This is a genomic window from Allobosea sp. 10N428, assembly GCF_056394545.1.
This window is the reverse complement of the sequence record NZ_JBFTIC010000003.1, coordinates 57,672-111,193: the sequence shown is the minus strand read 5'-3', so window position 1 is coordinate 111,193 and position 53,522 is coordinate 57,672. Positions and strand designations below refer to the sequence as shown.

The window sequence follows — 53,522 nt, the reverse complement described above, 5'->3', positions numbered from 1 at the left end:
GGCGGTGGACGACCCGATCTACGACGAACCGGATTTCGCCAGCGAGTTCTTCCAGACCGTGCGCGAGGAGATGAACGCGCTGGTCGACGACCCCGGCTATGCGGCGCTGATCGGCACCTTCGGCCCCTCGCTGCTCGACAAGACCGGCTCGCGCCCGGCCGCGCGGCAATCGGAAGGGGCAGGGCCGACGCACATCCGCCATCCGCGCGAACTGCGCGCCATCCCCAACAACGCCATCCTCCAACAGCTCGGCTGGATGGCGAACAGCATGCATGGCGTCGGCCACGCCGCCTCGCGCTCGCCGGATCTTTTCCGCGCCATGCGCGAGCGCTCGGAGCGTTTCGACCGCGCCTATCGCCTCGCCGCCTATGCGATCGGCCATAGCGACCTAGACGTGCTCAGAGCCTATCTTGACTCGCTCGATCCCGGCAGCTGGTTCGACCGAGCGCGCCGGACGGTGCGCGAAGGGCGACGCGAAGAATTGCTGGCGGTGGCGGAGGCAATGTCGCGGCTGGAGCTCGCACCGGCGCTGCGCCGCCTGTTCTGGCGGCTGTCGGCTGATGCGCTGAAACTCAAGGTGGCGGCGGAAGACGCCCCGCAGATGCCGGTGCGGCTCGCGGCGCTGCACGCTCTCAGGCTCGCGGCAATGCATCGGATCTGGCTCGCCTGCGCCCATATCCCGGATTTCCGACCGCATGCGGGGCTGACGCGCGAGGCGCTGATCGAGCGGCTGCTGCGCCTCGACGTGCCGGCCTGTCTGGCCTTGCTGGCCGAGATCTTCCCGCGCGATCCCGACCCGACCATCGGCCTCGATTTCGGCGAGCCGCCGGGCCCGCGCGAGGGCGGCACCTATGAAGCCCTGCATCGCGACGTGTTCGCGCCGATGCTGGCACTGTTCGAGCTGATCCGCGAGATATCCGGCGCGATCCAGCACGAGATCGGGGCGTTCGGGTAGGGCTGCGGCCCCGTCATTCCCGGGCGGGGCGGAGCGCGACCCGAGAATCTCATGGACGCTGGTTTACGTCATGCGCGGGGCAAGCCCGAGCATGACGTCTGTTCCGGACGTTGAAACCGGCGCCGATGTCACTAGGTTGGCAGCCAGAGGAAACGCCGACCGGGAGACGCGCCAGACATGGCCGCCGCCAACTTCGATGCCGCGGCTGCGCGGATCACGATCTTTCGCGCTCTGCTGCAGACCATCGCCAGGCATGGCAAGGGCCGTATCGCGCTGGAAGATCCCGAGCGCCAGCCGATCACCTATGGGCGGCTCGTGCTCGGGGCGCTGGTGCTGGGGCGCAAGCTCGCGGCGCTCACCTCCGAGCGCGAGCATGTTGGGGTTCTCCTGCCGAACATGCAGGGCATGGCGGTGACGCTGTTTTCGCTCTTCGCCTATGGCCGCGTGCCGGCGCTGCTCAATTTCACGGCCGGCGTCCGCAATCTGCGGGCAGCGGCGGAGGTCGCACAGCTCAAGACCATCGTCACCTCCCGGCGTTTCGTCGATCAGGGCAAGCTTGACGAGGAAGTTGCGGCCTTGAGCGAAGGGCGGCGCATCGTCTACCTCGAAGACGTCCGTAAGGAGATCACCAGCTTCGACAAGGCGCTCGGCGCATTGCAGAGCCTGCTGCCGGGCTTCGTCCACCGCTCCTATGAGGCCAAGCCGGACGAGGCCGCTGTCATCCTCTTCACCTCGGGGACGGAGGGCAAGCCGAAGGGCGTGGTGTTGAGCCATGCCAATATCGTCTCGAATGCGCGGCAGGTCTTCGCTCATGCCGACGGTGCGATCTCCGAGCGGGACGTCTTCATGAACCCGCTGCCGGCCTTCCACTCCTTCGGGCTGACTGCCGGGGTGATGGTGCCGCTGCTGCACGGCATGAAGGTCGTGCTCTATCCGAGCCCGCTGCACTACAAGCAGGTGCCGAAGCTGATCTGCGACATGAAGGCGACCTTCCTGCTCGCCACAGACACGTTCCTTCAAGGATACGCCCGCGCTGCGGAAGCGAACGACCTTGGCGGCGTGCGCTACGTCGTCGCGGGGGCGGAGCGGGTCAAGGCCGAGACGAAGCGGATGTGGGAGCCCTACGGCACCACCATCCTCGAAGGCTATGGCTGCACCGAATGCTCGCCGGTGCTCGCCGTCAACACGCCGGCGGCCATGCGCGAAGGTACGGTCGGCCAGCTCCTGCCCGGCATCGAGGCGAAGCTGGAGCCTGTTGAGGGCATCCATGAGGGCGGGCGGCTCACCGTGCGCGGGCCGAACGTCATGGCCGGATATCTCGACCCGGCGCAGCCGGGCCGGGTCGTCCCGCCGGAAGGCGGCTGGCACGATACCGGCGACATCGTCGTGATCGAGGACGGCTTCGTCGCGATTCGAGGCCGGGCCAAGCGCTTCGCCAAGCTCGGCGGCGAAATGGTTTCGCTCGCGGCGGTCGAGACCATGATCGCCAAGCTTTGGCCGGACCAGAACCATGTCGTCGTCGGACTGCCCGATCCCCGCAAGGGCGAGCAGCTCATCCTCGTCACCGAAAAGCCCGACGCAGACCGTGCGACACTGCAGGAAGCGGCCAAGTCGCAGGGCTTCCCGGAGCTATGGGTACCGCGCGCTATCCTGGTGACGCCTTCGATCCCGGTGCTCGGCAACGGGAAGATCGACTATGGCGCAACCCGGGAGCTGGCCGCCTCGCGGCGCGCGCTGCTGTAAAGCCATAATTGCAATGTTGTTTCACCGCATGATGATTCCGGCCTCGATCCTCGCCACGCTGCGCGTCGCCGCGCTTGCGCCTGCCCTCACGCTCGCGAGCCCGGCCGAGCTGTCGGCGCAGAGCCCCGGAAATACCTATGTTCGGCGCGACGAATGCATCGCCGGCGGGCTGCTCAGCCCAGAGCAATGCGAGTTCGCCTATCGCAACGCCCGCGCCGAATTCGAGCAGCGGGCGCCGCGCTACGTCACGCGCGCTGCCTGCGAGCGTGCCCACAAGCGCTGCGGCGCGCAGGTCGTCTCGGCCGGCGGTTGGGAATCCTTCGGCAAGGGCGGCGCGACCTATGTGCCGCGTTTCGTCGGCGTCCGGGTGACAGGCGAGGGCGCGGCGAGGCGGGCGCTGCCCGTGGTCGAAGGCAGCGCAAAGGTCGCCTTCGTCGCGCGCCCGGTGACGGAGCTGCAGGACAAGGTCGCAGGCCGGCAGGGCGTGATCGGGCTGGCCAGCAGCGTCGGCCGCGGCGCCCATGGCCATGCCGCGCAACCCGCCGGGACCTCTGTCAAACGCGGCGACCGCGACGACACGATGCGCGTTCCGATGGAGGAGAAGAGCATCGGCTCGAACGTGCCGCCGGGGCTCTATGTCGATCCCGACGGGGTCGAGTGGTACAAGCCGGCGCGGCCGCACTGAGCGGCTGCAGCGATCGCCCTGTGCGCAGGCGGCCGAAGTCTTGCGCGCACCGTGCCCGCCCGCGACATCGCCGTGCGTCCTTTCCGACGCAAAGCGGCGATGTAGCTCGTTGTTTAAGCACCGGATTTCTCCGAGAAGTGGGTTCCACTTTTCGGTCCGATGCTCTATCGCTGTGACGCCCGCGGACGTGGCGAAACTGGTAGACGCACGAGACTTAAAATCTTGCGCCTTCAAAGGCTTGCGGGTTCGAGTCCCGCCGTCCGCACCAAGCCGGCTCCGAGACGCTGCACTTGCGGCCCGGCCTAGGCGTTGGGCGGCGGCACCAGCCACTCGCGATATTTGGTGGCGAAATTCAGCACGAGGCGATCGATCGGATCGGCCATGAAGGCCGCATCGAGCATCGTTCCGCCGATTCCCTGGCCGGCCAGCGCCATCGAGTGGAATTCGGGATAGCTCACGAGAACAGCGCCGGTTTTGGCGTCGGTCACCGTGACATCGGCGACCAACTCATGGCCGCCGCCCACAACCACGCGCTGGATGGCCGAGGCGACGTAGAGCCGGCGCAGGTTGACGTCGATCTTCACGGGGCGCGGGCCGGTCAGGACCGGCTTCAACTGCTGCTCGAGCGCGGCGCTGATCTTCGCGGAAGCCAGCTTGGCGATGAAGGCACGGGCTTCGGGCGTCTTGGAGAGTTCTTCGGATTCAGCGTCCGACCGCCCTTTGGATCTCGCATAGGCGCGGTCCCCGTCGCCCCACCACAGGGTCGCGGCGGAATCGGTCGCCACATGGATGCTGGCAAGTCTGAAGGTTTCGACGTCCCGTTGCGACAGCGGATTCTGCATGGTGACGCAGCCGGCAAGAGCAAACGCCAAAAGGCCTAGGCATAAGATACGCTTAATCATGATCGCCCCCTTGGATCAGGACCCGGCGTAGTGCGGCGATCGGGCGATTCGCCAGCCCGACGAATGGAGGAGGCGGAAGTTTCGCGATGTCGGCTTCGGCCGCTGCTCGCAGCGTTTTCGACGGCGGCTTCTTTCATGCAGCTCGAAAGATCACGCTCAGATTGTTGGCCGGCATTTCGATGATTTGCGGCGCGTTGAAGCCGTTGGCAGCCGAGAGCCCCTCCACCGCATCGAGATCGCGCAAGCCCCATTCCGGATCGCGGCTGCGCAGGCTTTCGTCGAAGGCTGCGTTGCTCGGTTCGAGCGGCAGGCCGGGACGGCGATAAGGGCCGTAGAGATAGAGCGGATGGCCGGGTTTCAGCAGCCGCCCGGCCTGGCGAAACAGGCCCTCGGTCGCTCTCCAGGGCGAGATATGGATCATGTTGATGCAGAGGATCGCATCGGCTGCCTCGATCGGCCATTCCGACGCGCCGGCGTCGAGCATCAGCGGCGGCAGGATGTTGGAGAGGCCGGATTCCTGCGTCCAGGCCGTGATGCTCGCCAGCGCATCGGGAGTGGGATCGCTCGGCTGGAACGAGAGGGCGGGAAAGGCCTTCGCGAAGTGGATGGCATTTTCTCCCGAGCCGCTCGCGACCTCCAGCACGAGCCCGGAAGGCGGCAGCACCTGGCGCAGCACGTCGAGGATCGCGTCGCGGTTGCGCTGGGCGGACGGCGCCTGCAAGCGGCGGTCGGCGCCGGCCTGTTCGCCTTGTGTCGGCTGCCAGAAGCTCGGTCTCGTCATCATTCGCTCACGATTCTTTCGTCTGGCTTATCGCGTTCATGCAATGATCCGCTATAAGGGGCATAGAAGCGGGCTGCCAAATGTCGCAGCGCCGCAGCAAACGGATTGGTTTTGTTAACCGAAATCCTGATCGTCCTGGCGCTGACGATCGTGAATGGACTTCTCGCCATGTCCGAGCTCGCCGTCGTCTCGTCGCGGCCGGCTCGCCTCAAGGTCCTCAGCGACCAGGGCAACAAGGGCGCCGCGACCGCGATACGCCTGGCCGAAGACCCCGGCCGATTCCTCTCCACTGTCCAGATCGGCATCACGCTCGTCGGCGTGCTCTCTGGCGCCTTCTCCGGCGCCACGCTGGGCGCGCGCCTGTCGGAATGGCTGGGCACCCAGGGTTTTTCGCAATCGGTGTCGGATACACTCGGCGTCGGCATCGTGGTCGTCGCGATCACCTATTTGTCGCTGATCCTCGGTGAATTGGTGCCGAAGCAGGTCGCGCTGCGGGACCCCGAGCGCATTGCGGCGCGCGTCGCTCCTGCGATGGCGTTGATGTCCAAGGTCGGCGCCCCGCTCGTCTTCCTGCTCGACGTCTCCGGCAAGTCGGTGCTCGCGCTGCTCGGCCAGAAGGGTGAGTCGGAAGAGAAGGTCACCGAAGAGGAGGTTCGCACCATCATTGCCGAGGCGGAGACCGCCGGCGTGCTGGAGCGCGACGAGCGCGAGATGATCGCGGGCGTCATGCGTCTTGCCGACCGCTCGGCGCGCGCGCTGATGACGCCGCGCCGCGAGGTCGAGGTCATCGACCTGTCGGATAGCGCCGAGGAACTCCGCCTGCAGCTGAAGGACACCCGCCGCTCGCGCCTGCCGGTTCAGGATGGCGAGTCGGATTCGATCATCGGCGTCGTGCTGATGAAGGATCTGATCGATTTCCTCGCTACCGGGGACATCGAGGAACTGCGTAGGCATGTCCAGGACGCGCCGGTGGTGATGGACACCGCCGATTCCCTGCATGTGCTGCGCGAGATCCGCTCCAGCCGCGTGCATATGGCCGTGGTCTTCGACGAGTACGGCCATTTCGAGGGCATCATCACGCCTGGCGACGTGCTCGAGGCGATCATCGGCGCCTTCCAGGAAGAGGAAGAGGACGAGCCTGCCATCGTGACGCGCGCGGACGGCTCCTATCTCGTGGCCGGCTGGATGCAGGTCGACGAGTTCTCGCACGAACTCGGCATCCCGATCCCGCGCGACGCCGACTTCCAGACGGTCGCCGGCTTCATCCTGGCCGAAATGAACCACCTGCCCAATGTCGGCGAGAGCTTCGACAAGGGGCATTGGCGCTTCGAGGTCGTCGACCTCGACGGCCGCCGCATCGACAAGATCCTGGTCAGCCGGATCGAGTGAGCCGCAACGGCTTTCGCTCGACAGAGAAGACGCCTTCGTCGGTCAGCTTGCGCAGCAAACTGACCGGCACGCGCTAGCGGCGCGGCTCGTCCGGCTCGATGATGCGATATTCCGCATCGATCACCTCGATCCGCTCGGCTCTCTGGGGCCCGCCCGCGAAGGGATCGGCACGGTCGAAACCGGCAGCCTTCATCTTGGCCTTGAGCCGCCAGACCGCGATCGCGCCGGCTACGGCGACGATCGGAATCAAGATCAGGGCGAGGCTCGCTGCGACCAGAAACAGGGCTATGCCGACGACGAAGCTCGCCGCCATGGCAAGCCATGCGGCCCAGCGCGGCATGGCGCGGGCGCGACCATTGAGCTGTTCGTACAGATTGACGCGGATCATCTCTCTTTCATCCCTCTCCGAACCAACAGATAGGGATGGAATGCGGCGATGGCGAGGTCAGTCAAATCGCCGCGCGTCCGACCGGACGCGGTAGCAGTGAGCTATCTATTTGTTATCGCATCCGATTTTACCGAAAAATGCATTCCGTTTTTCGGTCCGATGCTATATGTCGCGCCAGTCGTAGAGCCAGCCATAGCGGTTGCGCAGCCCATCCGGGCCCAGCCGTTTCAGCGCGAAATCCCGGGCCATGCTCAGCGGCCAGCCCATATGGTAGTTGCGGCCGTTGCTGCGGCTTTCTTCCTGCACGCGGGCGGCGCGCCGGGCGCGGGCCTTTGCGTAAGCGGCGAACGCGACCGGCACCCCGGCCGCGCCATCGCGCCCAAGCGTCTCGGCGAGGAGGCGCGCCAGCACGGCGGCGTCCTCGATGGCGAGCGAAGCGCCTTGTGCGAGGAAGGGCAGGACGGGGTGAGCGGCGTCGCCCATCAAGGCTATGCGGCCCATGGCCATGGCCGCGGGCTTGCGGTCGAACAGCGACCAGACCTGCCAGCCCTGCGCCTCGCCGGTGAGTTCGCGTAGCGCCGGCGCGGCGCCGGAGAGGTGCTCGGTGACGATGCTGGCGTCGCCGTCGCGCGACCAGCCCTCACGGGCTTCCTTGGCCTGGCGGACGACGACGACGTTGATCTCCTTGCCGCCGGCGACGGGGTAATGCACGGCATGCCGGCCGGGGCCGAGATGGAGCGTCACGCGCGGCTTGTCGGCGGCGCGGGTCGGCACGACGGCGCGCCAGGCTTCATAGCCGGTGAAGACTGGCGGCGAGGCATCGCCGGTGAGGTCCCGCACGCGTGACCACAGCCCGTCGGCGCCGATCAGCCCGAGCGCGGAAATCGTCTCGCTGCTGCCGTTCTGCCCGCCGAGCCTGACCGCGACGCCGTTCTCGTCCTGGCTGACCTCTTGCACCCCGCGCCCGACCATCAGGCGGATGTTGGGCATGGCGCGCGCGGCGTCGAGCAGGATGGTGTGCAGGTCGTTGCGCCTGAGCATGCGGAACGGGGTCGGCATGCGCTCCGGGCTGGAGGGCATCTCCAGCAGTTGCGAGCCGTCCCGCCAGCGCCGGATTGTCAGCCCGTGTGAGGAGACGCTGACGCGCTTCAGCGGCAGGGCGAGGTCGAGCGCATCGAGCACGCGGCCGGAATTGGAGGTGATCTGGAGGCCGGCTCCCAGCTCGCCGAAGCCGGTACGCTTCTCGACGACGGTGGCGGCGATGCCGCGGCGGGCGAGTGACAGCGCCATAGTCAGCCCGCCGATGCCGGCGCCGGCGATGACGAAGTGAGGAGCAGACACAGGCGATGCCCTTGATCGATGGCGCCGGGAAGGGCGCGGGTGCCCCTCAGAACCCGCGCTTCAGCAGAACGGGCTTCAGGCCGCCTTGGCGGTGTCGTGCCAGGCGCATTCCGGCGGGGTGCATTCGGCGTTCTTCAGGGACGGCTCGTATTTGAACAGCGTCGAGCAATACGGGCAGATGATCTCGTTGTCCGAGCCCATGTCGAGGAAGACATGCGGATGGTCGAAGGGCGGCTTGGCGCCGATGCACATGAACTCGTGCGCGCCGACATGGACGACGGCGACGCCGGGGTCGTTGTGGAAATGCGGAATGCCGGTCGCGGCCATGGTCGTCGCTCTTCAGAAGCTGGATTTCGGGCGCAACCTATCCCGTCAGCCGGCGGGACGCCAGTGCGCGATTTGCATCAGCGCTCGCGCAGGCAGGCCTGGGCGAACTCACCAAGGCGGGCGCCTTCCTCCGGCGTGAGCAGATCGTCGAGGGTCTTTTGCCAGAGCTGTTCGCGCTTCAGCTTGTCGATGGTGCAGGCGCAGACCGCACGGCAGAGCTGTTCCGGCACGTCGGGCCCGCAGCTGCGCTGGCATTCGGCCCGGAAAGCGCGCTCGGCCGGCGGAGGGGGCGGGGCAATGAAGGTCACCAGCGTCAGGACGGCGATGAAGACCGGCTGATGGACGAGATAGACCAGCAGGCTGTGGCGGCCGCCCCAGGCGACGATACGCGCCGGGAGCAAGCGAGGGTGCCAAGCGGCGAGTCGCGTATCGGACAGGCGCGGCAGCAGCAGGCGCGCCAGCACGATGCCGGTGACCACGCAGCCGAACCAGGGGAAGACCGGCACGAAATCCGCCGTCTGGAGCGGCGCGTGCGAGAAGCCGAGCCAGGACAGCCAGGGCGCGTCGAGCAGCGGATGGGCGACGAAGCGCGGCAGTGCGAAGGCGAGCACCGCCGATAGCGCGACGGCGCCGACCGGCAGCCGCAGGAAGGGCAGCGCCAGCACGCTCGCGAGCGCGATGTGGTGGAGGATGCCGAAAAAGATGAAGTTGCCGGGGATCGCGAACCAGGTGCCGAGCGAAACCAGGGCGGCGGCCCCGGCGACCATGGCGAGGCGCTTCAGATAGGCAGGGCGGTTCAGCCCCTTCCGCGTCGCCAGAACCAGGCTGAAGCCGACGACGATCAGGAAGGAGCCGGCGATGCAGCGCGCGAAGATCCGCCAGCCTGGCTCGTCGACGACGTCGGTCTCGATCAACCCGAAGAAGGAGAGATCATAGGCGAAGTGGTAGACGAACATCGCCAGTAGCGCGACGCCGCGAGCGATGTCGACGAAAGCGAAACGCGGCGATTCCGTTGCCGCGGAGGCGGTTGGCGCGCTGGTGGCGGTCTGGCTCATGGCGATAGTTCATAAGCAAACCGCGCCGCGGCGGCTACCCAAAGCCGGGCCTGCATGGCAGGGATGGCAACAACCTGTTTCGTCATACCGCCTCGTTCCGAGATCCGCATGCAGAGCTTTTCCTCCGACGGCGTGAAGATCGCTTTCATCGATCTGGCTCCCACCGGCGACACGCCGCAGCACCGGACCGTGGTGCTCGTCCACGGTTTCGCATCGTCCTACATGACCAACTGGATCAACACGCAGTGGACGAAGACGCTGACCCATGCCGGCTACCGCGTCGTCGCGCTGGACGATCGCGGCCACGGCCAGAGCGAGAAGCTCTATGATCCCGCTGCCTATTCCTCCGATATCATGGCGGAGGATGTGCGCCGCCTGATGGACCATCTCGACATCCCGCGGGCGGCGGTGATGGGCTATTCGATGGGGGCGCGCATCTCGGCGCATCTGGCGCTGGCGCATCCGCGCCGGCTCGATGCGCTGCTGCTTGGCGGGCTCGGCATCCATCTCGTCGAGGGGGTGGGGCTGCCGCTCGGCATCGCCGATGCGATGGAAGCGCCCTCGCTTGAGGTGCTGACCGATCCGATGCAGCGCATGTTCCGCGCCTTCGCCGAGCAGACCAAGAGCGACCTCAGGGCGCTCGCCGCCTGCATCCGCGGCTCGCGCCAGACCTTGACCGCCGAGCAGGTCGGGCAGATCGCGATGCCGACTTTGATCAGCGTCGGCACGAAGGACGACGTCTCCGGCTCCGGGCCGGAACTCGCGAAGCTCATCCCAGATGCGGAATCGTTCGACATCGTCGGGCGAGACCACAATCTCGCGGTCGGCGACAAGAGCCACAAGCAGGCCGTCCTCGACTTTCTCGCGCGTTTGTGAGAACGTCCCGGGCGAATAGAGGCAATCTGGAAAAGCGGGCGACGCCAATGTGTTGTGGACGTTCCCTGGAAAACTGAATCCGCTGCCTCGCTTTTTGATTCAATCTTGGTCGGCTTGAGCCTTTGGTGCGGACGCCAGCTTGTGGCTAGGCTGTCCTCCTGCTGACGACCCTTTCCGGAGAATGATCATGCCGTCGGGGCGCTCTGCCGTGGAAGCACGCGATCTCACAATCGGCCTCAACCGGCTCGACCCTGTCTGGTCTCGCCTGCGTGGCGAGGCCGAGGCGGCCGTTGCCGCCGAGCCGGCGCTGGGCACGCTCATCGTCGCCTCGATTCTCAACCAGCCCTCGTTCGAATGCGCGGTCGCCCATCGCGTTGCGGCCCGGCTCGGCCATCCGGCCGTGACGGCCGATTTGATCGAGCAGGGCTTCGCCGAGGCGATGGCGGATGACGAGACGATCGGCGCCGGCATGCGCGCCGATGTGATGGCGGTGCTCGACCGAGACCCGGCCTGCTACCGGGTGCTGGAACCGGTGCTGTTCTTCAAGGGCTTCCATGCGCTGCAGTGCCACCGCCTGGCGCATTGGCTCTGGCAGCGCGAGCGGCGCGACTTCGCGCTCTATTTGCAGGCGCGCTCTTCGGAAGTCTTCCAGACCGACATCAACCCGGCCGCCAAGATCGGCAAGGGCGTGTTCCTCGACCATGCCACCGGCCTCGTCGTCGGCGAGACGGCGGTGATCGAGGATGATGTCTCGCTGCTGCACGGCGTCACGCTGGGCGGCACCGGCAAGCAGGGTGGTGATCGTCATCCCAAGATCCGCAAGGGCGTGCTGATCGGCGCTGGCGCCAAGATCCTCGGCAATATCGAGGTCGGCCGGTGCAGCCGGGTCGCGGCAGGCTCTGTGGTGCTGGCGGCGGTCCCGCGCAACAAGACCGTGGCGGGCGTGCCGGCCAAGGTTGTCGGCGAAGCCGGCTGCGCCGAGCCTTCACGCTCGATGGACCAGACCCTTGAAGGCGATTGCGGGTCCTATATCTGATCTGGCTTCTGCGCCGAGCCCGCGAGCCAATCCATGATCTCGAGCCGGCGCGCATGGGCACCGGGACCGATGGCCGGTGTCAGCGTAAGCCTGTCCATGGCCGGCATCGCCCGCGGGAAGGGCGCCGCGAGGCGTCCGCTCGCCAGATGGGGGGCGACGAGGCTCACCCGGCCCATAAGCACGCCCGAACCCGACAGACAGGCATCCAGCGCCAGGCTGTAGAGCGAGAAGGCCGGGCCGCGCCCCGGATCGATCAGGGCCTCCGGAAGGGCGAAGGCGAGCCAGCGCGCCCAGTCGCCGCGCCACACGGCGTCGTGCAGCAATGTCTGCCGGGCCAGATCGGCCGCGGATTTGATCCGGGCGGCCAGCGCCGGGGCGCAGACGGGCAGGATTGCGTCATCGCCCAACTGGAGCGCGCCCGGCTCCGTCGACTCACAGTAGAACAATGCGAGGTCGTAAGGCTCGCGCCGCGGATCGGGCGGCTCCTCCATCGCCGACAGCGAGATCTGCAGATCGGGGAAGGCCTGCTGCAGCGCCGGCAGCCGCGGCGAGAGCCAGAGCTGGGCGAGACAGGGCAGGGCTGCGATAGCCAGCGGGCGGTGCGGCTCGGCTTCGCGCAGCGTTTGCACGGCCTGGCCGAGCATGTCGAAGCCGCGCGTCAGCCGCGGCAGCGCCTCGCGCGCCGCGTCCGTGAGGGCGACGCCCTGTGCCAGCCGGCGGAAGACCGGGAAACCGAGCGTCGCTTCGAGCTGCCGGATCTGCTGGGTCACGGCACCGGCGGTGACGGCGAGTTCGTCCGCCGCCCTGGTGAAGCTCTCGAGCCGCGCCGCCGCCTCGAAGGCGCGCAAGGCGTTGAGCGAGGGCAGGCGGGGGCGGGGCGGCTTGACGGGCACGGCGGATATCCGGTTCGAGGTTGAGATTTTCTCAGCCTGCGAGCGAGGAATACTCGTTTGCGCGCGGCGCGGCAAACCGCTGTTATGCCGGGAACCAGCGAGGACGGAGGGACCGGCATGACGGCACTGGGCAGGCGCGATTGGGTGCCGCAGGCGAGCGAGGATTATGTGCTGAGGATCGCAGCCGAGACGGCAAGCCAGCCGCTCGACGCGATCGCGGCGCGGATCGATGCGCTCGCGACGGAGAACCGCGCGATCCATGAGCGCGACTGCGTCAACCTGAACCCCGCCACCAACGTCATGAATCCGAAGGCCGAGGCGCTGCTGTCAGCCGGGATCGGCGCGCGGCCCTCGCTCGGCTATCCCGGCGCCAAATACGAGATGGGGCTGGAGGCGATCGAGCAGATCGAGATCATCGCGGCCGAGCTCGCAGCCGAGGTCTTCGGCGCCAAATATGCGGAAATCCGGGTGCCTTCGGGTGCCATCGCCAATCTCTACGCCTTCATGGTCGCGGCAAAGGCGGGCGACTGCATCATCGCGCCGCCCGGCGAGATCGGCGGCCATGTCACGCATCACGGTGCGGGCGCGGCCGGGCTCTACGGCATCGTCACGCATCCGGCGCCGATCGACCCGGTCAACTACACCGTCGATGTCGAGAAGCTGCGGGCCGACGCACTCAGGCTCCGTCCGAAGCTGATCTCGATCGGCGGCAGCCTCAACCTCTTCCCGCATCCGATCCGCGAAATCCGCGCCATCGCCGACGAGGTCGGCGCGCTCGTCCTGTTCGACGCGGCCCATATGTCCGGCATGATCGCGGGCCATAGCTGGCAGCAGCCACTGGAGGAAGGCGCCCATCTGATGACGATGAGCACTTATAAGAGCCTCGGCGGACCGCCTTCCGGGCTGATCCTCACCAATGATGCGGAGATCGCCAAACGGCTCGACGCCATCGCCTATCCCGGCCTCACCGCCAATTTCGATGCGGCGAAATCGGCATCGCTCGCGGTTTCCCTGCTCGACTGGAAGGCGCATGGCCGCGCCTATGCGCAGGAAATGGCCAAGACGGCCAAAACGCTAGCCGAGGCGCTCTCGGAGCGCCAGGTGCCGGTCTTCGCGCGCGACAGGGGCATGACGACCTCGCATCAGTTCGCGATCGAGGCGGCGCCTTATGGCGGCGGCCAGGCGGCGGCGAAGCAGCTGCGCGCGGTCAACATCCTGTCCTGCGGCATCGGCCTGCCGCTGCCGGCGGTGGAGGGGGACGTCAACGGACTCAGGCTCGGCACGCCGGAGATCGTGCGCTTCGGCATGACCGCGGCGGATATGCCGGAGCTGGCGGGCTATATCGCCGAAGGGCTCAACGGTTCGCGTTCGGCAGCTGCGGTGGCCAGGGACGTGACCGCGTTCCGCGGGCGATTCCGGGAACTGCATTTCATGCGCTAGTTCGCCGTGCGTCCTTTCGGACGCAAAGTGGCGACTATCTCTTTGCCGTAGCATCGGATCGGACCGAAAAGTGGAATCCACTTTTGGGGCCAATGCTCTAAGATGGGCTCCGGAGGCGGGAGCTCATGCGCATCGACATCAGGCTCGAGCGGCCGGGCGACGAGGCCGAGATCGCGGAGGTCACCACGGCAGCCTTTGCCAAGGCGCCGCACAGCAGCGGCACGGAGGCGGCAATCGTCTCCGGCCTGCGCGGGGCCGGGGCGCTGAGCCTGTCGCTCGTCGCCATCGAGGGCGGCGGCGTCATCGGCCATGTCGCGTTCTCGCCGATCGAGATCGCGGAAGCCATGGGCGCCTGGCACGGGCTAGGGCCGGTTTCGGTCTCGCCCCTCCGGCAGCGTCACGGGATCGGCGGAGCGCTGATCGAGGAAGGGCTTGCCCAGTTGCGCGCGAGCGGCGCGGCCGGCGTCGTGGTGCTCGGCGATCCGGCGTTCTACTCCCGCTTCGGTTTTGCGAGCGATGGCGGGCTGCGGTTCGGCGATGTCCCGCCATCCCAGCTGCAATGGCTGTCCTTCAAGGCGGTGACGCCACGCGGCGAGGTGCGATACCACCCAGCCTTCGGCTGAGGGCTGGATCGCCTCGCTCATCATTTATCGCATCGGATTTCTCCGAATGGGGTGCCGCCTTTCGGTCCGATGCCGCGACCGTCAGGAATCGCCGCCCGGCGCGAAGAAGCAGAGCAACTCGCCCGCATCGTTGATGCAGAGATGCCAATGCCCGTCCGGCGAGGGCGTCGCCTTGTCATAGGGGATTTCGAGCCTCAGGGTGGTGCGGCGCTCCTTAGGCCACATCGGATGCTCGCCGGGCCGGACAATCACGACGAAGCCGCCATGGACTTCTCGCACGGCTTCAGGCTCGAGCGGCGCGCAGTCGGCGCCGGAGCAGCAGTAGAACGGGTAGTCCCAGCGGCTTGGCGCCTGATGAGAGTGAGCGCACGTCGCTCCCACGGCAAGCAAAGCCGCCACGGCGAATGAAGCGATCACACGCATCGGCCGGCCCTCGCAATTAAAATGCGGCGCAAAGGCGGCGAATGCGTGGCGGGTGGCGCGGCGAAGTGCTTTATCGCCGAGGCGCGGCTGCCCCCGTCCGCGGGACGCACGCCGGGAGCGTGGCGGCGCTGTCAGGCGCCGCCGGTTGCTCCATAGCGCGCCAGCATCTCGGCGCGCATCTCCTCCTCGCCGACGAGGCGGCCGCCGCCGAGGCGCACCGATACCACCGCGCCTGTCTCATCACGCTGCAGTTCCGCCGTCTCGCCCGGGCTGCTGAAGCCGGAGGCGTGGGTGATGCGCCCAAGGTCGGGCCCTTCCAGCGTGATCTCGGCGGCGTCGAGGAAGGGCATGAGAAGGGCCGGTGCGGCCACCAGCACCTGCTTGGCGACCGGAACAAGGTCATTCGCGCCCCAGATCGTCCACCAGCGGCCGGTCCAATCCCGCATTTCTGCCGGTGGTGCGCCGCGCTCGGCGAAGGTCCTGAGGATATGGACGACGCCATCGAGCCAGGGATGCGCCAGCCCGTCGATGGCATTGGTCAGGACTGCGACGGTGAGATCCTGCTCCGGGAAGACGCAGGTGCGCGTGATGAAGCCCTGGAATCCGCCGGAATGGCCGAACCAGCGCCAGTTGCCTTCTCCGCCGGAGATGGTGCCGAGGCCGTAATGGCGCCCCAGGCTGGCTTCGTCATCCTGCCAGAGCCGCCGCGTCATCTCGCGGCGGCTGAGGGCCGAGAGGATGCTGGTCTCAGCCTTCGGCGAGAGCTGCGCGAAATAGCGCGCGACATCCGCGGCCGTGGCGACGAAACCCGCGGCCGAGGTCATGGCGTGGCCGGGATTGTCCGCGGGGATGACGACCCGCTGGTCGAGTGGCTGCTTGCCGCTATGGCCCCTTGCCATCGGGCGGTGCCCCCAGAGATCGATATCGGCCTTGGTTTCGAGCAGCCCGGCCTTGGCGACGACCTCGTCGGTGATCCATTCGCTGTAGCTGAGGCCGGTCACAGCCTCGATGACGAGGCCGAGCAGTGCGAAGCCGTGATTGGAGTATTTGAAGCGCTGTGAGCCGGGATAGACCGGAGCCACGGCAAGGTCCGCGAGCAGTTCCGCCTTGCTGCAATAGGGCTTGCGATCGAGGAACTGGCCGTTGTCCGGCCCGTCGCGGGTCAGGCCGGCGCTGTTGGAGAGCACCTGTTCGACGGTGACGTCGGCGATCGCGGGATGGAGGCCGTCGACGAAGCGGCCGACCTTGTCGTCGAGCCGTAGCCGGCCTTCCTCGACCAGGCGCAGGATGCCGGCCGAGGTGAAGCTCTTGGAGTGGGAGGCGATGCGGAAGCCGTGCCGCGACGTCAGCACCTCGCCGGTTGCGAGGTCCGCGCTGCCGAAGGCGGCTTCGAGCACGATATCGGTGCCATTCGCGATCGCGAAGGCGCAGCCGGGCTGGTCATGGTAGCGGCGCTGGAATTCGAGCCAGCTCGCGACATAGGCGAGGGCGGGGGCAAGCCATGGCTTCATCGATTGGCATCCGTCACCAGTGCAACAGATCGCCAGCATCGCACGATTCCGCTGGCGGCCGGCAAGCCGTGGAGATGTGGGACGGCCATGTGCGCGGCGGCTGCTTTCGCTTGCCCTTCACGGCCTGTCGTGGCATCGCTCCCGGCCAATCGAAAGGACCCGATCGTGGACAAGACAGAACTCGCCAAACTCGAGGCTTATCTGCGCCGCACCTTCAACAACCACGCGATCAGCGTGCGCGCCCGCATGAAGAAGACCGACTCGGCCGAGGTCTATCTGGGCGAGGAGTTCATCGGCATCATCCATGTCGATGACGAGGACGGCGACCGCTCCTTCAACTTCACCATGGCGATCCTCGACGTCGACCTGGAAGACTGAGAGCGCGTCGCGCTATCTGATCAGGCCGTCGAGCGTCCGCCGCACACCGCCGAGCATCACCGCCCAGTCGGCGATGATGCTGCGCGGGAAGCGGATGTTCACATCCATGCCGCGATGCTGGAAGGTGATGCGGCAGGGTTCGTCGAGATGGGCGGCGGTCTCGATCGGACAGCGGGCGGCGAAGCCTTTCCCGTCGGGAACCGAGACATAGAACTCGTCGCCCTCATAGGGCGAGCCCTTGCGGAAGCTGCGCACCACGAGCCCGCCGGGATTCGACCAGACGGTCGGCGTCAGGAAGCGGGCATAGGTCGCGAGCTGGCGCGCCGGCTCATTGACCTTGTCGGGCGGGCTCAGCGTGACCAGCAAGCGTCTTCTGTTCTGCGGCTGCGCCGGGCCGAGATTCGGCCAGTCGAGCCGCAGCCGGACCATGCCGACGAGACGGCTGGTGTCGTCGTCCTCGTCGAGACCGGTCAGATCCTTCGGAATCAGCAGGGCCAGGTTGCCGACGCGGGCCGGTTGGAGCGCGGCGGGCTCCTCGGGGCGGCGATGGGTCAGATAGAGCCCCAGCCCCGTCGCCATCGCGCCCGCGAGCATGATCAGCAGCACGGCCTTGAGCAGGGCGCTGTCCGCTCGCGGCAAGAGCACGGGCGGCCGCTGCAGGCGCGTGCGCACCATCGAGGTGAGATGGGCGGCCTGCTGGCCGGGCCGGTGATGGGACAGGGACGCGGTCATTCCGGATACTCTTCGCCCGATCTCCCGGATCGGCTCGGCATCACTGAATCACCGCCGGCTTAACGGGGCGTAAACCATAACCGGGGCGCTATCGTTAACCATCGGTAAAGACTTGTCTTCACAGTCCGTAAACCATGCGGCAGGCTCTCGAGCGTCGTTCCGGGGAAGAGCCGCGCTTCGTGACCATCCAGCCTGCCGCGCTCGAAGCGCTCCAGTCGCTTTTGATCGGCTTCGCCTTCGCGGGGTGCTGGCCAGTGCGTTCGAGCTGTTCACCGCGCAGCGTGCCGATTTCAAACTGCTTGAGATGGGAGGGCTCGCCGCCGTCGCTAGCGTGCCGGTCGTGGTCTTCAGCGCGCCCTTCCTGATCCTGCGCAATACCGTGCGCGGCCGGCAGATCGAGGGGCGGCCCTTCATGTTCGTGATGCTGGCCAGCATGACGGCGGCCGTCTGGGGCATCGTCCGGCCGCGTGGTGCTCGATCTCCTGCACATGCTCGGCGCTTGACGGCGAGGGGGCGCCTGCAAAACGCGGGTGGCCGGTCGCATCGGACCCAAGGGCGGAATGCGCTTTTCGAAAAATCCGATGTAATAACCATTGCACAGATCGTCGTTGCCGCGTCCGCCAGGCCGCGCCGCGATCCGAGAGGATATCGCTCATGCCGCTCTACGCGCTTGATGGAACAAGACCCGACGTGCCGGGCGAGGGTGCCTGGTGGCTGGCGCCCGATGCTCACGTGATCGGACGCGTAAGGCTGGCCGGTGACGTCGGGATCTGGTTCGGCGCCGTGCTGCGCGGCGACAATGAATGGATCACGATCGGCCAGGGCAGCAACATCCAGGAAGGCTGCGTACTGCACACCGATATGGGCTTTCCGCTGACCGTGGGAGCCAACTGCACGATCGGCCATCGCGCCATCCTGCATGGCTGCACGATCGGCGAGAACAGCCTCGTGGGCATGGGCGCCACCGTGCTGAACGGGGCGAAGATCGGCCGCAATTGCCTGGTCGGCGCCAATGCGCTGGTGACCGAGGGCAAGGAGTTTCCCGATAATTCGCTCATCGTCGGCGCGCCGGCGCGGGCGGTGCGGACGCTAGACGACAAGGCGGCGGCCGGGATCACCGCTTCGGCGCAGGCTTACGTGCGGCGCTGGCAGCAATTCGCAGCAGGGCTCGAAAGCCTGGATTGACGCGCGCCGGGCGATCGCCACGACGTCACGGCTCGTCCTTGAAAAGAAGCGGGCCGGCCTTCCGGGGAGGAAAGCCGGCCCTGGCGAAACCCGATCCTTGGGGACGGGTGGGTGGGGGACGTGACCGAGCCTCGCCGTCCTCTTACCGCGACATCATCCTGGTCGCGGGAATCTTCATCAACGCTGCACCGAAGCGACCGTCGGAGTCTGAGCGCCGCCGAGCGAGGTCCAGCCCGTGCGGTACTGCGACTCGCGCTTGACGTAGACGTAGCCGGTCTGGCTCCAGGGCAGGATCGCGTTGCGCTTGTTGTCGAGCACGAAGTCGCCGCGGTCGGTGCGGATCATCAGCACGGCGTGGCCGGCATTCTCCTCGTCGATCACGACGGTTATGAGCATCGCGCGGCGCGGCAGCCCAGCCTCGGCAAGGCGCTTGCGCTTCAGCAGCGCGTAGTCCTCGCAATCGCCCTTGCCATCGGTGGGGATATCCCAGCGGTCGACGACGCCCCAATGTTCGTCGTCGGTGACGGCCTCGATCTCTCGATTGACGCTGTTGTTGGTGGCGACGATCGTCTTCCACAGCTTGGCGTTCAGCTCGATGCGCTCCGGCTCGCGGGTGTCGGTGCGGCATTCGGACGGGGTGCGCTTGCAGAAATCCGTCCAGGCATAGGGCGCGCGGGCATCGCCAGAGGCTTCGGCCGGAAGGCTCGCGACCGGGATGCCGACCGAGCCCTGAGCATTCGCTGCGGTTGCTCCACCGAGCGTGACCAGAGCGGCCAGTGCGGTACCAATCAGATTGCGATGAATTGAGGGCATGTCGTCCCCTTTCTGTCCCGGGGCTGACGATGCGTGCTGGCAAATGGATCCTGGCTGAAATGGAAACGTACAAATTTATGTATTCGGCCGAGCGGCGAGCGAAGAATAGATCAGCATCAATCTTGGTCGAACGAGGAAGTAACGATTCGTATCAATCGCACAACGAGATTTTAACCATTAATTCTTCGTTGTTCGGTAGTGCGCCGTTAACTTACGTATCCCTTAATCGCGGCAAGCGCCGTCGGACCGGCGCTCCGGTGCGCGAGTGGCGTGCGCTTGGCCGCGAGGTTGCTGCGGCATTGGCGATTCACTTGAGGTCGGAGCGCGGCGCGACGCAGCCGTGCGGGGATGCCGATTCAGGCGCTCAGGCAGTTTGCGCGGCGTGGCCGGCCGGGCCGGCTTTCAGAGCTCGAGGTTTTCGTCGAGCAGATCGGCGGAGAGCGGGAAGCGGAATTCCGCTGCGTAGCCGCCGTCGAATCGGCGCACGATCCGCGCCGGGGTCGAGCCGATCCGCACCGGCGTATTGATCGGCAGATCGAGATCGCTCGAAAAGGCGGCGCCGGAGAGCGAGATGTCGACGATGCGGACGACGAATTCCAGACCGTCCTCCATCATCAGAATGGAGCGCGGGTTGCGCGGCACAACACGCTCATGCCGGCGATCTTCCGGAAGGCCGAGTTCCTCGCGGTTGGCGAGCCAGGTGAGCTGGGCCGTGAACTTCTCGCGCTTGCGGCTTGTCGCGGTGACGGTCATCGCGAAGCCTTCCATCGTCGTCCGGACGCAGGTGCCCTCGATCCGTCCGAGATGTTCGAGATAGGCGATCACGCGGTCGCCGGGCTTGGCCTTGGCGGGAGCGGCGAGGTGGACGCCGCCCGGCGAGATATCGATCGTCTGGCAGGGATATTCCATGCGGTTGGGCAGCATATAGCGGCCCAGCAGCACGACCTTCATACGGTGATGCCGCCTGCGTTCAGCAGGAATGGCAGCCGTTCGGGGCGTGTGGAGCGCGCTCAGCATCAATGACCGACCTGGATTCGGGCGGATCGTAGGCGCGGTCTGGTTAACGGATCGTTCCGATCACGCCCGCCCGCCGGGCAGGACGACCAGACGCGGCGGTTCCGCCCGGCGCGGCGTTGCGGCCGGACGCGAGGTGGCGGCGGGCCAGAGCATCCGCAGCGAGATCATGCGCATCGACTCGACGGTGTCGAGACCGAGCCAGTCCGGTGAGACCGCGGGTGAAAGGGCTCCGAGGATGCGGGCATGGGTGCGGCCGCGATAGCGCAGCGGCAGCAGCAGCAACTCCAGATAGATCGGCGCGCCGGACCTGGTCTCCCCGGACAGGCCGGCGACCGCGCCTGCGCTTTCGTCCATCACCGTCTGGACGAGGCGGCGCATGTCGCCTTGCGATTCGACATCCGGCCAGAGTGCCGTGAAAGCCCGTCCGCGCAGCTCGTGGCCGATCAAGGCGCACAGGCGCGTTCCCGCCAGCCGGAAGACAGGGCCGATGGGTTCGTTCTCCAGCACGAAGGTATCGGCCAGCGCATGACGCAACGCTCCGGGCTCGATCTCGCCGCGCTCCGGCGCGGCCCGTTCGCCACGCAGCGCGTCCCAATACTCGAAAACCAGACGTGTGCTTGTGTTTTTCATCCTGCGCCCATGCTGCCGGCTGCGTCCCCCCGGAACAGTGCGGCGACCGAGATTGGCGCAGAACCGTTCGAAAGAGGGACGAATCGCTTCCCCTGAGAACCGAGGACGCATTCGTCATGCCGTCTTGCCACTGTCGTCCGAGTCGGGGGAGGCAGGCGGGGACGTTAGGGTTAACCAAATCTTGCCTTTGTGGAAGATCGCTAAAATGCGTATAAAATGCCACGGAATTCGCGGGCATTCAGCGTGTTCGCAACGCGAGGTGGAGGGGGCGTGACCTTGCCGGCCGGTGCAACCGGGCGGCGTCACAGCCGGCGGAAAAGGGGAGGGCGCGAGCCACTCCCCTTTTTCGTTGCATCATGCGCAGCCGGTGCTTGCGCGACATGGACGCTTCGGCAAGTGTGACGCCGCATGGCTTTTCAAGATCCTCCCCGGCCGGCGCGTGAGCCGGCGTTCAACCTGCCCCCGGCCGTCGTCTGGCTGCTCGCCGCTCTGACGCTGATCCAGGCGGGGCGTTCGCTGCTGTCCGACTATGACGATTACATCCTGATGTCGTGGCTGGCCTTCGTGCCGGCGCGGCTGACGTTGTGGCTGTCGCCCGGGCGGCTGGAGGACGTGGTCGGCGCGATGGCGCAATCCACGGCGGGGCAGGATGTGGTCGAGCGGCTGCAACTGGTGCGGCTGCTGCTCGCCGATGGCGGCGTCAGGCTCTGGACTTTGCTGACCTACGGGTTTCTGCATGGCTCCTGGCTGCACCTGATATCGAATGCGGTCTGGCTTGCGGCGTTCGGCAGCCCGGTGGCGCGGCGGCTCGGCACGAACCGCTTTCTCAATCTGATGGCGCTTTCGACGATCGGTGGGGCGCTGTTTCACTGGTGGTCGCGCGATCTCGACGTCCTGCCGCTGGTCGGCGCGTCGGCCGGCGTTTCCGGGGCCACCGCCGCAGCAATCCGCTTCGTCTTCGCTCCAGGCCTGCGCTTCGGCGAATTGGGCAATGACGAGGTGGTGCGTGCGATCCCTGCCGAACCGCTCGGCGAGCTCTGGCGCAATTCCCGTGCGCTGCTGTTCATCGCCATCTGGTTCGCGACGAATATCCTGTTCGGGGCCGGGCTGGTGCCGATCCTCGGCGAGGAGACGAGCATCGCCTGGGAGGCCCATATCGGTGGTTTCGTCGTCGGGCTGCTGCTGTTTCCACTGCTCGACCGCGGCACGCTGAGGCGCTGAGCGGCGGCTTTCGATCGGGGAGGGAAGGCGGTCGGCGAAGGCCTGGCGAGCCTTGCTTGCGCCGGGCTCTTCCCGCACACTCGTATCATTGCGAAGCACTCTTCGAGCCGATCCGGCATCGCGAGGTTGGCGGCGGCTCGAGGGGTTCCAGCGGAACTGCGCGCCGGCGATGGCGCGCCTGCGAGGAGGGACTTCCATGAATGTCGAGAAGCTGCTGAGCGACAAGGGGCGCGAGGTCATTTCGGTGCAGCCGCACCGCACTCTGGCCGAGGCGATCCGCACGCTGAGCGAAAAGCGCATCGGTGCCGTGGTCGTCATGGGGTCGGACGGAGCGCTTGTCGGAATCCTGTCCGAGCGCGACATCATCCGCGCATTGGGCGAGCATGGTGCCACGGCATTGGAGAGCGCGGTCTCGCGGTCGATGACCTCAAAGGTCGTGACCTGCCGGCCGCAGACCAGCGTCGACGAGTTGATGGAGATCATGACGATGGGCCGCTTCCGCCATGTTCCGGTCGTCGAGAACGGGCGAGTGACCGGCATCGTTTCGATCGGCGACGTGGTGAAGCATCGCGTCGCAGCGATCGAGGCCGAAAGCCAGGCGATGCGCGACTATATTGCGATGGCCTGACGGGTATCGCATCGAACCGAAAAGCGGATGCCGCCTTTCGGGAAAACCCGATGCCAAACCGGGAGGATAGATCGCCACTTTGCGCCCGGTTGGAAACGTGGCGACCCAGCGCGCCCGGCTCGGTTTTAGGGCGCGATATGGTTGGCGGCCACGAGGGCGGCGATATCGTCGAGCACGCGCTGCGCCGCCTGCCGCCCCAACTCGATCGTTTCTTCGGCCCGGTGGAAATCGAACAGGCCGATGCGGCCGAGCTTCGGGCCGATCATGACGTCCGGCGGATCGCCGGCGAGACGCGAGCGCGAGATGCGATCCTGCGTGATGTTGAAGGCATCGATCATCACGCCGGCCAGGCCGGGACGGTTCTCGGCCGGGCGGCCGACGATGTTGCGGACGCGCTTGGCCGCGCCGCTGATGCCGTCAAACCAGCGTGGCTCGGGGCGGATCTCCAACTCCGGGACGAGCGGATCGGGGTCCGAGCCGTGGTTCTGGATGATCGTGCCGCGGCCTGAAAGGTCGTTGTTGAGGTTGACGCAGATCACGATGTCGGCGCCGAGCGCCCGGGCCGCCGTGACCGGCACCGGATTGACCAGCGCGCCGTCCATCAACCAGCGGCCGCCGAGCTTCACCGGGTCGAACACGCCAGGCAGGGCATAGGAGGCGCTCAGCGCCTCGACCAGTGGACCGTGCCTCAGCCAGATCTCGTGGCCGGATCCGAGTTCGGTCGCGATAGCGACGAAGCGATTCGACAATTCCTCGATGCGGATGCCGTCGAGATGCTGGTCGAGCAGGCGTTTCAGCCGTCCGCCAGCGATCAGGCCGGCGCCGCCGATATGGAAATCCATCAGGCCGACGATACGGCGCTTGGTCAGGCTGGTGACGAATTCCGTCAGCTCCGGCAGTTTTCCGGCGGCGAAACAGCCGCCTACCACCGCTCCAATCGAGGTGCCGGCGATCACATCGGGGGCGAAGCCCGCTTCGATCAGGACTTCGAGGGCTCCGATATGGGCCCAGCCCCGCGCCGCGCCGCCGCCGAGCGCCAGCCCGATCTTCGGCCTGAGGGCCGAGGGCTGGTCTTCGATCGAACGCATTTCGTTCATTGCGGCACCACCTCCGCCGAGACCAAAGGCCCGCCGCGCGGCATCGTCCCAGAACATGGACCCATCCCTCCATATGGACTTAGGGTCTCAGAAGCCGATGAGCGAATGGTGAACGGCATGACAGCCGCCATTATCGTCTGCATTTGACGAAACCGTGAAGGTGCCCCGGCGGCATTGCCGATGCGCATGAGCGTCAAGCTCGCCTCAATCACAGATGAGGAGCGGCTTCTGGGCTCCCTCGCGCAGCGGCTGGAGCCGGTAGAAGCAGGAACAGCGGCCGGTGTGGCAGCAGCCGCCATCGCCGCCGACCTTGACCTTGAGCCAGATCGCATCCTGGTCGCAGTCGACCCGCATCTCGACGATGGTCTGGATCTGGCCGGAGGTGGCGCCCTTGTGCCAGAGCTCCTGGCGCGAGCGGGACCAATACCAGGCCTCGCCGGTCTCGATCGAGCGCTTCAGCGCCTCGGCATTCATATGCGCGACCATCAGCACCGCGCCACTGTCGGCTTCGGTGGCAACGACCGTCACGAGGCCGTTGCCGTCGAAGCGGGGGCTCAGCACCGTGCCCTCCTCGAGGGCGTGCTTGTCGGCCGCGGCGGGGAAGAGGCTCATCTCGGCTCCATCGTGGAAAAGGCGCGTCATCCGACGCGCCTTGTAGGAAACTGGCCGCGTGGCGCCAACCGCCGGGCTACAGCCCAGGCGACTTCACCATCGTGAAGAAGCGGACCTGCTCGGCCGGATCATCGCGGAAGACGCCGCGATACTGCGTCGTCATGGTCGAGGAGCCCTGCTTCTGGACGCCGCGCATCGACATGCACATATGCTCGGCCTCGACGAGGATGGCGATGCCGCGCGGCTCCAGCGCCTCTTCGATCACATCCGCGATCTGGGCGGTCATCGTCTCCTGCGTCTGCAGGCGCCGGGCATAGACGTCGACGATGCGGGCAAGCTTGGAGAGCCCGACCACGCCCTTCGACGGGTAGTAGCCGATATGCGCCTTGCCGACGAAGGGCACCATGTGATGTTCGCAATGCGAATAGAACGGGATGTCGCGCACCAGAATCATATCCTGGTAGCCGTCGACCTCCTCGAAGACGCGGTCGAGGATGTCATGAGGATCCTCTGCATAGCCGCTGTAGAGTTCTCTATAAGCCTTGGCGACGCGCTGCGGCGTCTCGACGAGGCCCTCCCGCGACGGATCGTCGCCGGCCCAGAGAATGAGGGTGCGGACCGCGGCTTCGGCCTCTTCCCGCGTTGGCTTGCGAACCAGAAACTTGTCAGCGGAGGGGCCGACGGCCCCCTCGACGGACAAGGACTTAACCACAGGGATCATGTGGTGCCTCCCGTTGGGACGATGGAGGCCACGCGCCCGGCGGCCAAGCGACCGCGACCGCGACCGCGAGGCCGTTGCGACAAGTTTCACGCCCACTGGCGGAAGAGGTGTCCATGCCCTCCCGTTTTACGGCGATCAACCCTATATTGGATCTCCAGGCCGGTCATTCCAGATCGGCGAGAGATCAAGCCATGCTGGACGACGTCTACAACAAGCGCATCCTCTCGCTAGCCGCCAACATCCCCCTGCTGCAACGCCTGCCGTCTCCGGACGCCACGGCGCGGGCTCATTCGAAGCTATGCGGCTCCACCGTGACAGTCGATGTCACCATGGAGGGCGATGTCGTCACCGGCTTCGGCCATGAGGTAAAGGCCTGCGCGCTCGGACAGGCCTCCTCCTCGATCATGGCACGGCATGTCGTCGGTTCGACGGCGGAGGAGCTGCGCCGGGTGCGCGAGCAGGCCCGCGCCATCCTGAAGGAGAACGCGGAGCCGCCGGAGGGCAAATGGGCCGATCTTGCCGTGCTGGTGCCGGTGCGTGACTTCAAGGCGCGCCATGCCTCGACGATGTTGACCTTCGATGCGGTGGTCGATGCGATCGACCAGATCGAGGCGCGTCGGCGCGAGGCCGCCGCCTGATCACTTCACGCCGAAGGCGACCTTGATCTCCGGAATCGTCTCGTCGAAGCGGGCTTTGAAGGCGCGTTCAGCCAACAGGGCCTTGGCGACGGCGCGCCCGACCTTGTCGCCGGCGACGAGATCGCTTGGGAAATGGAAGCCGCAGATCAGGCGGCTCTCGTCATAGCTCTTCACGCGCTCCTCGAGCTTATCAGCCATCGAAGGGACCGCCGCCTTGAGCAGTTCCGCATAGAGCGCAGCCGTCGCCGCGTGGGAGGAGGGGAAGGAGGTACCCTCCGGGCGCGCGCCGGGGCAGGGCTTGACGCGCACCTTGGACCAGAGCTGGAAGGGGCGCGTGCGGCTCGTCAGGCGGTGGACGCTCTTCAGCAGGATACCGAGCTCGACCTGTGCCTCGCGGAACAGCAGGCGCACCTCGCGGTGGGTGTTGTCGACATAGTTCGTTTCCATGCCGTTCAGGAAGTTGACCAGCCCCTGGCGCTGGTCGGCGATCGCCTGCTTCTCGCGCTCGGGCGTGCGATTGAGCGTCAGCTGCTGCACCTGCTCGAACTCGGTCTTGGCTTCCGGGCTGTTCTGCGCCGGCGGCAGGCCGATGATATGCGCGATGTCGAGCTTGGAGCCATCGAGCCAGAGCAGGTAAGGCCGCTGCTGGGCCGAGGCAGGCGCGGCGAGGCCGAGGCTCAACGCCAGTGCGACACCCGCAAGAGCCTTGCGCAGGTGGACCGGGCGAAGGAGGGCATGGCGAAATCGAGCGGCGCGCATCATGTTTCCGGTGTCGGGCAATCGAAAAAACGGGAATGGAAAGCGGGTTCTGGTGGCGGCTGAACAAAACGAAGCAGACGATCTATTCCAGCGTCTCTTTGTTAAGCAAAGATTTTCGCGCTTGCGAAGGCTTGCGCTTTTGCCGCGCCGTTCTGCACATTTCGCAATACGCGGCTATCAGCTCAGTCTTTCCATGCTGGTCGGGCGCCATTGCCGGCATTGGCCGAGCTGCTCCGCCTATACCGACGAGGCGATCCAGCGCTTCGGCTTGTGGCGCGGCGGCTGGGTAGGCGTTGCGCGGATTTGTCGCTGCAACCCGTGGGGAACGAGCGGCGCCGATATCGTCTGCGAGCAACTGCCGGCGGATGCAAACTGGTATCGGCCGTGGCGGTACGGGCGGTGGCGCGGCACCTATGTGCCTGAAACGGAGAGGCTCGCCGCGCCGGGCCCTACGACTTCCCCTGACGCTGGGCCTGGGCAGCCTTGAGCGCGTCCTTGCAACCATCCGAGAAAGAAGCCTCCTTCCCGCGCATGCAGGCGAGCAGGCGGCCACCGCCGGGCCTGATGCCGGGACAGTTCTTCTCGAAATCCGCCTGGCAGGCAGCGCGCACCGCAGCCTGACCCTGAGCGAGGGCCGGGACCGAAACGGCAAGCAGGAGAGCGGCGAGCGAGATGCGGATCATGGGCGGTCCTTTCCGGATGGGGTTCAGGAGCCTCGAGCCTGATTGCAGCATGTTTGCGGGCGGCTGACCATCGCATGACAAATCGGCAAGCTCGCGGTCTCCGTGATTGCGCGCTGTCGCCCCGTCGTATAGGCGAGGGCCTCTCGCGCGCGCCGAACCGGCTGCGGGCTCGCGCGCTCTTCCGACAGGCAGCCGGCCTTGACTTACGGGGTTCGTATCCCCGAGTGAGCAGGAGCGCGATCGATGACGATCTCCCTGACATTTCCCGACGGCGCCAAGCGCGAGTTTCCCTCCGGCATCACCGGGGTTGATATCGCCAAGGGCATTTCCCCCTCTCTCCTGAAGCGCACCGTCGCCATGACGCTCGACGGCACGGTCGTCGATCTCGCCGACCCGATCGAGCGCGACGCGAAGATCGAGTTCCTGAACCGGGAAGACCCGCGTTCGCTCGAGCTGATCCGGCACGACACCGCGCACGTGCTCGCCGAAGCCGTGCAGGAGCTTTTCCCCGGCACGCAGGTGACGATCGGCCCCGTCATCGAGAACGGCTTCTTCTACGATTTCGCCCGCAACGAGCCCTTCACCCCGGAGGACTTCCCGGCGATCGAGAAGAAGATGCGCGAGATCATCGCGCGCGACAAACCCTTCACCAAGGAAGTCTGGAGCCGCGACAAGGCCAAGGATTTCTTCGCCCAGAAGGGGGAGGCCTACAAGGTCGAACTGGTCGATGCCATTCCAGCGGACCAGACCCTGAAGATGTATGCGCAGGGCGACTGGATCGACCTGTGCCGCGGCCCGCACATGACCTCGGTCGGCAAGGTCGGCAGCGCGTTCAAGCTGATGAAGACGGCCGGAGCCTATTGGCGCGGCGACAGCAACAACGCGATGCTGACCCGTATCTACGGCACCGCCTTCGCCAAGCAGGAAGAACTCGACGCCTATCTCAAGCAGCTTGAGGAGGCCGAGAAGCGCGACCACCGCAAGCTCGGCCGGGAGATGGACCTGTTCCACTTCCAGGAGGAGGGGCCGGGCGTCGTGTTCTGGCACTCCAAGGGCTGGCGGCTCTTCCAGGAGATCATCGCCTATATGCGCCGGCGTCTCGCCGCCGACTATGAGGAGGTGAACGCGCCGCAGATCCTCGACAAGTCGCTCTGGGAGACCTCCGGCCACTGGGGCTGGTACCAGGACAACATGTTCGCGGTGAAATCGGCTGCGGCCTTCGAGAACCCGGCCGATGCCGAGCGCGACCACCGCGTCTTCGCATTGAAGCCGATGAACTGCCCCGGCCACGTCCAGATCTTCAAGCACGGGCTGAAGAGCTATCGCGACCTGCCGATCCGGCTTGCCGAATTCGGCAATGTCCATCGCTACGAGCCATCAGGCGCACTGCATGGGCTGATGCGCGTGCGCGGCTTCACGCAGGACGACGCGCATATCTTCTGCACCGAGGAGCAGCTTGCGGCCGAGTGCATGAAGATCAACGACCTGATCCTCTCGGTCTACGAAGATTTCGGCTTCACCGACGACCTCGTCATCAAGCTCTCGACCCGGCCGGAGAAGCGCGTCGGCTCCGACGCGGTTTGGGACCATGCCGAGGAGGTGATGGGCAGGGTGCTGGAGCAGATCGCAAAGCAATCCGGCAACCGGATCAAGACCGAGATCAATCCGGGCGAGGGCGCCTTCTACGGGCCGAAGTTCGAATATGTGCTGCGCGATGCCATCGGCCGCGACTGGCAGTGCGGCACGACGCAGGTCGACTTCAACCTGCCGGAGCGCTTCGGCGCCTTCTATATCGGTGCCGACGGCGAGAAGAAGCAGCCGGTTATGGTCCATCGCGCCATCTGCGGCTCGCTCGAACGCTTCACCGGCATCCTGATCGAGCACCATGCCGGGCATTTCCCGCTGTGGCTGGCGCCGGAGCAGGTCATCGTCGCGCCGATCACATCGGATGCCGACGGCTATGCCGAGGAGGTCACGATGGCTCTGATGGGTGCGGGGCTGCGCGCCCGCGCCGATCTGCGCAACGAGAAGATCTCGTACAAGGTGCGCGAGCATTCGCTGGCGAAGGTCCCGGTCATCATCGCCGTCGGCAGGCGCGAGGCCGAGGAGAAGACCGTGACGGTCCGCCGCCTCGGCAGCCAGGCGCAGACGATGATGCCGCTGTCGGAAGCGCTCGCCGCGTTGGTGCAGGAGGCATCGGCGCCGGACCTCGCGCGGAAGAAGGCAACCAAGGCGGCGTGACCTGTCCCTCCGTCATGCCCGGGCATGACGGGCAAGAGAGGCTCCCATCCTCTGAGCGATTCTCGGGCCGAAGCCTTGCTTCGCCCGAGAATGACGGTCGCTCAAGCGCACCCCTAGCAAAAGCCGCTGCGTCCATGCCAGATTGCCGGCGATGCTGACGGGTTCCTATCGCAAGCGGCTCGAGGCCGACCTCATCCGCTGGGTCGATGGCGGGCTGCTCAGTGCGGAGAGCGCCGGTGCGATCCGTCGCTCCGTTGCCCGAGAGCATGGCGGCTTCGGCCTGCCGGCACTGCTCGGCTTGCTTGGCGGGTTGCTGATCGCGTCGAGCGTCGCCGCCTTCATCGCGGCAAACTGGGAGGCGATTCCGCGCCTCACCAAGCTCGGCATGATCCTCGCAAGCATCGCGGTCTGCTTCGCACTGGCCTTCCGGCTGGAGCGCGGCGGCTCGGCCCGCGGGAGCGATGCGGCCGTGACCTGCGGCGTGCTGATCTTCGGCGCCGGGGTCGCGCTCGTCGGGCAGATGTACCATCTGCCTGCGGATTGGGCCGGTGGGGCCGTTCTGGTCGCGCTCGGGGCGCTCGCGGCCGCCTTCCTGATGCGGTCGAGCGGAGCTCTCGCCATCGCTTTCGTCGCCATCTGTGCCTGGAGCTTCGGGCGCTGGGAGGAGGCGCGCGGCGGCGCCCATTTCGAATTCTTCATCCTCTATCTGCCGGCGCTCTGGCTGGCGCTGTCGCGCAACAATCGGCTGATCCAGCATCTTGCCGTGCTCGCCGGTGCGTTTTGGATCGGAATGGCGCCCGGCTACTGGCTGTTCTTGCGGTTCGATTATGGATTGCTGGCCTATGGCCTGGCCGTCTCGGCCGCTTACGTCGCGCTGGGCGCGATTGCGCTCGACCGGGGCGGTCCGGGCCTGCTGACGGCCTGCCTGCCATGGGGCCTGTTCGGACTCGTGGTCGTTCTCAACGCCGAGCTGATCCGCATCCTCGACAATGACGAGGCCCGCGCCGGCCATGCCTTCCTCTTCGTGTTCTATGCCTATGCCGTTGCCGTCCCGCTCGGGCTCCTGGCCGGTGTGACGGCCCGCGACCGGCGCTTCACCTGGCCACTGGCGGCTGCGCTGGCGCTGGCGCTGCTGGTGCCGGCGGTGTTCTGGAGCGGCATTGCGACCGGCATGCCCGGCAAGATCGCAGTGGCGAGCCTCATCCTTCTCGCAGCGACGGCCCTTATGGTCGCCGGAGCGGCGGGCGGCATTCGTCGGCTCGTGATGGCGGGCTCAATCCTGTTCGGCATCGCGATCCTGATCCTGCTCTGGCAGACGATCGGCACGCTGCTGGACCAGTCGCTGTTCTTCCTCGTCGCGGGGGCGGCGCTGCTGGCGGTTGCTTCCGGTGCCCGCCGCCTGTTCGCGCGGCTGAACCCGCCTGCCGAGGCGGAGGCCGCATGATGCGTCCGTTCTCGGCCGATGCGATCGCCGCGAAAGTGCCGCTGCTCTGGCGGGCCGTCGCCGCCGCGCTGCTGCTCGGGCTCGCCCTGCTGGCGCTGGTGGAACAGCGGGCGCGCATCCTCCGCAACGGGGCGGAGATCCGGCTGAAAACGGTGCCTGTCGATCCGCGCGATCTCTTCCGCGGCGATTATGTCGTGCTCGCCTATCCGATCAGCATGGTCGAGACGGGGCCGGAGGGCGCGCGGCCCTATCAGCGCGGGGAAAGCGTGTTCGTCACGCTCGGCCGCGACGAGCAAGGCTTCGCGCGTGCGCTCGGCGTTTCGCGCGAATGGCCGAAAGGCAGCGGCGAAGCGGTGGTGATCGCCGGGCGCGTGACGTCGATCGGAGGCTGCGCGATCAATGCCAATGGCGAGACCGATTGCAGCCGAAACGGCAGCCGCCTGCGCATCGCCTATGGGCTAGAGAGCTACTTCGTGCCGCAGGGCGAGGGCAAGGCGATCGAGACCACCGAAAAGGCTCGCATCGAGGTCGTCGCGGCCGTGTCGCCGTCGGGCGAGGCGGCGATCAAGCGCCTGCTGATCGACGGCAAGCAGGTCTATCAGGAGCCGCCCTACTGACGGGCGTGCGGACCGCCAATCAGCGRTTGTGGCCGATTCAAGTGACGATCTGAAAGAGCCGGCGAACGAGCGGATCACGTTGCCGTGTCGTCGAACGCATGTATGCCGCTCGTCTCACCTCCGCCGCAAAGCGGCAGAAAGGTCGCCACACGCGCTTGTGACAACGCGCCGCGTGACGCGACTCCTCTTCAGTTATATGAACGCCAGATGAACAGACTCGACAGGGAATGTTCATGTGAAGGCCCGCCCGCGGGGAACCGCGACCAGTTACCCGCGTTCCGCCCGAGCCTCTCCTCGCTGCTGAAGGACAGCCCCGTGTCGTCCATCCCCTCCTTCAGTCGCTTCCTGCTTCTCGGCCAGCCGGCTGACGGCATGGCGCGCCCTGCCGGCGGGAGGGATGCGCGGATCGACGTGGTGCGCGGACTGGCGCTGCTGATCATCTTCATCAACCACATGCCGGGAAACGTGGTGTCGGCCTATATGCCGCACAGCTACGGCTTCTCCGACGCCGCCGACATCTTCGTCCTGCTGGCCGGCGTCTCGGCGGCCCTGGCCTATGGCGGGGTGATCGAGAAGCGCGGCCTCTCCCTCGCAGCGCTCAAGCTCGGCGGGCGGATCTGGACGCTCTACATCGCGCATATCGCGGTGTTCGTGCTCGTCTGCGGGGTCGTCGCCACCGCGGTCACGCAGACGCAGAACCCGCTCTATATCGAGACGATCAATATCCAGCCCTTCTTCCGCGATACGGGCGAGGCGCTGATCGGCGCGCTGACCTTGACCTATCAGCCTTCCTATCTCGACATCCTGCCGCTCTACATCGTGCTGCTCGCCCTGTTCCCGGCGATCTACTATGCGGTGCGGATCAGCCCGCTGCTGACGCTCGCCATCTCGCTGGCGATCTGGCAGGCCGCGGTCGCCTTAGAGCTCAACCTGCCGAACGGCGGTGCCGGCGTTTGGTTCTTCAACCCCTTCGCCTGGCAGGTCGTCTTCACGGTGGGGATCGTCATCGGCCGGGCGGCGCAGCTCGGCGTCGCCGCGCCGCGGTTGCTGTGGCTCGACGTGGCCGCCGTCGCGTTTCTCGTCTTCGCCTGGGCGGTGAAGATATCGACCGGCAACCCGACGGGCATCGGCGCGTTGAATGATTGGTTCGATTCCGTCCAGCTTGGCTCCGACAAGACCAATCTGGCCTGGACGCGGCTGATGCATATCGGGGCGCTGGCCTGGCTGGCGATCCGCTGGCTGCCTTGCGGTGCGGCGATGGCGAAGCCCGCGCTCGGCCGCGCGCTGGCTTCGGCGGGGCAGAATTCGCTCCATGTGTTCTGTGTCGGGATCGTGCTCTCGATCATCGGCCAGATCGTTCTGGCGGAAACATCCTTCGCACTCAGCGTTCAGTTGCTGATTTGCACTGCGGGCATTAGTATTTTGACAGGGTTAGGGATTTTCCTGTCGTGGTACCACTCGGTCACGAAACGCGGCGCAAGCGCCGAACCTGTCCCGGCCCGTGGCGCGCAGGCGCCGCGGCCCTCCTTGTCTTCGCCCTGAATTCGTCCTCCTTTGCGGCGCCGATGCCGGTGCCAGCCGACACGCGTTGCCGTGCGGATGCGACCAAGGCTGCCTTCCAGCCGACTCTGCCCGCCGCGCGCAAGGCCCTGCAGGAAACCGGCAAGCTGACGATCGTGGCGCTCGGCTCGTCCGCTACAGCCGGTTCCGGAGCCAGCGCCGAGGACAAGAGCTATCCGTCGGTGCTCCAGACCGAGCTCAGACGCCGCCTGCCCGGTGCCGAGGTCAATGTCGTCAACAAGGGCGTCGGCGGCCAGTCGGCCTATGACATGCTGCTGCGCATGCAGGCGGATGTCATCGACGAGAAGCCTGCGATCGTGATCTGGCAGACCGTCATCAACGATGCGATACGCGATATCGGCGGGGAGAAGCTCGCCAAGATCCTGAACAAGGGCATCGGCAAGGTGCGCGCCGCCGGGATCGACATGGTGCTGATGGATCTGCCGTGGCTGCCGCGCGAGGGGCGCTATCCGCATTACGACGATTATCGCGCCGTCCTGATGAGGACGGCCCAGGAGCAGGGCATCTCGCTCTTCCCGCGCTACGCGCTGATGAAGGGCTGGTCGAACTCGCGGCAATTCACGCCTGAGGAACTGGTCGGGATGGACGGGTTGCATCTGGTCGATGCCGGCTATCGCTGCCTGGGCCTGCGCCTTGCCGACGGGATCGTCTCCGGCATCGGCAATGTCCGGATCGAGACGGCAGGCCGCGAGACGAAGCCGGTGAACTGAGCTCCGTTGGGGGCCGACTATTTCGCGAGAACCTCGATATCGCGGTCGGAGCCCGACTCGACCTTGAAGTCGCGCGAATAGACCTGCCCCTCCTGCCGGGCGATCAGGACATAATCGCCCTCGGCCAGGATAACCTGCGGGAACGCGCCGATCGCCTCGCGGATGACGTCGCCGCCCGGCGTCAGCACGCTGAAAGCGGTGCCGGCGAAGGCCTCGCCTCCGGCGCTGGCGACGAGCTTCAGGGTGACCTTGGCGGCGCGGTGATGCAGCGTCGCTTCGGTGACCTTGCCGGTCTCGACCTTCACGTCGGCGCGCTGGATGGCGTTGGAATCGCCGTAGGTGGAGACGACGTGATAGGTGCCCTCGGGCAGGCGGATGATCTCGCCGGCCTTGGCACCGCTGGTGATGAGCCGCCCTTCCGAGTTTCCCTGCAAGGGTACGAAAACGGAGAAGGTGAGCTGCCCGGCCGGGATCGGCGCATCGCCGATCGAGCCCGCCAGCGAGAGTGCGCCGGCGCTGATCTGCACCTGATCACGCAGCCCCTGCGCACCCAGGCTGACGCGCTTTGTGCCGCTCGCGAAGCCATAGGCGGCGTGGATGATGTAGTTGCCCGGCGGCAGCGAGAAGCTGGGCTCGGACTCGGAGGAGCGCGCGATGATTTTCGGGGCCGACCCGTCCACGGTTTCGCCGAGGATGCGCCAGTTCAACCCGGACTTGATCAGCCTGCGATCGTTCGCGAACTGCGCGGAGACGCTGAGCCTGGCCTGCGCGCTCGGAGCGCCGGGGGCCGCGGGAGCCTGGGCGTCCGCACCGGGGCCGGTGTCGGGCGTCGTGGCCTGGGCCGAGGCCGAAGCCGGCGAGAGGAGGACGGACACGGCGAAGACGACGCCGGCGAGGCGGCGGCCAGCTTCAAAACCATCCAATTCAAACATGATTTCCGTCCTTGGCGCCCCTGCGGCCATGTATGAGCAGGCGCGCTTGTCCTCATCATGGCGAAGGAATAGGTCAATTCCATCGCCACCATCCGGATGTTTCATGACCGATACGCTCTCTCTGCTCAAGCTGCGTCGCTCTGTGCCGCCGCAGTTCCTCTCCGCTCCGGGGCCGCAGGGCGCCGAGCTCGACGAATTGCTCGCGATCGCTGCGCGCGTGCCGGACCACGGCAAGCTGACGCCCTGGCGCTTCATCATCTTCGCCGGCGCGGCGCGCGAGGAGGCGGCCGAGCAGGTCGCGCGGATCTATCGCGAGAAGAATCCGCAGGCGAGCGACGATCAGGTCGCGTTCGAGCGCAAGCGGCTGCTGCATGCACCCGTCATCGTGGCGGTGGTCTCGCGGGCGCGGGCGCACGTCAAGATCCCGCTGTGGGAGCAGGAGCTTTCGGCAGGCGCCGTCTGCATGAACATGCTCGTGGCCGCCTATGCCATGGGCTATGCCGGCTCCTGGCTGACGAACTGGTTCTCCTTCGACCGCGAGGTGATGACCGCGTTCGGGCTCGCCGAAGACGAGCGGATGGCCGGCTTCATCCATCTCGGCACGCCGACCGCACCGATCACCGATCGAGACCGCCCGGTGATGGCTGACATCGTCAGCTATTACGGAGCCTGACGTGACTTATTATTCCGCGACGAAGGACGATCTCGGCCTCGCTTACGACCCGTTCAAGGCGATCGTGGCGCCGAGGCCGATCGGCTGGATCACGGCGCTGAGCGCGAAGGGCGAGGTCAATCTCTCGCCCTACAGTTTCTTCAACGCCATCTCGTCGCGGCCGAACATCGTGATGTTCTCTTCGGAGGCCAAAAAGGATGCGGTCTCCTTCATCGAGGAGACCGGTGAGTTCACCTGCTCACTGGTGACGAAGGCCTTGGCCCACCCGATGAACCTGACCTCGGCGCCGCTGCCGCGCGGCGAAAGCGAGTATGTTCATGCCGGGCTCGAGATGGCGCCGTCGCGCTTCGTCAAGCCGCCGCGCGTGGCAGGCACGCCGGCTGCGCTCGAATGCAAGCTGCTGTCGATCCAGCAGCTTCATGATCTCGACGGCAACGCCGTGCCGCGCTGGATGGTGCTGGGGCAGGTCGTCGGCACCTTCATCGACGATGCCTTCGTCAAGGACGGGCGCTTCGACACGGCCGGCGCCAATCCGATCGCGCGCTGCGGTTATGCCGATTATTCCGAGGTGACGAGCCTGTTCTCGATCCAGCGGCCGGCGGGCGGATGAGCGAAGCCTCAGCCCTTGGCCAGCGGCCCCTGGGCGCGATAGTCGCCGAGCTGGGAGAGGGCGCGATTGATCGCCTCGGCGTCGAGGGGGACGCCATCCGGCAAGGTCAGTTGCGGCGGGTCGAACGTCACTTTCGCGCCCGGAGCGAGAGCCGTGGCCGCCTGCTGGACGCGCGAGGCGCAGCCGCCGCAATGCATGCCCGAAATCGCAAAAACCTGAGTCATCCGAATCACCTCCGGTCGATCATTCAGCCAGTTTCTGAGCGCGTGCGAGAAGCCGTTGCGCCCTGACCAGATGGGGACGATCGAGCATTTCGCCATCGAGGCCGATGACGCCGGCCCCCGGATTGGCTGCGAACAGCGCGACGATCTGCTCCGCCTTGGCGAGCGCTGCCGGCGATGGTGAAAAGATCTCGTTGATCGGCGCGACCTGGGCGGGGTGGATCGCCATCTTGCCGGTGAAGCCGTCGCGCCGCGCCGCGAGGCATTCGGCGCGGAAGGCGGCCTCGTCGCGGAAATTGGTGAAGACGGTGTCGATCGCCTCGACCTGCGCAGCCGTCGCCCCGAACAGGGTCAGCGAGCGGGCAAGGCGATAGGGATCGGCATAGCTGCCGTCCTCCAGCCTGTTGGTTTCGGCGCCGAGATCGGCCGACAGGTCCTCGGCTCCCCAGGTCAGGGCCATCAGCCGGTGCGAGGAGCGGCTATAGCTGCCGAGCCCGAAGATGCCCTTGGCGTTCTCGGTGGTGATGGGCACAATCCGCGTGGTACCGTCGGGCAGGTCCGACTCCGCCTCGCGCACGGCGATCTTGGCGGCGAGGTGGCCGACATCGGCGCCGCCTTCGGATTTCGGCAGCATGATCGCGTCCGGCGCACCGGGCATGACGGCGTCGAGATCGGCATCGCTCATGCCCGTCGCAAGACCGTTGATGCGCACGATCAGCAGCGGGCGCGCCGGCAACGGGCGGGTGGCATCCAGGAAGGCGCGGGTGATCTCGCGCGCCTGCGGCTTGGCATCGAGTGCGACGGAATCCTCCAGGTCGAGGATCAGCGCGTCGGCGCCGCTCTCCAGACCCTTCTGCTGCTTCTTCGGGCTGTCGCCCGGCACGAACAGGAGCGAGCGCATGCCGTCAGACCGCGATCGTGGTCGGGGCGGGGCGCTTGCGCATGAAGGCCTGGCGCCGGCACTGGGCGACGAGCGTGCCGTCCTGCTTGTACGCCTTGTGCAGGAAGTCGACGATGCCGGCATCGGGCCGCGAGCGCGACTCGCGCTTGGCGACGATCTCGGTGGTGCAGTTCACGGTGTCGCCCTCGAAGAGCGGGGCGGGGAAGACGACGTCGGTCATGCCGAGATTGCCGATGGTGGTGCCGACGGTGGTGTCGTTGACGGAAATGCCGATCATCAGCCCGAGCGTGAAGAGCGAGTTCATCAGCGGCTTGCCCCATTCCGTCTCGGTCGCGCAGAAATGTGCATCGATATGAAGCGGTTGCGGGTTGAGCGTCATGTTGGAGAACAACATGTTGTCCATCTGCGTGACGGTTCGGGTCAGGCCGTGCTCGATCACAGCACCGACCTGAAAATCCTCGAAATAGATACCGCCGCGTTTGTGACGCACCACATCCGTCATCGACGCCTCCGTCTTCGCATCGCCCGCCGGCAGATTGCCAGGCGTCCTATCGGGCGCGGGGGCAATCTATCTCCTTGTTTGGCATCGGATCGAAAACTGGGGCCCAGTTTTCGGTCCGGGCCATAGCCGGCACGAGAAGTCGTAGAATGCCATCCGCCGGGAGGGAAGCGGAAAGCGCGGCGTTAAGCTTCGGGGAGGGTCCTTAACGGTTCGCTTACCATAATGGAGCATTGTTTTGATTGCGCTTTCCGCAGTGCGTGGAAGCCGCATGCCGAAGGCTCGAGATGTTCCTGTTCACCACGCCGCAGACCCGCGACGCGCAGCCAGCCAACCCGGTCGTCAGCGCCATCCGTCAAGGCGCGGAGCGCACAGGTGCGGGCTTCGACTATCTGCTCAAGACGGCGCAGCGCGAATCTTCGCTGGAGCCGGACGCCAAGGCCAAGACGTCGAGCGCCACCGGACTCTTCCAGTTCATCGAGCAGACCTGGCTGTCCATGGTGAAGCAGGAGGGGCCGAAGCAGGGCCTCTCGCAATATGCCGATGCGATCTCCGAGAGCGGCGGGCGCCTGACGGTCGCCGACCCTTCCGCGCGCGAGAAGATCCTGCAATTGCGCAATGATCCACAGGTCGCCGCGCTGATGGCCGGCGCGCTGACGCAGAAGAATCGCGACCAGCTTGCCGGCGCCCTCGGGCGGCAGCCGCAGGCCGGCGAACTCTATATGGCCCATGTGCTCGGTGCGCGCGGCGCTTCCGACCTGATCAAGGCGGCGGCCAGCGATCCCAACCGTGTCGCGGCGCGCGACTTTCCGGAGGCCGCGGCGGCCAACCGGTCGATCTTCTACGACAAGGCGGGCCAGGCCCGCAGCGTCCAGGAGGTCTATGGCGTGCTGGCGGCGAGCCATGCCAGCACCCAGGTCGCGGCCAATGTCACGCAGAACGCGCAGGCAGGGCAGGGCGATATTCCGCAGGCCGAGATCGCCGTCGGCTTGCGCGAGGGCCGCGCGAAGGGGCTCGTCGGCCTGTTCTCCACCAATGGTTCGCGCGATCCTGTCTCGAAGGCCGTCGCCAATCTCTGGACAACGCCGAGCCGGGGTGGCACGCGCGTGGCTTCGCTCGATGGCGGGGAGCGCTATTTCCCCCGCCCCGGTGCGGCGTCGGCGTCGGATGCGAGCGCCTCGACCGGTAGTGCTGCGGCTGTCGATTCCGGCAAGATGGTCAACGCGCCGTTGCCGCCGTCGCGGCCGAGCGACCTGTCCCCGACCACGGCTGCGGTGTCGCAGACGGTGGGGAAAGCGCGTCGTGGCCCGCTCGACCTGTCGTCCTTCATGATCCAGCGGGGGGGAGCATGATCGTTCGCCGTTTCCTGCTCTGGGCCCGGACCGCACCGGCCGAAGCGCGCGCCTCGGGCGCCGCCGCGCTTGCGGGCGCCTATCTCCGTTCCGGCATGTCGGATGAGGACCGCCGCGAGGCTGAAACGGCGTTGATCGCGCTGATCGACGATCCCTCGCCGCTGGTTCGACGGGCGATCGCCGAGGAAATGGCGCCTTCGATGCGTACGCCGCGCAACCTCGCGCTCGGCTTGATCGCCGATCAGAGCGATGTGGCGGCGCTGGTCCTGGGGCATTCGCCGGTGCTGACCGAGGCCGATCTGGTCGATGCGGCGGCGGTCGGCGACACGCTGGCACAGCGCGCCATTGCGGGGCGCCGCTGCTTGCCGGTCAGCGTCTGCGCGGCATTGGCGGAGGTCGGTTGCGAAGAGGCGCTGATCACGCTTGCGGGCAATCGCACCGCTGAAATTCCCGACTTCTCGTTCGAACGCATGGTCGAGCGCCGCGGCGACAGCGGTGCGCTGCGCGAGGCGCTCCTTGAGCGGGCGGACCTGCCCGCTGGACTACGTCAGGTCATCGCTGCACGGGTGTCGGATACGCTTGCAAGCTTCGTCACCGGTTGCGGTTGGCTGACCGCCGAGCGCAGCGCCCGCCTCGCCCGCGAGGCCACCGAGCGCGTCGCCGTGGCGCTGGCGGCGGGAGGCGAGGCGACGGATGCACCGGCAATCGTCGAGGTCTTGCGCGCGACCGGGCGGCTGACGCCCGGCCTGATGCTGCGTTCCCTCCTGAGCGGCGAGCCGGCGTTGGCGGAGGCCGCCTTCGTGTCGCTTTCCGATTTGCCGGCCGCACGGGTCGCGGCCTTGCTGCGGGACAGGCGTGGTGCCGGGCTCAAGGCGCTGTGCCGCAAGGCCGGACTGCCGGCCGCGCTGGAACCGGCCTTCACGGCTGCAATCCTGGCGCTCAATGCCCGCGGCTTCGACGTTGGCGGTGCGCGGCCCGGCATCGACCGCGACCTGTTGCGGGACGTCCTGATCGTCTGCGAGTCGTTGGAAGGTTCGGAAGCCGACGCGCTCATGGCGCTGCTGCGACGCATGGATGCCGAAGCCGCCCGCGACGAGGCGAAGGCTCTGGCGGATTCATTCGCGGACGATGCGGCGCTTGCCCTGCTGATCGAAGCCGATCCGGCCTTCCTGGTCGAGCTCGAAGCGGCCGATCTCCGCGACGCGGCTTGAGGCCGGGCGCGGGCTAGTACCCGAACTGCTCGCGCAGGATGCGCTCGTCCAGGCTGTGGCCGGGATCATGCATCATGACGAGATCGACCGTGCGGTCGATCTCGATCGAAACGGAGCTGACCTCGTCGATCTGGGTGTGATCCGCAACGGCGCTGACCGGGCGCTTATCGGCTTCCAGCACTTCTATGAAAACTTTGGCATGGTCCGGGAGCAGCGCGCCGCGCCAGCGACGGGGCCGAAAGGCCGAGATCGGCGTCAGCGCCAGGAGCGGCGCATCGAGCGGCAGGATCGGCCCGTTGGCCGAGAGATTATATGCCGTGGAGCCGGCAGGCGTCGCGAGCAGCAGCCCGTCGGCGATCAACTCCGACAGCCGCACCTGCCCATCGACCGAAATCCTGAGCTTCGCGGCCTGGTAGGAGCGGCGCAGCAGCGAAACCTCGTTGATGGCCTTGGCCTGCACCGTTGCGCCGTTGCGGTCGATGGCCTGCATCGAGAGCGGGTGCACGATGCTGCGCTGGGCGGCCTCCAGCCGCTTTCGCAGGCCGCGTTCCTTGAACTCGTTCATCAGAAAGCCGACCGAGCCGCGATTCATCCCGTAGATCGGTTTGCCGGTCCCGAGAAAGCGGTGGAGCGTCTGCAGCATCAGCCCGTCGCCGCCGAGCGCGACCACGACATCCGCTTCCGCCGGATTGGCGTCGCCATAGCGCTCGACCAGCTTCTCCAGCGCCGCCTGCGCTTCAGGCGTATCATTGGCGACGAAGGAGATCGCCCCGAATCGGTCGTTCATTGCGTGTCCTGAAGGGGCAGGCCCTGCGGCATCGGCGCAGGCTTAACACGACCGGGGGGCAAGTCGCGAGGCGGGCGCGACAACAAAGTCGCCGTCATGAAAAGGCCGGGCTGCGCGCCCGGCCTCGAAGAGAAGCGGCGAAACGGGGCTCAGATCGCCGGGGTCCACTGGACCGGGACCATCTCAAAGCCATTGCCGTCCTTCGCGATGTGTCCGACGGCCGGGAACGGTGCGTGATAGAAGGCGACCTGCATCCGATCGGCCGAGACCATGTCGAGCAGCTTGCGTCGCGTAGCGGCAGCCTGTGGGCCATCCATGTCGAAGACGGCCGACCAATCGGGGTTGCGCACGAAGAGCGCCGGATGATTGGTCGTGTCCGACATAATCATCAGCTTGCCGTTGCCCGAAGTGAGGGCGAAGACGGTGTGGCCGGGGGTGTGGCCGGGGGCAGCGATCGGGGTCAGCCCCGGCAGGATCTCCTTGCCCGGCTCGAACTGCTTCACGTCCTTGGCTACCGGGCCGAAGACGCGTCGGACGCCGGCAAAGGCGCCCTTCATGGCCTCGGGCGCCGCGCTCATCTTGGCGTCGTCCATCCAGAAGGCCCATTCGGCGGCTGGCACCATGACTTCCGCATTCGGGAAGACGGCCGTGCCGTCCTTGAGCCGGAAACCGTTGATGTGATCGCCATGGAAATGGCTGAACACCACGGTCGAGACGTCCTTCGCATCGAAGCCCGCTGCCTTGAAATTCTTCATCCAGGTCCCGGAAGTCGGGGCGCCGGAATTGCCGTTGCCGGTGTCGATCAGCGTGAGCTTGCCGCCACTCTGGATGGCGAGCGTGGTGAAGGTGATGTTCAGCGCGTCCTGCGGCAGGAAGGCCTGCTCCATCGCTTTCTTGACGTCGCCGAGCTCCGCATTGCGAACGAACCCTTCCAGCGGGCGCTGGGCGAAGCCGTCGTTGATCGCGGTCAGCGTGATGTCGCCGACCTTGTAGCGATAGAAACCGGGGGCTTGATTCACGGGAGCTCCTTGCGCTTGGGCCAGACCGAGCCCTGGAAGGTCCAGGGTTGCAGCTGCGACGAGAGCACCTGCACCCGCCATCGCGGTCCGGCGCGAAAATCTTATATCCTGCATGGTGTTCTCCCCTCAGATCGCAGGCAGACTAGCGAGGGGAGGTTACCGTTCAACCGCGACGATGTGCCGATAGGTCAAGTTTCCGTGAGGCGGTTGGTGGGCTGGGTTGCGCAGGCGGCAGCTTCCGCGGCCCCGGTATCCTCTCCGTCCGCAGAATCGCGTCGCGCGAGGGCGCGCAGCATCGCGGCGCAAAGAGCAAGCGACCCCATCATGCCCTGGCCCGAGCAGTCGGCGACGAGGGCCTGGAACGCCGTGGCTTCGTCGCCGACCAGGCATTGCAGGCTCCAGCTCCACCCGGGCGCCTTCTGCCGCAGGAGCGAGACGGCGACGTCGATGTCGGCGCTGACCGCCCCGAGCGTCTTCCAGAAGGAGCCGTGCTGATAGATCCCGCCGGCCGGCGTGCGGCGCGTGGCGAGCCGCGTCGGCTTGCGCCGCACGGTGTATCCGAGCGCCTCGTAGATATCGGCATCGAGTTCCCGGTCGGGCTTGCCGGAGGCCTCGCAGCGTGCGGCCAGTGTCAGAAGATGAGTCCGGTCGTCCATTCCGGGTTCGCACAAGCGTCGTTGGGGGGCGACGCCGCCTGACGGCGGCGGCGCGACCGAACATCTATCCCATGAAGGTGCGTGTCGGCCAGCCATCTGTGCATGGGCCGGTCGATCCGAGCTGCCTTCGCCGCGCGTCAGTAGCCGACGACGGTGCCGCGGGCCTGACCGCCGGGCACGCGGCAGGAACAGCCTGTGCCAAGCGGGGCGGGCGCATAGAGCGTGCAGATCCTCACCGGCGTGCTGCATTGGCCGCCGTCCGCGGCAGGTACGATCTCATAGGCCGGGTAGGCAGGGTAACCGTAGGCCGGGTAGGCATAGGCCGGATAGGCCGCCACGGCGCCGAGGGTCGCAGCTGCGGCAAGGCCGGAAGCAACGCCCCAATAGGGATAGCCGCCCCAGCCCCCATAGCGCCGATAGGGATAGTAACCGCCCCGGAAATAGCGCGGGTAGAAGCCGCCGCCATGCCAGCCCCAGCCGCCACGCCAGGCGCCGCCATAGGGCCTCATGCCTATGCCGTAGCCGTGAAACCCGCCCGCACGGAAGCCGCCGCCTCCGAAACGATATTGAGCGGTCGCTGCGAAACCGGAGGCCAGCAGCAACGGCACAACAGATACGGCGAGAAGCAGAGAGCGACGCATGCGAACCTCCCCAGAGAACAGCACTCACCCCGAACTTTGAACGTTGCCCCGCGGCGCAGGTTCCATCGAGATCACCGCGTACGCCAGGGGCGGGCCGCGATCAGTCGAACCAGCGCGACTGCGATTTGCAGCGGTAGCCGACAAAGCAGGCTTCCTGGTCACGACTGGGCACCCAGGCCGGATCGAGCGATTCGTCGAACTGGCAGAAGCTGCGGTCCCGGACGAAGCGGTCATAGGTGAAGCCGCCTGTGCCCAGCACGATCGCGCCATGCACCTGGACATCCCTCTGGCTGGCCGCACAAGGGCGCGTCACGGTGGAAGGGCGCGCCTGAGCCAGCGCAGCGCCTGCATTCAGCACGAGAACGAGCGTGAGAGCGACGGCCTTCATCGGAGCCTCCCGATCTGTCGAGCCGGACTGACCCGCTTCGTCAGCACGTTCCCGGAGCGGGGCGGATGTCAATCCCGAAGCGAACTTCCTCAAGCCAGCCAAGGCTGCGATGCCATGGCAACGGCTTGCCCGGAAGTATCGCGATCGTATCCGTCTGGCTTGCGGCTGTACCGGCACAAGGAAGCGCCGGGGCGCTTACGAGGCTGCAGCGAGCACCAGCAGGGCACCCATGATGTTGATCGCCGTCAGCAACCAGTGAGGCACGACCGCGGCGACGATTGCCGGAACTTCGCCGTTCTCGAACATCGCCCCCCTCGCGCCACGTTCCAACCCGCCGATTTCAAGAGATTTGTGGAAGCTTCGCAGCCCCCAAACGGGGGCATCTCGACGCGGTTCCAAGCGCACCCGGGGGACGTGAGAGCGAGGGGCCGGATCGTATCCGGCGCCTCGCATCAACATCTTGAAATTATTCTGGAATTCATTGGTGCCGGTGGAGAGGATCGAACTCCCGACCTTCGGTTTACAAAACCGCTGCACTACCGCTGTGCTACACCGGCACTCCTGACCGCGCGGCCAGGATAGCCGCCGACGGAATTTTCGCGTCGGCGGTGCCGTAGCGGTTACCAGCCGATGGCGGCAAGAGCAAGCATCTCCGATGCGACTGTTGCCGATCCGTCGCGCAGCATGCGTTCGCCATGACGTGCGGGCCCGTTTCACGAGCGCTTTCCTGGCCTCATCGTCCGGCCGGCAGGCCCGCGCATCGGACCAATAAGCGGAATCCACCTTTCGGAGAAATCCGATGCACCAACAAGGCGTTAGAGCGCTGCGTAGCGCCGGAATGGACGCACGAGGATCTAGCTCACCGAGCGGATGATTTCGCGATAGGCGGCCTCGGGAAAGGCCTTGAGGGTCTGGGTGCGGACATTGCCGAGCATGCCCAATTGCAAGCAGAAGCGGGCCTGGACCGCATCGTCCGGCGCCTCGCAGACGATCACCATGTCGTATTTGCCCATGGTCATGAAAAAGGCCTTGAACTCGCCGCCCATCTCCTTGAGCGCCTTTTTGGCGGCGTCGAGACGGCTCGGCGAGGCGTTGACGTGGCGCGCGCCCTGATCGGTCCAATTGGCCAGCATGATGTAGGTCGTCATTGCGCTACTCCCTGAAACGGCCCGGCCTGTTCATCGGAAGTATCGGGCGGCGACCCGATCGTCGCCGCTGGTTGGGATGGCTCATGCCATCTGCCGGACCTTGACGTTACGATAGCACGGCGAGCGGCGGAACAGCATGGCAAAGCCGCTTTGGGGCAGCGAGAGGAGTCCCGGGCGCGAGCACAAAGAAAAGGCCCCGCCCTTGCAGGCGGGGCCGAGAAGATCGCTTGAAGTGGCGGTTACTTCAGGATGTCGCGGTCCTTGGTTTCCGGCAGGAAGAGCAGGCCGATCACGAAGGTGCCGAGCGCCACGATGATCGGATACCAGAGGCCGGAGAAGATGTTGCCGCTGGCGGCCACGATCGCGAAGGCGGTCGGAGGCAGGAAGCCGCCGAACCAGCCGTTGCCGATGTGATAGGGCAGCGACATGCCGGAGTAGCGGATGCGGGTCGGGAAGAGTTCGACCAGCAGCGCCGCGATCGGGCCGTAGACCATCGTCACGAAGAGGACGAGCACGAACAGGATGCCGACAGCCTTCATGGCGCGGCCGTCGGTCAGCACCTGGCCGATCGAGGGCGTCTTCAGGATGGTCGCGTCACCCACCTTCGGATAGCCGGCGGCCTGGGCGGCAGTGATGAGATCCGCAGCTCCGCTCGGCGCATCCTTGCCGTTGATCGTTGCCTTGAGCGGCGAGCCAGCCGGGCCGGGCACGAGATCGTAGTGGATCGAGTTGGTGGCCAGCGTGCGGCGGACGACGTCGCAGGGCTTGGTGAAGGTGCGCACGCCAACCGGGTCGAACAGCGTACCGCACTCGGCCGGATCGGCGCTGAGGACGAGCTTCACGTTGTCGGTGGCCGCGATCAGCTTCGGGTTGGCCGTGCTGGCGAGCATCGTAAACAGCGGGAAGTAGGTCAGCGCCGCGATCAGGCAGCCGGCGAGCAGGATGGGCTTGCGGCCGATCTTGTCAGAGAGCCAGCCGAACAGGATGAAGAACGGCGTGCCGGCGAGCAGCGAGAGCGCGATCAGCAGGTTGGCGGTGGTTCCGTCGATCTTCAACGTCTGCGTCAGGAAGAAGAGCGCGTAGAACTGGCCGGTGTACCAGACCACCGCCTGGCCGGCGGTGCCGCCGAGCAACGCGATGATGCCGATCTTGGCATTCGCCCAGGTGCCGAAGGCTTCGGAGAGCGGGGCCTTCGAATGGGTGCCTTCTTCCTTCATCTTCACGAAGGCAGGCGATTCGGAGAGCTGGAGGCGGATCCAGATCGAGAAGCCGAGCAGGATGATCGAGAGCAGGAACGGAACGCGCCAGCCCCAGGCGGCGAAGGCTTCCGGCGTCATGCTGAGGCGCAGCCCGAGAATCACGATCAGCGACAGGAACAGGCCGACAGTCGCGGTGGTCTGGATCCACGAGGTATAGAAGCCGCGCCGGCCCATCGGGGCATGCTCGGCGACATAGGTCGCGGCGCCGCCATACTCGCCGCCGAGCGCGAGGCCCTGCAGCAGGCGGCAGGCGATGAAGATCGCGGGGGCGGCGTAACCGATGGTCTGGAAGCCGGGCAACAGGCCGACGAGGAAGGTCGAAATGCCCATCACGGTCATCGTGACGAGGAAGGTGTATTTGCGGCCGATCATGTCGCCGAGGCGGCCGAAGAACAGCGCACCGAAGGGACGGACCGCGAAGCCGGCCGCGAAACCGAACAGCACGAAGATGAACTTCGCCGTGTCGTTGTCGCCGGGCACGAAGGTCTGGGCGATGTTGGCGGCGAGCGAGCCCGCCAGATAGAAGTCATACCACTCGAAGACCGTGCCGGCCGACGAGGCAATGATGACTTTCCGCTCTTCCTTGGTCATCGGCCGAGGGGCTGCCCTCGAATCCGATGTTTGCGATGCCATGCTCATGGCGGTTGTCTCCCCTGGTAAAGCCCGGAAGCCGGGATGTCCCGGCCGGTTCCTTCCGCGCGGCTCGCGCTTCTGATGTGGCGATGACCGCGATGCCGGGTGGCGGACAAATCCCGCCACGCCAGGCTGGATCAGAGATTTGCGCGCGTATTGTCGCAGGGGCAATCGAGCACTTGGTCTTGCACCATTCGTCTTAAGACTATCGACGAGGCGGGCGGGCGACCAACGGCTGTGGAAAAGCTGTGGCTTTCCAGCAGACAAGGCGGCATTATAGTCCTCTTGGGGAGGCCTGACGAGATGCGGTGGAGGAAGCGCGCGATGTCGCGGCTTGCGATCGCCTTGTCGTGTGGTTTCTGCGTCGCTGCGTCGCTGTCGACGGGCACCTGGGCTGCCGGGCGCGGCGGCGGACACGGCATAGCTGTCTCGATAGGCCACGGGCGGGCCATTGTCGGGCATCCCATCCAAGCCGCTCGGGCCTGGCGCGGCGCCGGCCGTGGTGCGCGGGGCTGGCATCATCGCCGCTTCGGCGGGAATTCGCTGGGTTATGACTGGCCCTGGTACGATGTCGGCGGGCCGACAGGCGGTGTCAGCGTTATTGAGCAGCAAGCCGAGGCTCCGCAGACGATCGACCCCGACGCTTTCGAGAACCTGCCGGTGCGGGCCGGGATCCAGCGCTCGCCCACGCCGGAGCCGACCATCTACCTGCTGGAGGGGCCACGCTCGCGCCCGGTCGCTCGCATCATCCGGATTGGCGGTGCCGACGATGCCCGCGGCGGCGCCCGCAGCCGGTACGCCCATGCCGAGACGGGCGCGTTGCTGCTGACGGTGCCGCGCCGCTGATCCGAATTCGCCCGCCCCGGGCAAGCCTCGGCTGAGCCGGGGCTTCGGTTTCGTCTCTAGCGGCGGCTTGCGACGTAGAGCGCGATGGCGGTGGCGTTAGAGACGTTGAGGCTGGTGATCGCGCCGGGGACTTCGAGCCGTGCGACGTGATCGCAGAGTTCGCGGGTGCGCTGGCGCAGGCCCTTGCCTTCCGCTCCCATCACCATGATGAGCGGCCGCTTCAGTGCCACGTCGTCGAGCGCGACGTCTCCATCCGAATCGAAGCCGATGCGCTGGAAGCCGCGCTTGCCGAGCGTCTCCAGCGCATCGCCGAGATTGCGGACGGAGATCAAAGGCACATGCTCCAGCGCGCCGGAGGCCGATTTTGCCAGCACGCCGGTAGCCGCCGGCGAATGGCGGATGGTGACGATGACCGCCGCCGCGCCGAATGCGGCCGCGGAGCGCAGGATGGCGCCGACATTGTGAGGGTCGGTGATCTGGTCGAGCGCCAGCACGACAGCGTCGTCCGGCAGACTGTCGAGTTCGGGCGAGGGCAGAGGATCGCAGACCAGATAAAGGCCCTGATGCACCGAATCAGGCGTGAGGAGCCGATCGATCTCGGAGGGGCGCACGATCTCGGCTTCCAGCGGCAACGTGCCTACCACCTCCTGCAATCGCCTCAGCCCGTTCTCGGTGGCGAGCAGGCGCCGGTGGCGGCGCTGCGGGTTGCGTAGGGCTTCGACCACGGGATGCACGCCGTAGAGCACGGCCTCGTCGATATCACCGGGCCGATGCGGCGGCGGACCACCGGCGCCGCGGGCGCTGCCGGGTCTGCCGCCTGCGGGCCTGGCTTGTTTCGGACGGAATGGCGGGGCCATCGCATTCTCCAGATTGACCGGAGTGCCGTGCCATGGCGCGAGGCGCTTGGCCAGAGCCAAGCGCGCGGCGTGGACGGATCGCTGAGGAAAGGAGCGACCATGACAGAAGACAGAGACCGGCTGATCGTCCTCACCGGAGGGCCCGGCTCAGGCAAGACGACCCTGATCGAGGCGCTGGCGAAGCGCGGCCATGCCGTGCAGCCCGAGGCCGGCCGGGCTGTTATCCGCGACCAGCAGGCGATGGGTGGCGAGGGATTGCCGTGGAAGAATCGAGCGCTCTTCGCAGAGCTGATGCTCGCGGCCGATCTGCGCGGCTACGATGAGGCGTGCGGGCATGGCAAGCTTGTCTTCTTCGACCGCGGCCTGCCCGACATCGCAGGCTATCTCACGCTCTGTGGATTGCCGGTGCCACCCCATGTCGAGGCTGTGGTGGAACGATTCCGCTATCGCAGGACCGTATTCATTGCGCCGCCATGGCCTGCGATCTTCGGGCAGGATGCCGAACGCAAGCAGGACTTCGCGGAGGCCGTGCGGACCTATGACGCGATGGCCCGGACCTATCCGCACTACGGCTACGATCTCGTCGAATTGCCGCGGGAAAGCGTCGAAATCCGTGTCGCTTTTATCCTGGAGCGCCTCGGCGCTGCGAGCTGAGCGATTTCGGGCCGGGTTGGCTTCACAGGGAATTCGCATCTCCGGTCTTTTTGCCGTTGACAGGGCGCGGCCCGGTCACCATAAGTCCGGCCGCGCCTGCCGGTCGTCGCGAAAGTGACATATCGGTGGCCCTCGGCCCCACAGGCCGATCATGGGCGCAGGCGGGGGAATGTCCCGAGCGGCAAAGGGGGCGGACTGTAAATCCGCTGGCTATGCCTTCGCAGGTTCGAGTCCTGCTTCCCCCACCACCCATCTCCTTCAAATTCGAAATGGCTCGGCTTCTGCCGCTGATGCCATGTCGAGAGCGGGCCTGAACCCGCTCCCGACGAAAGCAGCCGCTATGGTCTACCGCAGCGGCGGAGCGTAGAGCACGCCGCCCATGCTCCAGAGTTGGTTGAGGCCGCGCGGGATACCGAGCTTCGAGCCGGTTCCGAGATTGCGCTCATAGATCTCGGCGTAGTTCCCGGTCGCCTTGACCGCCCGGATCGCCCAGTCCGCATCGAGCCCCATGGCCTTGCCGAAGCCGCCTTCCGCACCGGTGAAGCGGCGTGCGTCGGGTTTCTGCGATTTCAGGGCCTCGTCGACATTGGCGGTGGAAATGCCGAGCTCCTCTGCGTTGACTAGTGCGAAGTTCACCCACTTCACCACGTTGAACCAGGGGAAGTCGTCGCTGCGCACCACCGGCCCGAGCGGCTCCTTCGAGATCACGTCCGGCAGCACGACCGCATCCGCGGGCTTCGCCAGCCTGAGCCGCTCGCCGTGCAGCGCCGACTGGTCGCGGCTCAGCACATCGCATTGTCCGCCCTCGAAGGCAGCGAAGGCTTCCGCGGCGCTCGGATAGACCTTCTCCTCGTAAGTCATGGAATTGGCCTTGAAGAAGTCGGCGAGGTTGAGCTGCGTCGTGGTGCCGCCCTCGACGCAGATCTTCGCCTTGTCGAGGGAGAGCGCGCTGTCGACCTTGAGCGAACGCTTCGCCAGGAAGCCCTGCCCGTCGTGATAGGTGATGCCGGCGAAGGCGAGGCCCAGTTCCGCTTCGCGGCCGAGAGTCCAGGTCGAGTTGCGTGCCAGCAGATCGACCTTGCCGCCCTTCAGCGCGTCGAAGCGCTCGCTCGCGGAGAGCGGGGTGAAGGCGACCTTGTTCGCGTCGCCGAGGACGGCGGCCGCGACGGCGCGGCAGAAATCGACGTCGAAGCCGTTCCATTTGCCTTCGGAGTCCTTGGCCGAGAAGCCGAGGACGCCTTCGCTGACGCCGCATTGGAGCGTGCCGCGCTGCTTTACCGTCTCAAGCGTGCCTGCCCCTGCCGGGGCCGCCAGCGTGGCGGCCAGCGCGGCGCCGGCGGCGAGGCCGGGCAGGCGAAACCATGAGGCCTTTGACATGGCTCTCTTCTCCCTTCGGATTCGGTTGCGCACCGCGCCGGTCAGAGCGTGGCGTTGTGGCGGATGATGACCTTGGTCCCGACCGGGACGCGCTCGTAGAGGTCGATGATGTCGCCATTGGCGAGCCGGAAACAGCCGGAGGAGATCGCCTGGCCGATCGTCTCCGGCTGGTTGGTGCCATGGACGCGGAACACGGTCGAGCCGAGATAGAGGGCACGCGCGCCCATCGGGTTGCCCGGTCCGCCGGCCATGAAACGCGGCAGATAGGGCTGGCGCTGCAGCATCTCCGGCGGCGGGCGCCAATCCGGCCATTCGGACTTGCGGCTGACCTGGACCTGGCCGGACCAGGTGAAGCCCTCGCGGCCCACACCGATGCCGTAGCGCAGCGCGCGGCCATTGCCCTGCACCACGTAGAGGAAGCGCTCGCCGGAATGGATCACGACCGTGCCGGGCGCCTCGTTGGAGCGGAACAGCACCATCTGGCGGGCATAGGGGCCGTCGGTGATGGTCACTTCCTCGGTCGAGATGCGGCCGGGCTCGTCGCCGATATCCATCGTCTCCTTCATCGCCGCCGGCGCGCGCGGCTGCGCCAGGGAGGCGCCGGAGAGGGCGAGCAGCGGCAGGCAGGCGAAGCCGGCAGCGAGGCCGATGCCGGCGAGGGTCTTTGAGAGGTTCATGTCCCGTCAGCTCCAGATCAGCAGCGGCTGTAGACGAAGGTGCCGTAGCGCCGGTTCGCGTCCGGATCGACGAAGCGCATCACCAGCTCCTTCTGCGAAACCGAGAGCAGCTCGCGATCTTGCGGATCGCCGGCCGGCGCCTCGAAGCCGACATAGCTCTTGCCGCCCGGGCCGGCCTTCAACCGGAGCTCATAGGGCTTGGGGTCGTCGGCGACATGCATCATCACGCCGTCGCCGGGGCCCTTCGTGATCGTATAGGGCTGCTTGCATTGCGCCCGCGCTTCGGCCTCGGTGCGCTTGCGGTCCTTTTCGGTGTGGAAGGAGGCGATGCCCCAGCGGCCCACCAGCGCATCACGCGTGACATTGGTCGGAGCCGGGGCGGTGTCCGCGACGCTCGCCACCGGCGACAGCGTCTCGCCGCCGCCACAGCCTGAGAGCAACAGCGCCAGAAGCAGGCTTCCGCTCAACGAACCGATTCCGGCACCGGAACCTCCGGCCCTAAACCCTAGCTGTCTCATCGGTCCTCCATCGCGATTGGTCAGAGTCGAAGCGATGCATCATGGTGAAAGGCAAAGGGGTGGCCGATGCTAGGACAGCATGGCCCTTGTCATTGATCCTGGAGCTGGTGATCGCGCGGCGTCCATCGGCTTCCCGGAGGGCCCCCTGGCCAGAGATGCAGCAGCACAGCCGCAAACGCGATCGGGATCAAGCCCCTTTGCCGTTCTTTCATCGGCGGAGCTATCCGCCCCGGTTGTCGTATGGGTCGTTGGCGGGGCGCTCGGCGCCTGCCCGAGCCCGCGCCCGCGCGGCCAGATCCCGCTTCAGGGCCGCGAGTTCCTCCGCCGACCAGCGGCCGGGGCCGAGCACTGCCGTCCACGCCTCGACATAGTGTTCGGGCGCGTAGACATGGCCGTAGCCGATGGGGGTGCTGGTCGCCACGGCCATGTCGAGCGCCAGCTGCAGCATCGTGACGATCGGATACCAGCGCAGCTCGGACGACACGTCCGGCCCGCGCGGAGACTGCATCCAGGCCGGCTGCCGGTAGGCGTCGCGATAGTCGAAGAAGACGATGGGGTCGCTCGCATATTGCAGATAGACCAGCCGCATCGGCCCCCAGGGCCGGTCGGGCGGGACCGTAGGGCCGTTCTGGTTCATGAAGCGCACGATGCGCCCATCCCCGAATTCGGGGAGCCATTGCGGCGTTCCCGGATTGCGGGCCTCGGTGATCGAGCGCCAGCCGCGGGTTTCGAAGGGCGGGCCGCTCCAGAGCGCGCCGTCGATCGGATCGCCGATCATTTCGAACAGCTCTGCGGATTTCTCCGAGTTCATGGCCCCAAGGCTGAGGCCGTGCAGATAGAGCTTCGGGCGCGTGTCGTGGGGCAGGGCGGTCCAGTATCGATAGATTTCGCGGAAGAGCGCGCGGGCCGTCTCGGCTCCGTATTCCGGCTGGGTCAGAAGGGAGAGGGGGCTGCTCAGATAGGAGTATTGCACCGCGACGCTGGCGACGTCGCCATCGCGAAGATGCTCGAGCGCATCCATCGCGGAGGGATCGACCCAGCCGGTGCCCGTCGGCGTGACGACGATGAGCGTCGAGCGGGAGAAGCCGCCGACGCGCTTGAGTTCCTCCAGGGCGAGCCTGGCCCTTGCTTCCGGCGTTTCGGCGCCGCGCAGGCCGACATAGACCCGGATCGGCTCCTGGGCGGGGCGTCCGGTCTGCTTGCCGATGCTCTCGGCAGTCGGGCCGGCGGCGATGAATTCGCGGCCGGCGCGGCCGAGCTCCCGCCAGTTGACGAGCGAGGCCGGGCTGCCGGTCTTGTTCGGAGCGGTCGGCTGGGCGCGCTCCGGTTCGAGCAAGGCATCGAGCTCGCGATAGGATGAATCCAGCACGCGGAAGGCCGCGCTCGCCAGAACGTTGCTCGCCAGCGACCAGAACAAGAGCGCGGCGAGGCCGATCCCGATGATGTTGGCGAGCCGAACGGGGATGTATCGCCGGATAATTCCGACAAGCCAGGCGGCCAGCCGCTTGAACAGGCGCGCGATGACCAGGACCAGCACGAAGGTCGCGAGCGCGACAAGGCAGAGCTTGGCCGGGTGTGAGCTCGGTAG

General features: G+C 66.6%; 60 protein-coding genes and 3 tRNA genes (2 of these 63 cut by a window edge). 28 read left to right on the top strand and 35 right to left on the bottom strand.

Annotated features, from left to right (window positions below):
* The 4 genes from AC1DDA_RS10785 to AC1DDA_RS10770 all read left to right on the top strand — a co-directional run.
* Positions 1-955: the final stretch of a phosphoenolpyruvate carboxylase gene (locus AC1DDA_RS10785; RefSeq protein WP_476795745.1), read on the top strand. 1,865 nt of this gene lie to the left of the window's left edge; 955 of the gene's 2,820 nt are visible here — the last part of the coding sequence; its start codon lies off the left edge, out of view; the stop codon is at positions 953-955.
* A gap of 177 nt (positions 956-1,132) precedes the next feature.
* Positions 1,133-2,698 carry an AMP-binding protein gene (locus AC1DDA_RS10780; RefSeq protein ID WP_476795744.1) on the top strand — a complete coding sequence of 522 codons (1,566 nt, stop codon included), beginning with the start codon at positions 1,133-1,135 and terminating at the stop codon, positions 2,696-2,698.
* 28 nt (positions 2,699-2,726) lie between these two features.
* A complete protein-coding gene (locus AC1DDA_RS10775; RefSeq protein ID WP_476795743.1) occupies positions 2,727-3,383 on the top strand; it encodes a DUF1190 domain-containing protein in 657 nt (218 codons plus the stop codon).
* A 181-nt stretch (positions 3,384-3,564) separates the two neighbouring features.
* Positions 3,565-3,651: transfer RNA gene (locus AC1DDA_RS10770), tRNA-Leu, on the top strand.
* Between the two features lie 34 nt (positions 3,652-3,685).
* Here the strand turns inward: AC1DDA_RS10770 and AC1DDA_RS10765 are convergent.
* Positions 3,686-4,285, bottom strand: coding sequence for a DUF6778 family protein (locus tag AC1DDA_RS10765; RefSeq protein WP_476795742.1), 600 nt, complete (start codon positions 4,283-4,285; stop codon positions 3,686-3,688).
* A 133-nt stretch (positions 4,286-4,418) separates the two neighbouring features.
* Positions 4,419-5,066: a DUF938 domain-containing protein gene (locus AC1DDA_RS10760; protein ID WP_476795741.1), complete on the bottom strand. Its 648-nt coding sequence runs from the start codon at positions 5,064-5,066 to the stop codon at positions 4,419-4,421.
* A 126-nt stretch (positions 5,067-5,192) separates the two neighbouring features.
* Here AC1DDA_RS10760 and AC1DDA_RS10755 point away from each other — a divergent pair, with 126 nt between their 5' ends.
* On the top strand, positions 5,193-6,455 hold the full coding sequence (locus AC1DDA_RS10755; RefSeq protein WP_441513084.1) for a hemolysin family protein: 1,263 nt from the start codon (positions 5,193-5,195) through the stop codon (positions 6,453-6,455).
* Between the two features lie 73 nt (positions 6,456-6,528).
* Here AC1DDA_RS10755 and AC1DDA_RS10750 read toward each other — a convergent pair whose 3' ends face one another.
* The 4 genes from AC1DDA_RS10750 to AC1DDA_RS10735 all read right to left on the bottom strand — a co-directional run bounded on the left by AC1DDA_RS10750 (position 6,529) and on the right by AC1DDA_RS10735 (position 9,566).
* The gene (locus tag AC1DDA_RS10750; RefSeq protein ID WP_441512946.1) at positions 6,529-6,843 is read right to left on the bottom strand and encodes a hypothetical protein; all 315 of its coding nucleotides are present in this window, start codon (positions 6,841-6,843) and stop codon (positions 6,529-6,531) included.
* A 162-nt stretch (positions 6,844-7,005) separates the two neighbouring features.
* Positions 7,006-8,184: an FAD-dependent monooxygenase gene (locus tag AC1DDA_RS10745; RefSeq protein WP_476795740.1), complete on the bottom strand. Its 1,179-nt coding sequence runs from the start codon at positions 8,182-8,184 to the stop codon at positions 7,006-7,008.
* Between the two features lie 75 nt (positions 8,185-8,259).
* On the bottom strand, positions 8,260-8,511 hold the full coding sequence (locus tag AC1DDA_RS10740) for a zinc-finger domain-containing protein (RefSeq protein ID WP_441512944.1): 252 nt from the start codon (positions 8,509-8,511) through the stop codon (positions 8,260-8,262).
* Positions 8,512-8,588: 77 nt separating this feature from the next.
* The gene (locus tag AC1DDA_RS10735; RefSeq protein ID WP_476795739.1) at positions 8,589-9,566 is read right to left on the bottom strand and encodes a heparan-alpha-glucosaminide N-acetyltransferase; all 978 of its coding nucleotides are present in this window, start codon (positions 9,564-9,566) and stop codon (positions 8,589-8,591) included.
* Between the two features lie 108 nt (positions 9,567-9,674).
* Between AC1DDA_RS10735 and AC1DDA_RS10730 the strand changes: the two genes are divergently transcribed.
* Together AC1DDA_RS10730 and cysE are read left to right on the top strand one after the other, a co-directional pair.
* Positions 9,675-10,442 (top strand): alpha/beta fold hydrolase, encoded by a 768-nt coding sequence (locus AC1DDA_RS10730; RefSeq protein ID WP_476795738.1) that lies wholly within the window; start codon positions 9,675-9,677, stop codon positions 10,440-10,442.
* 187 nt (positions 10,443-10,629) lie between these two features.
* Complete coding sequence (gene cysE, locus AC1DDA_RS10725) at positions 10,630-11,478, top strand: serine O-acetyltransferase (protein WP_476795737.1); 849 nt, start codon at positions 10,630-10,632, stop codon at positions 11,476-11,478.
* Here cysE and AC1DDA_RS10720 read toward each other — a convergent pair.
* Positions 11,469-12,371, bottom strand: a complete 903-nt coding sequence (locus AC1DDA_RS10720) for a LysR substrate-binding domain-containing protein (RefSeq protein WP_476795736.1) — start codon at positions 12,369-12,371, stop codon at positions 11,469-11,471. The two genes, cysE and AC1DDA_RS10720, sit on opposite strands and share 10 nt — an antisense overlap.
* Before the next feature lie 117 nt (positions 12,372-12,488).
* Here AC1DDA_RS10720 and AC1DDA_RS10715 point away from each other — a divergent pair, with 117 nt between their 5' ends.
* A complete protein-coding gene (locus AC1DDA_RS10715) occupies positions 12,489-13,811 on the top strand; it encodes an aminotransferase class I/II-fold pyridoxal phosphate-dependent enzyme (protein ID WP_476795735.1) in 1,323 nt (440 codons plus the stop codon).
* A 125-nt stretch (positions 13,812-13,936) separates the two neighbouring features.
* Positions 13,937-14,434, top strand: a complete 498-nt coding sequence (locus AC1DDA_RS10710) for a GNAT family N-acetyltransferase (RefSeq protein WP_476779270.1) — start codon at positions 13,937-13,939, stop codon at positions 14,432-14,434.
* A gap of 81 nt (positions 14,435-14,515) precedes the next feature.
* Here the strand turns inward: AC1DDA_RS10710 and AC1DDA_RS10705 are convergent, their stop codons facing one another.
* Both AC1DDA_RS10705 and AC1DDA_RS10700 read right to left on the bottom strand, forming a co-directional pair.
* A complete protein-coding gene (locus AC1DDA_RS10705; protein ID WP_476795734.1) occupies positions 14,516-14,857 on the bottom strand; it encodes a hypothetical protein in 342 nt (113 codons plus the stop codon).
* 131 nt (positions 14,858-14,988) lie between these two features.
* The gene (locus tag AC1DDA_RS10700; RefSeq protein WP_476795733.1) at positions 14,989-16,368 is read right to left on the bottom strand and encodes a serine hydrolase domain-containing protein; all 1,380 of its coding nucleotides are present in this window, start codon (positions 16,366-16,368) and stop codon (positions 14,989-14,991) included.
* 165 nt (positions 16,369-16,533) lie between these two features.
* Here AC1DDA_RS10700 and AC1DDA_RS10695 point away from each other — a divergent pair, with 165 nt between their 5' ends.
* On the top strand, positions 16,534-16,746 hold the full coding sequence (locus AC1DDA_RS10695; protein WP_441512935.1) for a DUF3126 family protein: 213 nt from the start codon (positions 16,534-16,536) through the stop codon (positions 16,744-16,746).
* A 12-nt stretch (positions 16,747-16,758) separates the two neighbouring features.
* On the opposite strand, the gene AC1DDA_RS10690 is transcribed toward AC1DDA_RS10695, so the two are convergent.
* Positions 16,759-17,478, bottom strand: a complete 720-nt coding sequence (locus AC1DDA_RS10690; RefSeq protein ID WP_476779272.1) for a hypothetical protein — start codon at positions 17,476-17,478, stop codon at positions 16,759-16,761.
* Positions 17,479-17,722: 244 nt separating this feature from the next.
* On the opposite strand from AC1DDA_RS10690, the gene AC1DDA_RS10685 reads away from it, so the two are divergent.
* Positions 17,723-18,214 (top strand): DUF6949 family protein, encoded by a 492-nt coding sequence (locus AC1DDA_RS10685; RefSeq protein WP_476795732.1) that lies wholly within the window; start codon positions 17,723-17,725, stop codon positions 18,212-18,214.
* Positions 18,133-18,663 carry a gamma carbonic anhydrase family protein gene (locus tag AC1DDA_RS10680; protein ID WP_476795731.1) on the top strand — a complete coding sequence of 177 codons (531 nt, stop codon included), beginning with the start codon at positions 18,133-18,135 and terminating at the stop codon, positions 18,661-18,663. Before AC1DDA_RS10685 ends, AC1DDA_RS10680 begins: the two co-directional genes overlap by 82 nt.
* A gap of 177 nt (positions 18,664-18,840) precedes the next feature.
* Here AC1DDA_RS10680 and AC1DDA_RS10675 read toward each other — a convergent pair whose 3' ends face one another.
* The 3 genes from AC1DDA_RS10675 to AC1DDA_RS10665 all read right to left on the bottom strand — a co-directional run bounded on the left by AC1DDA_RS10675 (position 18,841) and on the right by AC1DDA_RS10665 (position 21,123).
* On the bottom strand, positions 18,841-19,476 hold the full coding sequence (locus AC1DDA_RS10675) for a transglutaminase-like cysteine peptidase (RefSeq protein ID WP_476795730.1): 636 nt from the start codon (positions 19,474-19,476) through the stop codon (positions 18,841-18,843).
* Between the two features lie 402 nt (positions 19,477-19,878).
* On the bottom strand, positions 19,879-20,493 hold the full coding sequence (locus AC1DDA_RS10670; protein WP_441512930.1) for a PilZ domain-containing protein: 615 nt from the start codon (positions 20,491-20,493) through the stop codon (positions 19,879-19,881).
* 60 nt (positions 20,494-20,553) lie between these two features.
* The gene (locus tag AC1DDA_RS10665) at positions 20,554-21,123 is read right to left on the bottom strand and encodes a PAS domain-containing protein (protein WP_441512929.1); all 570 of its coding nucleotides are present in this window, start codon (positions 21,121-21,123) and stop codon (positions 20,554-20,556) included.
* 408 nt (positions 21,124-21,531) lie between these two features.
* Here AC1DDA_RS10665 and AC1DDA_RS10660 point away from each other — a divergent pair, with 408 nt between their 5' ends.
* Both AC1DDA_RS10660 and AC1DDA_RS10655 read left to right on the top strand, forming a co-directional pair.
* Complete coding sequence (locus AC1DDA_RS10660; protein WP_441512928.1) at positions 21,532-22,344, top strand: rhomboid family intramembrane serine protease; 813 nt, start codon at positions 21,532-21,534, stop codon at positions 22,342-22,344.
* A 196-nt stretch (positions 22,345-22,540) separates the two neighbouring features.
* A complete protein-coding gene (locus AC1DDA_RS10655) occupies positions 22,541-22,972 on the top strand; it encodes a CBS domain-containing protein (protein ID WP_441512927.1) in 432 nt (143 codons plus the stop codon).
* 125 nt (positions 22,973-23,097) lie between these two features.
* Here the strand turns inward: AC1DDA_RS10655 and AC1DDA_RS10650 are convergent, their stop codons facing one another.
* The 3 genes from AC1DDA_RS10650 to folE form a co-directional block, all read right to left on the bottom strand.
* Positions 23,098-24,069, bottom strand: a complete 972-nt coding sequence (locus AC1DDA_RS10650) for a patatin-like phospholipase family protein (protein WP_441512926.1) — start codon at positions 24,067-24,069, stop codon at positions 23,098-23,100.
* 204 nt (positions 24,070-24,273) lie between these two features.
* Positions 24,274-24,681: a phosphoribosyl-AMP cyclohydrolase gene (gene hisI / locus AC1DDA_RS10645; RefSeq protein ID WP_476795729.1), complete on the bottom strand. Its 408-nt coding sequence runs from the start codon at positions 24,679-24,681 to the stop codon at positions 24,274-24,276.
* 76 nt (positions 24,682-24,757) lie between these two features.
* Positions 24,758-25,402, bottom strand: a complete 645-nt coding sequence (gene folE / locus AC1DDA_RS10640) for a GTP cyclohydrolase I FolE (protein WP_476779276.1) — start codon at positions 25,400-25,402, stop codon at positions 24,758-24,760.
* 191 nt (positions 25,403-25,593) lie between these two features.
* Here folE and AC1DDA_RS10635 point away from each other — a divergent pair, with 191 nt between their 5' ends.
* Entirely contained in the window at positions 25,594-26,040 is a 447-nt protein-coding gene (locus AC1DDA_RS10635) for an iron-sulfur cluster assembly scaffold protein (protein WP_476779277.1), read from the top strand.
* On the opposite strand, the gene AC1DDA_RS10630 is transcribed toward AC1DDA_RS10635, so the two are convergent.
* Entirely contained in the window at positions 26,041-26,799 is a 759-nt protein-coding gene (locus AC1DDA_RS10630; RefSeq protein ID WP_476795728.1) for a phosphatase PAP2 family protein, read from the bottom strand. It abuts the gene before it with no gap.
* Between the two features lie 139 nt (positions 26,800-26,938).
* Between AC1DDA_RS10630 and yidD the strand changes: the two genes are divergently transcribed.
* Positions 26,939-27,286, top strand: a complete 348-nt coding sequence (yidD, locus tag AC1DDA_RS10625) for a membrane protein insertion efficiency factor YidD (RefSeq protein ID WP_476796185.1) — start codon at positions 26,939-26,941, stop codon at positions 27,284-27,286.
* Here yidD and AC1DDA_RS10620 read toward each other — a convergent pair.
* Positions 27,249-27,482 carry a hypothetical protein gene (locus AC1DDA_RS10620; RefSeq protein WP_476795727.1) on the bottom strand — a complete coding sequence of 78 codons (234 nt, stop codon included), beginning with the start codon at positions 27,480-27,482 and terminating at the stop codon, positions 27,249-27,251. The genes yidD and AC1DDA_RS10620 overlap by 38 nt on opposite strands.
* Positions 27,483-27,725: 243 nt before the next feature.
* Here AC1DDA_RS10620 and thrS point away from each other — a divergent pair, with 243 nt between their 5' ends.
* From thrS to AC1DDA_RS10595, 5 genes are all read left to right on the top strand, one after another.
* Positions 27,726-29,723, top strand: a complete 1,998-nt coding sequence (gene thrS / locus AC1DDA_RS10615; RefSeq protein WP_476795726.1) for a threonine--tRNA ligase — start codon at positions 27,726-27,728, stop codon at positions 29,721-29,723.
* Positions 29,724-29,874: 151 nt separating this feature from the next.
* A complete protein-coding gene (locus AC1DDA_RS10610) occupies positions 29,875-31,167 on the top strand; it encodes a DUF2157 domain-containing protein (RefSeq protein WP_476795725.1) in 1,293 nt (430 codons plus the stop codon).
* A complete protein-coding gene (locus tag AC1DDA_RS10605) occupies positions 31,164-31,784 on the top strand; it encodes a GDYXXLXY domain-containing protein (protein WP_441512918.1) in 621 nt (206 codons plus the stop codon). The genes AC1DDA_RS10610 and AC1DDA_RS10605 overlap by 4 nt, the downstream gene beginning before the upstream one ends.
* A 315-nt stretch (positions 31,785-32,099) precedes the next feature.
* On the top strand, positions 32,100-33,326 hold the full coding sequence (locus tag AC1DDA_RS10600; RefSeq protein WP_476795724.1) for an OpgC family protein: 1,227 nt from the start codon (positions 32,100-32,102) through the stop codon (positions 33,324-33,326).
* 23 nt (positions 33,327-33,349) lie between these two features.
* Entirely contained in the window at positions 33,350-34,075 is a 726-nt protein-coding gene (locus AC1DDA_RS10595; protein WP_476795723.1) for an SGNH/GDSL hydrolase family protein, read from the top strand.
* A gap of 17 nt (positions 34,076-34,092) precedes the next feature.
* On the opposite strand, the gene AC1DDA_RS10590 is transcribed toward AC1DDA_RS10595, so the two are convergent.
* Positions 34,093-35,007, bottom strand: coding sequence for a hypothetical protein (locus AC1DDA_RS10590; protein WP_476795722.1), 915 nt, complete (start codon positions 35,005-35,007; stop codon positions 34,093-34,095).
* A 103-nt stretch (positions 35,008-35,110) separates the two neighbouring features.
* On the opposite strand from AC1DDA_RS10590, the gene AC1DDA_RS10585 reads away from it, so the two are divergent.
* Both AC1DDA_RS10585 and AC1DDA_RS10580 read left to right on the top strand, forming a co-directional pair.
* Positions 35,111-35,680 (top strand): nitroreductase family protein, encoded by a 570-nt coding sequence (locus tag AC1DDA_RS10585; RefSeq protein ID WP_476795721.1) that lies wholly within the window; start codon positions 35,111-35,113, stop codon positions 35,678-35,680.
* 1 nt (position 35,681) lies between these two features.
* Positions 35,682-36,290 (top strand): flavin reductase family protein, encoded by a 609-nt coding sequence (locus AC1DDA_RS10580; RefSeq protein ID WP_476795720.1) that lies wholly within the window; start codon positions 35,682-35,684, stop codon positions 36,288-36,290.
* A gap of 8 nt (positions 36,291-36,298) precedes the next feature.
* Here the strand turns inward: AC1DDA_RS10580 and AC1DDA_RS10575 are convergent, their stop codons facing one another.
* The 3 genes from AC1DDA_RS10575 to AC1DDA_RS10565 are packed head-to-tail and all read right to left on the bottom strand — an operon-like array spanning position 36,299 to position 37,947.
* Positions 36,299-36,514 carry a heavy-metal-associated domain-containing protein gene (locus AC1DDA_RS10575; protein WP_476795719.1) on the bottom strand — a complete coding sequence of 72 codons (216 nt, stop codon included), beginning with the start codon at positions 36,512-36,514 and terminating at the stop codon, positions 36,299-36,301.
* Between the two features lie 19 nt (positions 36,515-36,533).
* Positions 36,534-37,412, bottom strand: coding sequence for an HpcH/HpaI aldolase/citrate lyase family protein (locus AC1DDA_RS10570; protein WP_476795718.1), 879 nt, complete (start codon positions 37,410-37,412; stop codon positions 36,534-36,536).
* Between the two features lie 4 nt (positions 37,413-37,416).
* Complete coding sequence (locus AC1DDA_RS10565; RefSeq protein ID WP_476796184.1) at positions 37,417-37,947, bottom strand: MaoC family dehydratase; 531 nt, start codon at positions 37,945-37,947, stop codon at positions 37,417-37,419.
* 251 nt (positions 37,948-38,198) lie between these two features.
* On the opposite strand from AC1DDA_RS10565, the gene AC1DDA_RS10560 reads away from it, so the two are divergent.
* Together AC1DDA_RS10560 and AC1DDA_RS10555 are read left to right on the top strand one after the other, a co-directional pair.
* Complete coding sequence (locus tag AC1DDA_RS10560) at positions 38,199-39,263, top strand: lytic transglycosylase domain-containing protein (RefSeq protein WP_476795717.1); 1,065 nt, start codon at positions 38,199-38,201, stop codon at positions 39,261-39,263.
* A complete protein-coding gene (locus tag AC1DDA_RS10555) occupies positions 39,260-40,474 on the top strand; it encodes a DUF2336 domain-containing protein (protein WP_476795716.1) in 1,215 nt (404 codons plus the stop codon). The genes AC1DDA_RS10560 and AC1DDA_RS10555 overlap by 4 nt, the downstream gene beginning before the upstream one ends.
* Before the next feature lie 13 nt (positions 40,475-40,487).
* On the opposite strand, the gene AC1DDA_RS10550 is transcribed toward AC1DDA_RS10555, so the two are convergent.
* From AC1DDA_RS10550 to AC1DDA_RS10515, 8 genes are all read right to left on the bottom strand, one after another.
* Positions 40,488-41,261 carry an NAD kinase gene (locus tag AC1DDA_RS10550; RefSeq protein ID WP_441512907.1) on the bottom strand — a complete coding sequence of 258 codons (774 nt, stop codon included), beginning with the start codon at positions 41,259-41,261 and terminating at the stop codon, positions 40,488-40,490.
* 149 nt (positions 41,262-41,410) lie between these two features.
* Positions 41,411-42,280: an MBL fold metallo-hydrolase gene (locus AC1DDA_RS10545; protein ID WP_441512906.1), complete on the bottom strand. Its 870-nt coding sequence runs from the start codon at positions 42,278-42,280 to the stop codon at positions 41,411-41,413.
* Positions 42,281-42,468: 188 nt separating this feature from the next.
* Complete coding sequence (locus AC1DDA_RS10540) at positions 42,469-42,936, bottom strand: hypothetical protein (protein WP_476795715.1); 468 nt, start codon at positions 42,934-42,936, stop codon at positions 42,469-42,471.
* 137 nt (positions 42,937-43,073) lie between these two features.
* Positions 43,074-43,577 carry a hypothetical protein gene (locus AC1DDA_RS10535; RefSeq protein WP_476795714.1) on the bottom strand — a complete coding sequence of 168 codons (504 nt, stop codon included), beginning with the start codon at positions 43,575-43,577 and terminating at the stop codon, positions 43,074-43,076.
* Positions 43,578-43,677: 100 nt separating this feature from the next.
* On the bottom strand, positions 43,678-43,965 hold the full coding sequence (locus AC1DDA_RS10530) for a hypothetical protein (RefSeq protein ID WP_441512903.1): 288 nt from the start codon (positions 43,963-43,965) through the stop codon (positions 43,678-43,680).
* Between the two features lie 482 nt (positions 43,966-44,447).
* Positions 44,448-44,522, bottom strand: a tRNA-Thr gene (locus AC1DDA_RS10525).
* A 297-nt stretch (positions 44,523-44,819) separates the two neighbouring features.
* Complete coding sequence (locus tag AC1DDA_RS10520) at positions 44,820-45,113, bottom strand: GYD domain-containing protein (RefSeq protein WP_441512902.1); 294 nt, start codon at positions 45,111-45,113, stop codon at positions 44,820-44,822.
* 239 nt (positions 45,114-45,352) lie between these two features.
* Positions 45,353-46,963, bottom strand: a complete 1,611-nt coding sequence (locus AC1DDA_RS10515) for an MFS transporter (RefSeq protein WP_476795713.1) — start codon at positions 46,961-46,963, stop codon at positions 45,353-45,355.
* Between the two features lie 366 nt (positions 46,964-47,329).
* Between AC1DDA_RS10515 and AC1DDA_RS10510 the strand changes: the two genes are divergently transcribed.
* The gene (locus AC1DDA_RS10510; protein ID WP_476795712.1) at positions 47,330-47,851 is read left to right on the top strand and encodes a hypothetical protein; all 522 of its coding nucleotides are present in this window, start codon (positions 47,330-47,332) and stop codon (positions 47,849-47,851) included.
* A 56-nt stretch (positions 47,852-47,907) separates the two neighbouring features.
* Here the strand turns inward: AC1DDA_RS10510 and rlmB are convergent, their stop codons facing one another.
* Entirely contained in the window at positions 47,908-48,708 is an 801-nt protein-coding gene (gene rlmB / locus AC1DDA_RS10505) for a 23S rRNA (guanosine(2251)-2'-O)-methyltransferase RlmB (RefSeq protein WP_476779296.1), read from the bottom strand.
* Positions 48,709-48,807: 99 nt separating this feature from the next.
* Between rlmB and AC1DDA_RS10500 the strand changes: the two genes are divergently transcribed.
* Both AC1DDA_RS10500 and AC1DDA_RS10495 read left to right on the top strand, forming a co-directional pair.
* A complete protein-coding gene (locus AC1DDA_RS10500) occupies positions 48,808-49,362 on the top strand; it encodes an AAA family ATPase (protein WP_476795711.1) in 555 nt (184 codons plus the stop codon).
* Between the two features lie 163 nt (positions 49,363-49,525).
* Positions 49,526-49,610, top strand: a tRNA-Tyr gene (locus tag AC1DDA_RS10495).
* Positions 49,611-49,707: 97 nt separating this feature from the next.
* Here the strand turns inward: AC1DDA_RS10495 and AC1DDA_RS10490 are convergent.
* From AC1DDA_RS10490 to AC1DDA_RS10475, 4 genes are all read right to left on the bottom strand, one after another.
* Positions 49,708-50,739, bottom strand: a complete 1,032-nt coding sequence (locus tag AC1DDA_RS10490; RefSeq protein ID WP_476795710.1) for an amino acid ABC transporter substrate-binding protein — start codon at positions 50,737-50,739, stop codon at positions 49,708-49,710.
* A gap of 41 nt (positions 50,740-50,780) precedes the next feature.
* Positions 50,781-51,416 (bottom strand): L,D-transpeptidase, encoded by a 636-nt coding sequence (locus AC1DDA_RS10485; RefSeq protein WP_441512896.1) that lies wholly within the window; start codon positions 51,414-51,416, stop codon positions 50,781-50,783.
* A 17-nt stretch (positions 51,417-51,433) separates the two neighbouring features.
* Positions 51,434-51,883, bottom strand: coding sequence for a hypothetical protein (locus AC1DDA_RS10480; RefSeq protein ID WP_441512895.1), 450 nt, complete (start codon positions 51,881-51,883; stop codon positions 51,434-51,436).
* Between the two features lie 271 nt (positions 51,884-52,154).
* Positions 52,155-53,522 carry the 3' portion of an alpha/beta hydrolase gene (locus AC1DDA_RS10475; RefSeq protein WP_476795709.1) on the bottom strand. It continues 339 nt past the right edge of the window, so the window shows 1,368 of its 1,707 coding nt (coding positions 340-1,707); the start codon falls outside the window, past its right edge — the gene reads right to left on this strand; it ends in the stop codon at positions 52,155-52,157.

Bases quoted from the DNA above. Each gene is read 5' to 3' on its own strand.
- AC1DDA_RS10780 (WP_476795744.1), top strand. From the start codon at position 1,133: ATGGCCGCCGCCAACTTCGATGCCGCGGCTGCGCGGATCACGATCTTT.
- AC1DDA_RS10775 (WP_476795743.1), top strand. From the start codon at position 2,727: ATGATGATTCCGGCCTCGATCCTCGCCACGCTGCGCGTCGCCGCGCTT.
- AC1DDA_RS10765 (WP_476795742.1), bottom strand. From the start codon at position 4,285: ATGATTAAGCGTATCTTATGCCTAGGCCTTTTGGCGTTTGCTCTTGCC.
- AC1DDA_RS10760 (WP_476795741.1), bottom strand. From the start codon at position 5,066: ATGACGAGACCGAGCTTCTGGCAGCCGACACAAGGCGAACAGGCCGGC.
- AC1DDA_RS10750 (WP_441512946.1), bottom strand. From the start codon at position 6,843: ATGATCCGCGTCAATCTGTACGAACAGCTCAATGGTCGCGCCCGCGCC.
- AC1DDA_RS10740 (WP_441512944.1), bottom strand. From the start codon at position 8,511: ATGGCCGCGACCGGCATTCCGCATTTCCACAACGACCCCGGCGTCGCC.
- AC1DDA_RS10735 (WP_476795739.1), bottom strand. From the start codon at position 9,566: ATGAGCCAGACCGCCACCAGCGCGCCAACCGCCTCCGCGGCAACGGAA.
- AC1DDA_RS10730 (WP_476795738.1), top strand. From the start codon at position 9,675: ATGCAGAGCTTTTCCTCCGACGGCGTGAAGATCGCTTTCATCGATCTG.
- cysE (WP_476795737.1), top strand. From the start codon at position 10,630: ATGCCGTCGGGGCGCTCTGCCGTGGAAGCACGCGATCTCACAATCGGC.
- AC1DDA_RS10715 (WP_476795735.1), top strand. From the start codon at position 12,489: ATGACGGCACTGGGCAGGCGCGATTGGGTGCCGCAGGCGAGCGAGGAT.
- AC1DDA_RS10710 (WP_476779270.1), top strand. From the start codon at position 13,937: ATGCGCATCGACATCAGGCTCGAGCGGCCGGGCGACGAGGCCGAGATC.
- AC1DDA_RS10705 (WP_476795734.1), bottom strand. From the start codon at position 14,857: ATGCGTGTGATCGCTTCATTCGCCGTGGCGGCTTTGCTTGCCGTGGGA.
- AC1DDA_RS10700 (WP_476795733.1), bottom strand. From the start codon at position 16,368: ATGAAGCCATGGCTTGCCCCCGCCCTCGCCTATGTCGCGAGCTGGCTC.
- AC1DDA_RS10690 (WP_476779272.1), bottom strand. From the start codon at position 17,478: ATGACCGCGTCCCTGTCCCATCACCGGCCCGGCCAGCAGGCCGCCCAT.
- AC1DDA_RS10680 (WP_476795731.1), top strand. From the start codon at position 18,133: ATGCCGCTCTACGCGCTTGATGGAACAAGACCCGACGTGCCGGGCGAG.
- AC1DDA_RS10675 (WP_476795730.1), bottom strand. From the start codon at position 19,476: ATGCCCTCAATTCATCGCAATCTGATTGGTACCGCACTGGCCGCTCTG.
- AC1DDA_RS10670 (WP_441512930.1), bottom strand. From the start codon at position 20,493: ATGCTGAGCGCGCTCCACACGCCCCGAACGGCTGCCATTCCTGCTGAA.
- AC1DDA_RS10665 (WP_441512929.1), bottom strand. From the start codon at position 21,123: ATGAAAAACACAAGCACACGTCTGGTTTTCGAGTATTGGGACGCGCTG.
- AC1DDA_RS10660 (WP_441512928.1), top strand. From the start codon at position 21,532: ATGGCTTTTCAAGATCCTCCCCGGCCGGCGCGTGAGCCGGCGTTCAAC.
- AC1DDA_RS10655 (WP_441512927.1), top strand. From the start codon at position 22,541: ATGAATGTCGAGAAGCTGCTGAGCGACAAGGGGCGCGAGGTCATTTCG.
- AC1DDA_RS10650 (WP_441512926.1), bottom strand. From the start codon at position 24,069: ATGAACGAAATGCGTTCGATCGAAGACCAGCCCTCGGCCCTCAGGCCG.
- hisI (WP_476795729.1), bottom strand. From the start codon at position 24,681: ATGAGCCTCTTCCCCGCCGCGGCCGACAAGCACGCCCTCGAGGAGGGC.
- folE (WP_476779276.1), bottom strand. From the start codon at position 25,402: ATGATCCCTGTGGTTAAGTCCTTGTCCGTCGAGGGGGCCGTCGGCCCC.
- AC1DDA_RS10635 (WP_476779277.1), top strand. From the start codon at position 25,594: ATGCTGGACGACGTCTACAACAAGCGCATCCTCTCGCTAGCCGCCAAC.
- AC1DDA_RS10630 (WP_476795728.1), bottom strand. From the start codon at position 26,799: ATGCGCGCCGCTCGATTTCGCCATGCCCTCCTTCGCCCGGTCCACCTG.
- AC1DDA_RS10620 (WP_476795727.1), bottom strand. From the start codon at position 27,482: ATGATCCGCATCTCGCTCGCCGCTCTCCTGCTTGCCGTTTCGGTCCCG.
- thrS (WP_476795726.1), top strand. From the start codon at position 27,726: ATGACGATCTCCCTGACATTTCCCGACGGCGCCAAGCGCGAGTTTCCC.
- AC1DDA_RS10610 (WP_476795725.1), top strand. From the start codon at position 29,875: ATGCTGACGGGTTCCTATCGCAAGCGGCTCGAGGCCGACCTCATCCGC.
- AC1DDA_RS10605 (WP_441512918.1), top strand. From the start codon at position 31,164: ATGATGCGTCCGTTCTCGGCCGATGCGATCGCCGCGAAAGTGCCGCTG.
- AC1DDA_RS10595 (WP_476795723.1), top strand. From the start codon at position 33,350: ATGCCGGTGCCAGCCGACACGCGTTGCCGTGCGGATGCGACCAAGGCT.
- AC1DDA_RS10590 (WP_476795722.1), bottom strand. From the start codon at position 35,007: ATGTTTGAATTGGATGGTTTTGAAGCTGGCCGCCGCCTCGCCGGCGTC.
- AC1DDA_RS10585 (WP_476795721.1), top strand. From the start codon at position 35,111: ATGACCGATACGCTCTCTCTGCTCAAGCTGCGTCGCTCTGTGCCGCCG.
- AC1DDA_RS10575 (WP_476795719.1), bottom strand. From the start codon at position 36,514: ATGACTCAGGTTTTTGCGATTTCGGGCATGCATTGCGGCGGCTGCGCC.
- AC1DDA_RS10570 (WP_476795718.1), bottom strand. From the start codon at position 37,412: ATGCGCTCGCTCCTGTTCGTGCCGGGCGACAGCCCGAAGAAGCAGCAG.
- AC1DDA_RS10560 (WP_476795717.1), top strand. From the start codon at position 38,199: ATGTTCCTGTTCACCACGCCGCAGACCCGCGACGCGCAGCCAGCCAAC.
- AC1DDA_RS10555 (WP_476795716.1), top strand. From the start codon at position 39,260: ATGATCGTTCGCCGTTTCCTGCTCTGGGCCCGGACCGCACCGGCCGAA.
- AC1DDA_RS10550 (WP_441512907.1), bottom strand. From the start codon at position 41,261: ATGAACGACCGATTCGGGGCGATCTCCTTCGTCGCCAATGATACGCCT.
- AC1DDA_RS10540 (WP_476795715.1), bottom strand. From the start codon at position 42,936: ATGGACGACCGGACTCATCTTCTGACACTGGCCGCACGCTGCGAGGCC.
- AC1DDA_RS10535 (WP_476795714.1), bottom strand. From the start codon at position 43,577: ATGCGTCGCTCTCTGCTTCTCGCCGTATCTGTTGTGCCGTTGCTGCTG.
- AC1DDA_RS10530 (WP_441512903.1), bottom strand. From the start codon at position 43,965: ATGAAGGCCGTCGCTCTCACGCTCGTTCTCGTGCTGAATGCAGGCGCT.
- AC1DDA_RS10520 (WP_441512902.1), bottom strand. From the start codon at position 45,113: ATGACGACCTACATCATGCTGGCCAATTGGACCGATCAGGGCGCGCGC.
- AC1DDA_RS10515 (WP_476795713.1), bottom strand. From the start codon at position 46,963: ATGACCAAGGAAGAGCGGAAAGTCATCATTGCCTCGTCGGCCGGCACG.
- AC1DDA_RS10510 (WP_476795712.1), top strand. From the start codon at position 47,330: ATGTCGCGGCTTGCGATCGCCTTGTCGTGTGGTTTCTGCGTCGCTGCG.
- rlmB (WP_476779296.1), bottom strand. From the start codon at position 48,708: ATGGCCCCGCCATTCCGTCCGAAACAAGCCAGGCCCGCAGGCGGCAGA.
- AC1DDA_RS10500 (WP_476795711.1), top strand. From the start codon at position 48,808: ATGACAGAAGACAGAGACCGGCTGATCGTCCTCACCGGAGGGCCCGGC.
- AC1DDA_RS10490 (WP_476795710.1), bottom strand. From the start codon at position 50,739: ATGTCAAAGGCCTCATGGTTTCGCCTGCCCGGCCTCGCCGCCGGCGCC.
- AC1DDA_RS10485 (WP_441512896.1), bottom strand. From the start codon at position 51,416: ATGAACCTCTCAAAGACCCTCGCCGGCATCGGCCTCGCTGCCGGCTTC.